Source organism: Proteus sp. G2300 (assembly GCF_009915965.1).
In the GTDB taxonomy this organism is placed as follows: domain Bacteria; phylum Pseudomonadota; class Gammaproteobacteria; order Enterobacterales; family Enterobacteriaceae; genus Proteus; species Proteus vulgaris.
In genome coordinates this window covers 1-57,671 of record NZ_JAABNK010000003.1, presented here as the reverse complement: position 1 = coordinate 57,671, position 57,671 = coordinate 1, and the positions used below count along the sequence as shown (strand labels likewise).

At 39.0% G+C, this 57,671-nt stretch carries 50 protein-coding genes, 3 tRNA genes and 1 rRNA gene; 34 read left to right on the top strand and 20 right to left on the bottom strand.

What is annotated here, in order from left to right; translation table 11 throughout:
* Positions 1–53: 53 nt before the first annotated feature.
* On the bottom strand, positions 54–1,388 hold the full coding sequence (argA, locus tag GWI97_RS00630) for an amino-acid N-acetyltransferase (RefSeq protein WP_036934080.1): 1,335 nt from the start codon (positions 1,386–1,388) through the stop codon (positions 54–56).
* Positions 1,389–1,628: 240 nt separating this feature from the next.
* Here argA and amiC point away from each other — a divergent pair, with 240 nt between their 5' ends.
* On the top strand, positions 1,629–2,891 hold the full coding sequence (gene amiC / locus GWI97_RS00625) for an N-acetylmuramoyl-L-alanine amidase AmiC (protein ID WP_087803508.1): 1,263 nt from the start codon (positions 1,629–1,631) through the stop codon (positions 2,889–2,891).
* 213 nt (positions 2,892–3,104) lie between these two features.
* Here amiC and GWI97_RS00620 read toward each other — a convergent pair.
* From GWI97_RS00620 to GWI97_RS00610, 3 genes are all read right to left on the bottom strand, one after another.
* Positions 3,105–3,181 (bottom strand) — tRNA-Met (locus GWI97_RS00620).
* Between the two features lie 22 nt (positions 3,182–3,203).
* Positions 3,204–3,280: transfer RNA gene (locus GWI97_RS00615), tRNA-Met, on the bottom strand.
* Between the two features lie 30 nt (positions 3,281–3,310).
* Positions 3,311–3,387, bottom strand: a tRNA-Met gene (locus GWI97_RS00610).
* A gap of 380 nt (positions 3,388–3,767) precedes the next feature.
* On the opposite strand from GWI97_RS00610, the gene mltA reads away from it, so the two are divergent.
* Both mltA and tcdA read left to right on the top strand, forming a co-directional pair.
* Positions 3,768–4,862: a murein transglycosylase A gene (gene mltA / locus GWI97_RS00605; RefSeq protein ID WP_036934074.1), complete on the top strand. Its 1,095-nt coding sequence runs from the start codon at positions 3,768–3,770 to the stop codon at positions 4,860–4,862.
* Positions 4,863–4,971: 109 nt separating this feature from the next.
* Positions 4,972–5,784: a tRNA cyclic N6-threonylcarbamoyladenosine(37) synthase TcdA gene (tcdA, locus tag GWI97_RS00600; protein ID WP_036938775.1), complete on the top strand. Its 813-nt coding sequence runs from the start codon at positions 4,972–4,974 to the stop codon at positions 5,782–5,784.
* A 165-nt stretch (positions 5,785–5,949) separates the two neighbouring features.
* Here the strand turns inward: tcdA and csdE are convergent, their stop codons facing one another.
* Positions 5,950–6,399, bottom strand: coding sequence for a cysteine desulfurase sulfur acceptor subunit CsdE (csdE, locus tag GWI97_RS00595; RefSeq protein WP_103005148.1), 450 nt, complete (start codon positions 6,397–6,399; stop codon positions 5,950–5,952).
* Between the two features lie 5 nt (positions 6,400–6,404).
* Positions 6,405–7,616 carry a cysteine desulfurase CsdA gene (gene csdA / locus GWI97_RS00590; protein ID WP_161751802.1) on the bottom strand — a complete coding sequence of 404 codons (1,212 nt, stop codon included), beginning with the start codon at positions 7,614–7,616 and terminating at the stop codon, positions 6,405–6,407.
* 662 nt (positions 7,617–8,278) lie between these two features.
* On the opposite strand from csdA, the gene GWI97_RS00585 reads away from it, so the two are divergent.
* Genes GWI97_RS00585 through rlmM form a run of 3 tightly spaced genes read left to right on the top strand, consistent with a single transcriptional unit; the run spans position 8,279 to position 10,730 of the window.
* The gene (locus GWI97_RS00585; RefSeq protein ID WP_036934070.1) at positions 8,279–9,199 is read left to right on the top strand and encodes a transcriptional regulator GcvA; all 921 of its coding nucleotides are present in this window, start codon (positions 8,279–8,281) and stop codon (positions 9,197–9,199) included.
* A gap of 45 nt (positions 9,200–9,244) precedes the next feature.
* Positions 9,245–9,640 carry a DUF423 domain-containing protein gene (locus tag GWI97_RS00580; protein ID WP_087803510.1) on the top strand — a complete coding sequence of 132 codons (396 nt, stop codon included), beginning with the start codon at positions 9,245–9,247 and terminating at the stop codon, positions 9,638–9,640.
* Positions 9,633–10,730: a 23S rRNA (cytidine(2498)-2'-O)-methyltransferase RlmM gene (gene rlmM / locus GWI97_RS00575; protein WP_087803512.1), complete on the top strand. Its 1,098-nt coding sequence runs from the start codon at positions 9,633–9,635 to the stop codon at positions 10,728–10,730. The genes GWI97_RS00580 and rlmM overlap by 8 nt, the downstream gene beginning before the upstream one ends.
* Positions 10,731–10,833: 103 nt before the next feature.
* Here rlmM and xni read toward each other — a convergent pair whose 3' ends face one another.
* The 3 genes from xni to queF all read right to left on the bottom strand — a co-directional run bounded on the left by xni (position 10,834) and on the right by queF (position 13,927).
* Entirely contained in the window at positions 10,834–11,616 is a 783-nt protein-coding gene (gene xni, locus GWI97_RS00570) for a flap endonuclease Xni (RefSeq protein WP_087803539.1), read from the bottom strand.
* A gap of 6 nt (positions 11,617–11,622) precedes the next feature.
* The gene (gene ppnN, locus GWI97_RS00565) at positions 11,623–12,990 is read right to left on the bottom strand and encodes a nucleotide 5'-monophosphate nucleosidase PpnN (protein ID WP_036934064.1); all 1,368 of its coding nucleotides are present in this window, start codon (positions 12,988–12,990) and stop codon (positions 11,623–11,625) included.
* 91 nt (positions 12,991–13,081) lie between these two features.
* On the bottom strand, positions 13,082–13,927 hold the full coding sequence (gene queF, locus GWI97_RS00560) for an NADPH-dependent 7-cyano-7-deazaguanine reductase QueF (RefSeq protein WP_036934062.1): 846 nt from the start codon (positions 13,925–13,927) through the stop codon (positions 13,082–13,084).
* Between the two features lie 155 nt (positions 13,928–14,082).
* Here queF and syd point away from each other — a divergent pair, with 155 nt between their 5' ends.
* The 6 genes from syd (at position 14,083) to GWI97_RS00530 (ending at position 20,140) form a co-directional block, all read left to right on the top strand.
* The gene (syd, locus tag GWI97_RS00555; protein WP_036934060.1) at positions 14,083–14,634 is read left to right on the top strand and encodes a SecY-interacting protein; all 552 of its coding nucleotides are present in this window, start codon (positions 14,083–14,085) and stop codon (positions 14,632–14,634) included.
* Positions 14,635–15,098: 464 nt separating this feature from the next.
* Positions 15,099–15,422, top strand: a complete 324-nt coding sequence (locus GWI97_RS00550) for a YqcC family protein (RefSeq protein WP_036934058.1) — start codon at positions 15,099–15,101, stop codon at positions 15,420–15,422.
* 8 nt (positions 15,423–15,430) lie between these two features.
* Positions 15,431–16,195 (top strand): tRNA pseudouridine(65) synthase TruC, encoded by a 765-nt coding sequence (gene truC, locus GWI97_RS00545; RefSeq protein ID WP_087803514.1) that lies wholly within the window; start codon positions 15,431–15,433, stop codon positions 16,193–16,195.
* A 302-nt stretch (positions 16,196–16,497) separates the two neighbouring features.
* Entirely contained in the window at positions 16,498–17,943 is a 1,446-nt protein-coding gene (ptsG, locus tag GWI97_RS00540) for a PTS glucose transporter subunit IIBC (protein WP_036934053.1), read from the top strand.
* Positions 17,944–18,072: 129 nt separating this feature from the next.
* Entirely contained in the window at positions 18,073–19,506 is a 1,434-nt protein-coding gene (locus GWI97_RS00535; protein WP_161751801.1) for a coiled-coil domain-containing protein, read from the top strand.
* 190 nt (positions 19,507–19,696) lie between these two features.
* Positions 19,697–20,140, top strand: a complete 444-nt coding sequence (locus tag GWI97_RS00530; protein WP_036934048.1) for a flavodoxin — start codon at positions 19,697–19,699, stop codon at positions 20,138–20,140.
* Positions 20,141–20,283: 143 nt separating this feature from the next.
* Here the strand turns inward: GWI97_RS00530 and GWI97_RS00525 are convergent, their stop codons facing one another.
* The 4 genes from GWI97_RS00525 to map all read right to left on the bottom strand — a co-directional run bounded on the left by GWI97_RS00525 (position 20,284) and on the right by map (position 25,197).
* The gene (locus tag GWI97_RS00525) at positions 20,284–20,670 is read right to left on the bottom strand and encodes a DUF3461 family protein (RefSeq protein ID WP_006535910.1); all 387 of its coding nucleotides are present in this window, start codon (positions 20,668–20,670) and stop codon (positions 20,284–20,286) included.
* A 70-nt stretch (positions 20,671–20,740) separates the two neighbouring features.
* The gene (gene dapD / locus GWI97_RS00520) at positions 20,741–21,565 is read right to left on the bottom strand and encodes a 2,3,4,5-tetrahydropyridine-2,6-dicarboxylate N-succinyltransferase (RefSeq protein ID WP_036934045.1); all 825 of its coding nucleotides are present in this window, start codon (positions 21,563–21,565) and stop codon (positions 20,741–20,743) included.
* A 34-nt stretch (positions 21,566–21,599) separates the two neighbouring features.
* Positions 21,600–24,245, bottom strand: coding sequence for a bifunctional uridylyltransferase/uridylyl-removing protein GlnD (glnD, locus tag GWI97_RS00515; protein ID WP_115370966.1), 2,646 nt, complete (start codon positions 24,243–24,245; stop codon positions 21,600–21,602).
* 154 nt (positions 24,246–24,399) lie between these two features.
* Positions 24,400–25,197: a type I methionyl aminopeptidase gene (gene map / locus GWI97_RS00510; protein WP_036934043.1), complete on the bottom strand. Its 798-nt coding sequence runs from the start codon at positions 25,195–25,197 to the stop codon at positions 24,400–24,402.
* Between the two features lie 597 nt (positions 25,198–25,794).
* Between map and rpsB the strand changes: the two genes are divergently transcribed.
* The 19 genes from rpsB (at position 25,795) to tilS (ending at position 47,861) form a co-directional block, all read left to right on the top strand.
* Positions 25,795–26,520 (top strand): 30S ribosomal protein S2, encoded by a 726-nt coding sequence (gene rpsB / locus GWI97_RS00505; RefSeq protein WP_036934040.1) that lies wholly within the window; start codon positions 25,795–25,797, stop codon positions 26,518–26,520.
* A gap of 135 nt (positions 26,521–26,655) precedes the next feature.
* A complete protein-coding gene (gene tsf / locus GWI97_RS00500) occupies positions 26,656–27,507 on the top strand; it encodes a translation elongation factor Ts (RefSeq protein WP_036934038.1) in 852 nt (283 codons plus the stop codon).
* 136 nt (positions 27,508–27,643) lie between these two features.
* A complete protein-coding gene (gene pyrH, locus GWI97_RS00495) occupies positions 27,644–28,372 on the top strand; it encodes a UMP kinase (protein ID WP_036934036.1) in 729 nt (242 codons plus the stop codon).
* A 112-nt stretch (positions 28,373–28,484) separates the two neighbouring features.
* Positions 28,485–29,042 (top strand): ribosome recycling factor, encoded by a 558-nt coding sequence (gene frr / locus GWI97_RS00490; RefSeq protein ID WP_036934034.1) that lies wholly within the window; start codon positions 28,485–28,487, stop codon positions 29,040–29,042.
* 192 nt (positions 29,043–29,234) lie between these two features.
* Positions 29,235–30,428, top strand: coding sequence for a 1-deoxy-D-xylulose-5-phosphate reductoisomerase (gene ispC / locus GWI97_RS00485; protein ID WP_036934032.1), 1,194 nt, complete (start codon positions 29,235–29,237; stop codon positions 30,426–30,428).
* Positions 30,429–30,709: 281 nt separating this feature from the next.
* Positions 30,710–31,411 carry a polyprenyl diphosphate synthase gene (gene uppS, locus GWI97_RS00480; protein WP_197733630.1) on the top strand — a complete coding sequence of 234 codons (702 nt, stop codon included), beginning with the start codon at positions 30,710–30,712 and terminating at the stop codon, positions 31,409–31,411.
* A gap of 1 nt (position 31,412) precedes the next feature.
* A complete protein-coding gene (gene cdsA, locus GWI97_RS00475) occupies positions 31,413–32,276 on the top strand; it encodes a phosphatidate cytidylyltransferase (RefSeq protein ID WP_036934027.1) in 864 nt (287 codons plus the stop codon).
* A 9-nt stretch (positions 32,277–32,285) separates the two neighbouring features.
* Positions 32,286–33,638, top strand: a complete 1,353-nt coding sequence (gene rseP / locus GWI97_RS00470) for a sigma E protease regulator RseP (RefSeq protein ID WP_036934025.1) — start codon at positions 32,286–32,288, stop codon at positions 33,636–33,638.
* Between the two features lie 39 nt (positions 33,639–33,677).
* Positions 33,678–36,071, top strand: coding sequence for an outer membrane protein assembly factor BamA (gene bamA / locus GWI97_RS00465; RefSeq protein ID WP_161751800.1), 2,394 nt, complete (start codon positions 33,678–33,680; stop codon positions 36,069–36,071).
* 92 nt (positions 36,072–36,163) lie between these two features.
* Positions 36,164–36,661: an OmpH family outer membrane protein gene (locus tag GWI97_RS00460; RefSeq protein WP_036934019.1), complete on the top strand. Its 498-nt coding sequence runs from the start codon at positions 36,164–36,166 to the stop codon at positions 36,659–36,661.
* A gap of 3 nt (positions 36,662–36,664) precedes the next feature.
* Positions 36,665–37,693 (top strand): UDP-3-O-(3-hydroxymyristoyl)glucosamine N-acyltransferase, encoded by a 1,029-nt coding sequence (gene lpxD, locus GWI97_RS00455; RefSeq protein ID WP_036934016.1) that lies wholly within the window; start codon positions 36,665–36,667, stop codon positions 37,691–37,693.
* A 124-nt stretch (positions 37,694–37,817) separates the two neighbouring features.
* Positions 37,818–38,270 carry a 3-hydroxyacyl-ACP dehydratase FabZ gene (fabZ, locus tag GWI97_RS00450; protein ID WP_006535887.1) on the top strand — a complete coding sequence of 151 codons (453 nt, stop codon included), beginning with the start codon at positions 37,818–37,820 and terminating at the stop codon, positions 38,268–38,270.
* Between the two features lie 3 nt (positions 38,271–38,273).
* The gene (gene lpxA, locus GWI97_RS00445; protein WP_123822374.1) at positions 38,274–39,077 is read left to right on the top strand and encodes an acyl-ACP--UDP-N-acetylglucosamine O-acyltransferase; all 804 of its coding nucleotides are present in this window, start codon (positions 38,274–38,276) and stop codon (positions 39,075–39,077) included.
* 6 nt (positions 39,078–39,083) lie between these two features.
* Complete coding sequence (gene lpxB / locus GWI97_RS00440; RefSeq protein WP_087803524.1) at positions 39,084–40,256, top strand: lipid-A-disaccharide synthase; 1,173 nt, start codon at positions 39,084–39,086, stop codon at positions 40,254–40,256.
* Positions 40,256–40,846 carry a ribonuclease HII gene (gene rnhB, locus GWI97_RS00435; RefSeq protein WP_036934008.1) on the top strand — a complete coding sequence of 197 codons (591 nt, stop codon included), beginning with the start codon at positions 40,256–40,258 and terminating at the stop codon, positions 40,844–40,846. The genes lpxB and rnhB overlap by 1 nt, the downstream gene beginning before the upstream one ends.
* Before the next feature lie 21 nt (positions 40,847–40,867).
* On the top strand, positions 40,868–44,350 hold the full coding sequence (gene dnaE, locus GWI97_RS00430) for a DNA polymerase III subunit alpha (protein ID WP_036934007.1): 3,483 nt from the start codon (positions 40,868–40,870) through the stop codon (positions 44,348–44,350).
* Between the two features lie 12 nt (positions 44,351–44,362).
* Positions 44,363–45,322 carry an acetyl-CoA carboxylase carboxyl transferase subunit alpha gene (gene accA, locus GWI97_RS00425; protein ID WP_036934005.1) on the top strand — a complete coding sequence of 320 codons (960 nt, stop codon included), beginning with the start codon at positions 44,363–44,365 and terminating at the stop codon, positions 45,320–45,322.
* 242 nt (positions 45,323–45,564) lie between these two features.
* Complete coding sequence (locus tag GWI97_RS00420) at positions 45,565–46,308, top strand: SDR family NAD(P)-dependent oxidoreductase (RefSeq protein ID WP_036934002.1); 744 nt, start codon at positions 45,565–45,567, stop codon at positions 46,306–46,308.
* Positions 46,309–46,529: 221 nt separating this feature from the next.
* Positions 46,530–47,861 carry a tRNA lysidine(34) synthetase TilS gene (tilS, locus tag GWI97_RS00415; RefSeq protein ID WP_161751799.1) on the top strand — a complete coding sequence of 444 codons (1,332 nt, stop codon included), beginning with the start codon at positions 46,530–46,532 and terminating at the stop codon, positions 47,859–47,861.
* Between the two features lie 33 nt (positions 47,862–47,894).
* Here tilS and rof read toward each other — a convergent pair whose 3' ends face one another.
* The gene (gene rof, locus GWI97_RS00410) at positions 47,895–48,155 is read right to left on the bottom strand and encodes a Rho-binding antiterminator (protein ID WP_036933998.1); all 261 of its coding nucleotides are present in this window, start codon (positions 48,153–48,155) and stop codon (positions 47,895–47,897) included.
* A gap of 262 nt (positions 48,156–48,417) precedes the next feature.
* Here rof and nlpE point away from each other — a divergent pair, with 262 nt between their 5' ends.
* Entirely contained in the window at positions 48,418–49,098 is a 681-nt protein-coding gene (gene nlpE, locus GWI97_RS00405; RefSeq protein ID WP_161749744.1) for an envelope stress response activation lipoprotein NlpE, read from the top strand.
* 92 nt (positions 49,099–49,190) lie between these two features.
* Here nlpE and proS read toward each other — a convergent pair whose 3' ends face one another.
* The 6 genes from proS to metN form a co-directional block, all read right to left on the bottom strand.
* On the bottom strand, positions 49,191–50,906 hold the full coding sequence (proS, locus tag GWI97_RS00400) for a proline--tRNA ligase (RefSeq protein WP_036933994.1): 1,716 nt from the start codon (positions 50,904–50,906) through the stop codon (positions 49,191–49,193).
* 208 nt (positions 50,907–51,114) lie between these two features.
* Entirely contained in the window at positions 51,115–51,822 is a 708-nt protein-coding gene (gene tsaA / locus GWI97_RS00395) for a tRNA (N6-threonylcarbamoyladenosine(37)-N6)-methyltransferase TrmO (protein WP_036933992.1), read from the bottom strand.
* On the bottom strand, positions 51,819–52,229 hold the full coding sequence (rcsF, locus tag GWI97_RS00390) for an Rcs stress response system protein RcsF (RefSeq protein WP_082239436.1): 411 nt from the start codon (positions 52,227–52,229) through the stop codon (positions 51,819–51,821). The genes tsaA and rcsF overlap by 4 nt, the downstream gene beginning before the upstream one ends.
* Before the next feature lie 130 nt (positions 52,230–52,359).
* Positions 52,360–53,175: a MetQ/NlpA family lipoprotein gene (locus GWI97_RS00385; RefSeq protein ID WP_036933990.1), complete on the bottom strand. Its 816-nt coding sequence runs from the start codon at positions 53,173–53,175 to the stop codon at positions 52,360–52,362.
* A 67-nt stretch (positions 53,176–53,242) separates the two neighbouring features.
* Positions 53,243–53,896, bottom strand: coding sequence for a methionine ABC transporter permease MetI (locus GWI97_RS00380; protein WP_036933988.1), 654 nt, complete (start codon positions 53,894–53,896; stop codon positions 53,243–53,245).
* Complete coding sequence (gene metN, locus GWI97_RS00375) at positions 53,889–54,920, bottom strand: methionine ABC transporter ATP-binding protein MetN (RefSeq protein ID WP_036933987.1); 1,032 nt, start codon at positions 54,918–54,920, stop codon at positions 53,889–53,891. Before metN ends, GWI97_RS00380 begins: the two co-directional genes overlap by 8 nt.
* A 194-nt stretch (positions 54,921–55,114) precedes the next feature.
* On the opposite strand from metN, the gene gmhB reads away from it, so the two are divergent.
* Positions 55,115–55,681: a D-glycero-beta-D-manno-heptose 1,7-bisphosphate 7-phosphatase gene (gmhB, locus tag GWI97_RS00370; protein ID WP_036933985.1), complete on the top strand. Its 567-nt coding sequence runs from the start codon at positions 55,115–55,117 to the stop codon at positions 55,679–55,681.
* A gap of 395 nt (positions 55,682–56,076) precedes the next feature.
* Positions 56,077–57,619: ribosomal RNA gene (locus GWI97_RS00365) — 16S ribosomal RNA — on the top strand.
* Positions 57,620–57,671: the final 52 nt, after the last annotated feature.

Sequence of the window (57,671 nt, the reverse complement as noted above, 5' to 3'; positions counted from 1 at the left end):
CAATAAAAGACAGGCATTGAGAGGGATACCTGTCTTTGGGGTTGTGTTAAATATTACTCTTTATGTAAATCTAAAATCAAGATCTTAGAGCGACGCTGATAATTGTAGAGCGCTTGTTTTTCAATGGGTAACTTATCAATTTCAGCAGGTTCAAATCCTTTCTCTTGAAACCAGTGAATACTTCTCGTTGTTAAAACAAATAGTTTCTCTAGTCCCAATTGCTTAGCATGAGTAGAAATACGTTGCAGTAATACTTCACCACGGCAAGAACTACGATAATCAGGATGTACGGCAACACAGGCCATTTCACCAATTTTTTCTGATTGATAAGGATAAAGCGCGGCACAGGCAATAGTCATATTATCGCGTTCAATAATAGTAAATTGGTCTATCTCTATTTCTAATTGTTCTCTTGAACGTCTGACTAAAATACCTTGTTGTTCTAATGGGCGAATAAGTTCGAGTATGCCACCAATATCATTGATATTGGCTCTGCGAACTTTTTCTGCGCTTTCCATCACAATTTGAGTCCCAATACCATCTCGAGAAAATAGCTCTTGAATAAGCGCACCATCAGATTGATAACTTAATAGATGACTGCGTTCTACCCCCCGACGACAGGCTTTAACAGCGCCTCGCAAGAATCTAACTGTACCTGAGTGGTAATCACCTTCTGTTTGTAGTTCTTGAATTTTGTCTTCTGCTTGATTAGGTAGTAATTCAGACACAATGTGACCATCTTCATCAACCACTCCCTGGAAAGAGCAAAAACCAATCATTTTTTGCGCTTTAAGTTTTATAGCAAGTTGTGTTGCCACTTCTTCTGATGTGAGATTAAAACTTTCACCTGTAACAGACACGGCTACAGGGCCAATTAATACAATGGCATTACTGTCTAATTGACGATGAATTGCTTCTTCATCAATACGGCGAATTTTTCCGCTGTGACAATAATCAACACCATCATCAACTCCTAAAGGTTGCGCGATGACAAAGTTGCCACTAACCACATTAATATGCGCGCCTTGTAATGGTGTATTACTTAAACTCATTGATAAACGTGCGGTAATATCGAGCTGTAATGTACCCGCAGCTTGTTTAACAATTTCTAAGGTTTTACTATCTGTAATACGGGTATATTTATGATAAATCGGAGAGACTTTTTGCACTTCAAGTGCCATATCAATTTGTGGTCTTGCGCCATAAACAACCACTAAACGGATACCTAAACTGTGTAGTAATCCAATATCGTTAATGATGGATGGGAAATTTTCATGTGCAATAGCTTCGCCACCCAACATAATGACAAATGTTTTGCCTCTATGTGCATTAATATACGGAACCGAGTGGCGGAATCCATCGACCAATTCGGTGCTACGCTCTTTCATAAAGCCCTCTCAAATGAATTTTTATTCGTATTTTATGTATTTTTATTCTTTTTGGTGAGAAATGGCAAGTAAAATCCTATCTTATTGTTTTGCATAAGGGCAGAATATTCGTGTAAAAGTGAGTAATTGTGCTGTTTTTAAGTGACAGTGAAGTGTGGATTGGGTAAAGTTTTTCGTTCTTAACTTTTTTTATCTCTTTTTAGAGTTTATTGACGTTAATCGTTTTTTTGGAATATTTTCATGAGTCATTCTGAGCACAATCAAACTCGTCGTCGTCTTATTAAAGGAATTGGCGCGTTATTATTGTTAAGTGTTAGCCCTGTTGGCTTGGCTGCGACAGCATCTATTGTGGCCGTCAGGGTCTGGCCTGCCTCGACTTATACTCGCGTGACTATAGAATCAAGTACACCACTTAAATATCGTCAGTTTGCATTATCAAACCCTGAACGTATTGTGGTGGATTTAGAAGGTATTCAACTTAATAGCGTACTAAAAGGGGTTGCTAATCAGGTGCAGACTAGCGATCCTTATTTGAAATTGATCCGTGTTGGTCAAAATACGCCCAAAACAGTGCGACTGGTATTTGAGGTAAAAACAGCAGTGCAGCCACAAATGTTTACTCTAAAGCCTGTTGCGGAATTTAAAAACCGTTTAGTGTTAGATTTCTACCCAAGTCACGGCTCAGACACTGAAGATGACCCACTCTTAGCACTGTTACGTGAATATAATGATGGCGATTTACAACAAGCGGTACCCGCACAAACAGATACACGTAAACCGGGTCGGGCGGGACGAGATAGGCCAATTATCATTATGATCGATCCTGGGCATGGCGGGGAAGATCCCGGTGCCGTTGGGAAATATAAAACGCGTGAAAAAGATGTGGTATTACAAATAGCACGTCGCTTAAGAACATTAATCGATAAAGACGCCAAAATGAAGGCGTATATGACACGTAATGAAGATGTGTTTATTCCATTAACAGTGCGTGTTGCTAAAGCACGAAAAATGCAAGCAGACCTGTTTGTCTCTATTCATGCAGATGCATTTACTAATCGTTCTGCCAGAGGCTCATCTGTTTTTGCGTTGTCAAAAACAGGTGCGACCAGTAATACGGCACGTTATCTTGCGCAAACTCAAAATGAGTCTGATTTAATTGGTGGTGTGAGCAAAAGTGGTGACCGTTATGTTGATCATGCCATGCTTGATCTTGTGCAAACAGCGACTATCAATGACAGTTTGAAATTTGGTAGTGAGGTGCTTAAATTGTTAGGAGGGATTAATAAACTGCATAAAAATAAAGTCGATCAGGCAGGATTCGCTGTATTAAAAGCGCCTGAAATCCCTTCTATTTTAGTAGAAACTGCCTTTATCAGTAATATCGAAGAAGAGAAAAAACTGAAAACGGCTAAATTCCAGCAACAAATTGCAGAATCTATTTTTAAAGGTATCAAAGCTTATTTTGCTAATGGTGGTGAGTTAACCTTAGCTGATCGTAGCTAGTGTTTTCCTCTTATCTTTTATATTCCAGTAGAAAGTAAACATTGCTTTCTATTGGGGTTTCTTATTACTTTTCAATAAAATAACCTTATTTAACATCATGACTTTATTACAAAAAAGATAACTAATAGAATAAATATATGGACAGAGTAGGGAATAAAATTGAATTAATTTAGGAAGAGGGTAAAAAATGAGAGAGATATCTTGAAAGAAAATTGGTTGCGGGAGCTGGATTTGAACCAACGACCTTCGGGTTATGAGCCCGACGAGCTACCATGCTGCTCCATCCCGCGACTGAATTGTTATTTATAGAATTGGTTGCGGGAGCTGGATTTGAACCAACGACCTTCGGGTTATGAGCCCGACGAGCTACCATGCTGCTCCATCCCGCGACTGATACTATAACTGACTACTTTGTGAATTGGTTGCGGGGGCCAGATTTGAACTGACGACCTTCGGGTTATGAGCCCGACGAGCTACCAAGCTGCTCCACCCCGCGTCTCCACAGAGGGGCACTATACTCAGGATCTGGTGAGTTGCAAGTTTTTTATGAAATTTTTATCGTTTTCTTTTAAAAACGGTCAGAAATAATACATGGAGATGCAATTTTAGGCAGTTATACTTGTCATGCTTCGAGTTATAGTACAATTCTGTGAGTTGAGTCATATATAGTTTATCTATGCACTTTACCTTTTTTCATTTGTTATCTACCTGTATCTCGAATTATTTAGAGCATATATTTAATGTTTAAAAGTCGTATTGGTTAGTTGATAATAGAAGACATTAGCAATGGGGGACATTCATATCTTTATTGATTTGGCTTTGGTATCTTTCTCATTCAAAATCAACTCTCAAATTTAATCATTAAGCGAGTAAAAAATGGTTACTTGGCGAAAATCGTTAATTTTAGGTATGTTAGCGCTTGCCTTAACAGGATGTCACCGTCCCACAGAGCAAGGTCAGCAATATAAAGATGGAAAGCTTAAACAGGACTTGATCGAAGTCAGCTCGCCAAATACACAAGGTACACCGATTAATGGCCCAGATTATCTGCAACAAATTAATCAGATAAGTCAAACATCATCTCGCTTGTATAATAGCCATCAAGAGACTTATCAAGCTGTTGAAAACTGGTTACGTTCAGGGGCAGATACTCGCCAATTACGCCAATTTAATCTTTCTGCATTTCAAATGGAAGGTGTTGATAATTACGGTAACGTTCAATTTACTGGCTATTATACGCCAGTTCTTGAAGCTCGTTTAACACGACAAGGCGAATTCCAATACCCTCTTTATAAAATGCCCGCGAATAGCCGTTCTAAGCTTCCTTCACGCGCAGCTATCTATAATGGCGCATTAAGCCAATCTTTGATTGCTGCTTACAGTAATTCCATTATGGATAACTTTATGATGGAAGTTCAAGGGAGTGGCTATGTTGATTTTGGTGATGGAAAACCGCTTACGTTCTTTGGTTATGCAGGAAAAAATGGGCATGCTTATCGAAGCATTGGTAAAGTGCTTATCGATAATGGTGAAGTAGAAAGAAAAGATATGTCGATGCTTGCTATCAGGGAATGGGCTGATAAACATAGCGATGCTGAAGTAAGAAAATTGTTAGAAGAAAATCCTTCATTTGTCTTTTTTAAACCCGAACCTTTTACACCAGTAAGAGGTGCTAGTGCTATTCCATTGGTTGCACTTGCATCTGTTGCTTCTGATAGAAGTATTATTCCAGCGGGAACTGTATTATTGGCTGAAATTCCTGTACTTGATAATACTGGTAAGTTTACCGGTGAATATCAGATGCGTTTGATGGTAGCATTAGATGTGGGCGGTGCAATCAAAGGACATCATTTCGATATTTATCATGGAATTGGCAAAGATGCAGGTCATATGGCTGGTTTTTATAATCATTATGGCCGTGTTTGGGTATTAAAAAAATCACAACTTAACTTACTAAATCCTGCGTCATAAAACGATTTACTATTCATCGAGTTATTATTAACGGTAAAATCACGTAAACGACATGGCTATTGATATTAATAGCCATGATACCTTTTGTTATTTAGGTTGTTATCGCATTATGCAAAATTCATTATCAGATTCATATTTACAACGCTTTTCTGGAATAGGACGACTTTATGGGCAAAAAGCGTTGTTTTATTTTGCTCAGGCTCATATTTGTGTCGTGGGTATAGGTGGGGTAGGCAGTTGGGCTGCAGAAGCACTAGCACGTAGTGGTATTGGTGCTATCACCTTAATTGATATGGATGATGTTTGTGTAACTAATACGAATCGGCAAATACATGCATTAAAAGAAAATGTGGGGCAGCCTAAATGCGATGTTATGAAACAGCGTATTTTGGAAATAAATCCAGAATGTAATGTCACTAGTATTGATGATTTTGTCACGGTTGATAATGTCGATGAGATGATGAATAACAATTTTGATTATGTGGTTGATGCGATTGATAGTGTTAGGCCCAAAGCGGCGTTATTAGCTTATTGTCGTCGTTATAAAATTCCTGTGATCACAACAGGAGGGGCTGGAGGCCAAACTGATCCAACCCAAATTCAGGTCGTTGATTTAGCAAAAACAATTCAAGATCCTTTAGCTGCTAAACTAAGAGAGCGCTTGAAATCTGATTTTAATGTTGTAAAAAATAGCAAAGGTAAGCTAGGAATAGATTGTGTTTTCTCAACTGAACAACTGGTTTACCCGCAGGGAGATGGGACGGTTTGTGCAGCGAAAAGCACTGCTGATGGCGTAAAACGAATGGATTGTTCCGCAGGATTTGGGGCTGTAACGATGGTAACGGCTTCTTTTGGTTTTATCGCGGTGTCTCATGCGTTGAAGAAGATGTTGGCTAAGGCACAACGAGAAGGTCGACTATAATACTCGTCATACTTCAAGTTGCAGCGTTGTTGACTATGCTCATTCGCACTAGTCACATACTGATGTATGCTCCTAGTGACTCATTCACTTATCGCCTGGCTGCACCTCGTATTATTTATAGTATATATTTGTATTATATATTGAGATTTTGAGCCTAAGTTAAGGCTAAGATTGAGAAGTGAGTGATTTTAACCGCGCGATAATTGCATTCACTCCATCAGTGCGGGATTGGCTAATTTGATTAGCCAATCCTAATTGATCAAAAATCGCTAATATATCGATATCAGCTATTTCCTGTGCCGTTTTATTTTCAACTATTGTTAAAATAATAGTAAGTAAGCCTTTTACAATCCGTCCATCACTATCACCATAAACGTGATATTTGCCCTCATTGTTTAATTCAACCCCAAGCCACACTCTATTTTCACAACCCTGGATCTCTTTTTCTGTTGTTTTTAATGTATCTGGTAATGCAGGTAGTTTTCGTGAAAGTTGAATTAATTGACGATATTTATCTTCCCATGCTTTTGATTTTTGAAAATCCTTAAGCAAGGTCTCTAAAGTAATTTCATGGCCAAAAGGGTGTTGAGTAGTGAGGTGATGTGTGTTGTTCATTATCATTATTCGTCTTTTAAGAGTGTTAGCGCAAATTTAACGGCATTAATAAAAGCATCAATATCAGAATATTGATTATAAGGCATAAAAGAAATGCGTAAACAGCCTGAAATATTTAATGAATCAATAAGAGGTTGCGCGCAGTGCTGTCCTGTACGTAATGCAATACCTTTCTCTGCGATTAATGTTGCTAAATCACTATGATGAATGCCTAAAAAATTAAAAGAGATGATGGATGAATTTGGCGCGCGATAGCTGATAAACCCATCTAACTCACTTAGACGTTTTTCAGCTTCATCAGCAAGCTCTAATGTGTATTGGTTAGCCTGATACATATCTTGTGTTTCTAACCATGTTAATGTGGCGGAGAAAGCAATAACACCTGCAACATTAGGTGTTCCAGCTTCAAAACGCTGAGGGATAGGAGCTGGGGTAAAACCATCAAATGTTGCGTTCGTTAGCATCTTTCCGCCACCATGCCAAGGTGCCATATTCTCTAAATGTTTTCGTTTGCCATAACAAATACCTAATCCATTAGGACCATAAAGTTTATGGGCAGAAAAGACATAGAAATCGATATCAAGTGCTGTGACATCTGTTGGATAATGTGCAATACCTTGTGCACCATCGACAATGAGTAAGCAATTATCATATTGATGAACGCATTGAGACACTTTGTCTAATGCGATTTGAGCACCTGTCACATTCGACATTTGGCTAATAGCGACAATTCGTGTTCGTTTGTTGATTAAAGCATTTAAGCTGTCAATTGAAGGTAAAAAATCATCTTCTATTACCCAAGGGATCACCCGTGCACCTGTTTGTTCTGCCAGTATCAACCAAGGGATAAGGTTTGCATGATGTTCTTGCTCACTAACAATAATTTCATCACCTGGTTGTAAACGAGGACGAAAATAACCTTGAGCAATAAAATTGAGTGATTCTGTTGTGCCTTTTGTCCAAATAATTGTATCTCTATCGGCACTGTTGATTAATTTAGCAATTTGTTGACGCGTCGCCTCATACTGTTGTGTGGTTTCTTTAGCATGCTGGTATTGGCTACGATGAACCGTTGCAAAATTATGGCGATAAAAGGCATCGGAGACTTCTATCATGGCGAGGGGCTTTAGTGCCGTGGCTGCGCTATCAAGATAAATCGTATCTGCTTCGAGAGCGGGAAATTGTTGTCGAAATAATTTAGGGGAAAATACGTTCATAATTATGCTGTATTAGTAGATGAATAACGTTTCGTGATTTGTAGTAAAAATAGGGCGTATGGATTATACGGTTAATTATATTTATTTATAATGAAAAACTAGGAACATCCGTTTGTAACATGATAGTGCGTCCATCATAGCACGATAAAGATGGCGAAAGTTCACTCAATAAAAAGTCACAGATAGTAGATTTAACACGTGTTTTTTTCTTTAATTTAATTATCTTAAAGAGAATATGATGTGTTTTTTAGAACAATGACAATAAATTTCTTGTAAAGAAAAGATAAAAACATCAAAAGTGGGTGTATAGCAGATGAAAAGTTAGATAAAAATAGGGAATAAAAAAAGCACCGCCTTGGCGGTGCACTATAAAATCACTATGGACAGACAGGGTAAATGTACAGGAAGTGAAAAAAAACAGTAGCATCAGCTACTAAGTCTGGAATTTCCAGACAACTTGCAAACACAACATCACAACCACAAAGCCAAAAGTCTTGCAGTATTACTACTACACAACTTTTCGTTCCGGCTTAGGAAGTGCGCTTACTATAGGTATTTACTGGCTAATCATCAAGGGACAAATTATAATGCTTCGCATAAAAAAAACTAATGATGAAAGTTAGGGTCTACTAATAGCCAAAATAGGGGTTTAAGAACCGAATATGTCTAAACGTTTACCACCATTAAATGCGCTTAGGGTTTTTGATTCAGCTGCACGTCATTTAAGTTTTACTAAAGCGGCTGAAGAATTATTTGTGACACAAGCGGCGGTGAGCCATCAAATTAAAACACTAGAAGAATTTCTTGGGCTAAAATTATTTAGAAGACGCAATCGCTCACTTTTGCTAACAGAAGAAGGACAGAGCTATTATCTTGATATAAAGGAAATTTTTTCATCAATTAACGAAGCAACTCGCAAATTATTAGCGAGAAGCGCGAAAGGTGCACTAACAGTTAGTCTTTCTCCGAGTTTTGCGATCCAATGGTTAGTGCCAAGGTTGTCTGGATTTAATCAAGCTTATCCAGGGATTGATGTACGAATTCAGGCTGTCGATAGAGAAGAAGATAAACTTGCTGATGACGTTGATGTGGCTATTTTTTATGGTCGAGGGAACTGGACTGGGTTACGCACAGACCGCCTTTATGCAGAATATTTAATTCCTGTTTGTGCGCCATCTTTACTTACAGGCGAAAAACCACTAAAAACCCCCTCCGATCTGATTTATCATACACTACTACATGATACATCTCGTCGAGATTGGCAAGCTTATGTTCGCCAATTAGAGATACAAAATCAGATCAATGTGCAGCAAGGCCCCATTTTTAGCCATAGCTCAATGGTGATCCAGGCCGCTGTACATGGGCAAGGGGTTGCATTAGTTAATAATGTTATGGCACGTAGTGAAATAGAATCTGGTCGGCTCGTGAGACCTTTTCCAGATGTCCTTGTCAGTAAAAATGCATTTTATTTAGTTTGCCAAGATAGTCAGGCTGAGTTGGGTAAAATTGCGGCTTTTCGCCAATGGATTTTATCACAAGCAGCAAACGAACAAGAAAAGCTGGGTTTACTAGCGTCATCTTAATATTATGATTGGCAAAATATCTTCTAAATTAGGAAGGAATAAATAGTGAATAGTCGTACATTGCTTATGTTTTCCGCGATTAGTGGCTTTTTTTATGTCGCTTTTGGTGCATTTGCAACGCATAAGCTAGCACCTCATTTATCGCCACAACATTGGGAATACATTCAGTTAGCGATGCGCTACCAGATTGTACATACCTTGATACTTGTCGGGATCGCGACAATATTAATGCGAAAAACCATTTTATGGTTTTATTGGGCTGGTATTTTCTTTAGTGTTGGTATTTTACTTTTCAGTGGTAGCCTTTATTGTATGGCGCTAACACAAGTTAGATTATTATCTTATTTTACGCCAATTGGTGGATTTAGTTTTCTTATTGGTTGGACTTTAATTTTTATTGGCGCTTTGCGTCTAAGGGCACCGGCGTCTCGCCATGAATAAAGTTGCATTATATTGTCGCCAAGGTTTTGAAAAAGAGTGCGCGGCTGAGATTACGGATAAAGCAGGTCAAATCGGTGTTTATGGCTTTCCTCGTGTTAAAGAGGGAAGTGGTTATGTGATTTTTGAATGCTACCAAGAAGGTGACGCAGACAAGATTGCGCGTGAAGTTAATTTCCGTGAATTAATTTTTGCTCGTCAGATGTTTGTGACAGGTGAGTTACTTAAAGATTTACCTCCAGAAGATAGAATTACACCTATTGTTGGAATGCTAAAAGGTGTTGTTGAAAAAGCGGGTGAACTTCGAGTTGAAGTTGCAGATACGAATGAAAGCAAGGAATTATTAAAATTCTGCCGTAAATTTACGGTACCATTACGTAATCATTTACGTAATGAAAAAATTTTACTGAAAGTGGAGAATTATAGCCGTCCTATTATTCATGTATTTTTCATTGCACCAGGGTGTTGTTATGTTGGCTATTCTTATAGCTTCAATAATTCTGCATTCTATATGGGTATTCCTCGATTAAAATTTCCATCCGATGCACCAAGTCGCTCTACGTTGAAACTTGAAGAAGCGTTTCATATTTTCATTCCGTACGAAGAATGGGAAGAGCGCTTAGCCAGTGGAATGAAAGCGGTTGATTTAGGTGCTTGCCCTGGTGGTTGGACTTATCAATTAGTGAAACGTAGCATGATGGTACATGCGGTCGATAATGGCCCAATGGCACAATCTTTAATGGATACAGGGCAAGTTCGTCATCACCAAGTTGATGGGTTTAAATTCGAGCCAACCTCTAAAAATATCACATGGCTTGTTTGTGATATGGTTGAAAAACCAGCAAAAGTTGCAGCTTTAATGACAACATGGGTTGCTAATGAGTGGTGTCGTGAAGCGATTTTTAACCTGAAATTACCAATGAAAAAGCGTTATGAAGAAGTTTCTCATATTCTTGAAAAAATAAAGACAGAGTTAGCCGAAAAAGGCATTAATGCTAAAATCCAAGCAAAACATCTTTATCATGATAGAGAAGAAATAACGGTTCATATCCAAAATATTTGGGCTGCGTATCGCCCAGATCGCGAATTCTAAGAAGTATGGTAAACACTCATCAATGCATTATTGATGACAATAAAAAGGCTAAGCTTCTATTTATAGGCTTAGCTTTTTTACTTTATATAATGATACTAAATTATCAGCAGGTTGGAGCTGAATTATTTAGATTATAGTTGTTTAAACGTAATTGTTGTAAATTACCGTTTAATTGGATATCAGTGCGTAATGTTGTGATTTTCCGACTAATAAATGCAGACTCTTTGTGAGTAATCAGCTTGTTTCGCCATTTTGTAGGGACGTTATCAATGTGCTGATACAGTGATTCTAAATCAGGATAAATTTGTAAGAGTTCTGCAGCGCTTTTAGGGCCAATACCTGGAACACCTGTAATTTTACTGCTACTTACACCTGTTAATCCCCAATAATCAGTAAGTTGAGATGGTTCGACACCAAACTCGGCCCTAATAAATTCTAAATCTAACCAACGTCGTTGAAAATAATCTCGAATACGAATAGAGGGAGAAAGTAACTGACAGTATCCTTTATCAGTTGAAATAATAGTGACACGAAAACCTGCATTTGCTACTTTTGTGGCTAATGTTGCGGCAACGTCATCTGCTTCATCTCCACCAGAATGCCAGCTTTGTATTCCTAAATTGAGTAACATTGCTTTAATTACTGGCAATTGTTGTCGCAATTCATCAGGCATTGGTGTGCGACCTGCTTTATAATCAGGAAGGAGTTGGTGTCGCCAACTCCCTTCTCGGTCATCTTCATCAAAGACAGCAACAGCATGAGTAGGGTGTGTATGTCCGAGTAGCTGATTGACACTTTGTTCACACACCGTCGGGCAGGAAGAACCTGATGCCGCATGAATGCGACGGATCAGGTTTAAAGCATCAATAATCAGCAAATGTATCATCATAAATTAACTGATTATTTCGTAACATGGTTGGTAAGCAGTACCACCAGGAAGTTTCATACGATGTTGCTCAACAAAGCCGGCTAATAAAATATCCATACGACGCATAATCTCGCTGTCGCCATGAATTTTATAAGGGCCATGAGCTTCAATCGCTTTCATTCCCACTTCTTTTACGTTACCCGCAACAATACCTGAAAATGCACGACGTAAGTCTGCTGCTAATTTTTCAGGAGACTGATTGGTGCTTAGGTTAAGGGATGCCATATTTTCATGGGTAGGTTCAAAAGGATGCTGTAAGTCAGCATTGATTTTCATTGACCAGTTAAAGCTATAGGCATCACCTGTGCTACGACGATTATCTTTCACCAATGGCATATATTTTTTCATAATACGAGCCACTTCTGGCGCATCATCAATAATGATTTGGTAATGGCGTCGTGCTTCGTCACCCAATGTATTTGCAATAAAATCGTCTAGTACATTGAAGTAATCAGCACTCTCTTTCGGACCAGTTAAAATCAGTGGTAATACTTGATCTTGGTTTTCTGGCGACATAAGAATACCAAGTAGGTACAGCAATTCTTCTGCTGTTCCCACACCTCCCGGAAAAATAATAATACCGTGTCCAATACGAACGAAAGATTCTAGACGTTTTTCAATGTCTGGCATGATAATGAGTTCGTTAACTAATGGATTGGGTGGCTCTGCCGCAATGATAGATGGTTCTGTCATGCCAATAAAACGGCTATTTTTATAACGTTGTTGAGCATGACCAACCGCGGCACCTTTCATTGGCGCTTCCATCGCACCCGGGCCACAACCTGTACAAATATTAAGTTCTCGTAGCCCTAATTCGTTACCCACTTTTCGGCCATAAAGATACTCAGTTTCATTGATAGAGTGGCCTCCCCAGCACACAATCATATTAGGATCTTCATCAATATGAAGGGCTCTTGCATTACGTAAAATGGAGAATATGGTGTTAGTGATGTGAGAGCTATTTTCTAAATTAAGGTGGAGGTCACGTTTGGCTGTAGTGATCTGTCCATGAACAAACAAAATGTCACGAAGTACAGCGAATAAGTTAGCTTGTAGTGAACGAATAATTTTTCCGTCAACAAAGGCGTCTTCAGGAGGATTGACTAACTCTAATTTCACGCCACGTTCACGGCGCAGTACGTTAATATCAAAATCTTGGTATTTAGATAACAGTTCTTTACTACTATCAGTAAGGCTACCAGAGTTGAGGACAGCAAGAGAACAATTGCGAAACAGCTGGTAAAGATCACTGCTTGCGGTTCTTTTAAGCATATCAACTTCTAGCTGTGAAAGCAGATCCATGGAACCTAATGGGCTGACATGAGTTATCACGTAGGACTCCTTTTTCTCCTGAAATAACAAACTGAAGTGCAATTGATCTTGGTATAACACAGATCATATTAACATACAGGCATTATTCCTATTATTGTCTGGCTAATCGACTGATTTTTGGAACAAACTCACAATTACTACGCCAAGGATTGATATCTAATCCCCCCCTTCGTGTATATCTTGCGTAAACAGTTAATGTTTCTGGCGTACAAAATTGCATGATATCGTGGAAAATTCGCTCAACACATTGTTCATGAAATTCATTATGTTGCCTAAATGAGACTAAATAACGTAGCAATTTTTCACGATCAATTTTTTTACCTTTATATTGGATAGCGACAGATCCCCAATCGGGTTGATGGGTAATAAGGCAGTTTGATTTTAACAGATGACTGACCAGCGTTTCTTCAACCCGTGTATCGGTTGTCGATCCGTTTAACCATTGTGCATCAAACTGATAATTATCAATTTCAATATCTTGTTCATCAATACACTCTCCAGCAAAATCAACAATAGGCTGTGATGTAAAATGCGAAAGTGGATAGATAGTTAGATTCACTTTACCTTTAGCACAAGAGGTTAAATCTTTAAGTAAGGTTTTTTCAACGATATCCCAGTTTTCAAAGCGAGTTTGATTAAAGCTGTTGAGGTACAGTTTAAAGCTTTTAGATTCAATGAGATTTTCAGTGGTTGCATCTAATTCAACATGGCCAATCGCGACTTGCGGTAGTCCTTTGCTATTAAGCCATGAGAGCTCATACATAGTCCAAATGTCGCCACCATGAAAAGGTAAATTTTCAGCAGTTAAAGAGAGTGAATCTCGATTTAGGCTACGTGGTACACCCTGCAATAATTTAGCATCATATTGCGTATGATATTGAGTCTCTTTGCCTAAAGATAATGTTTCAAGAGATTTATCACCTTGATATAAAGACATAACTTACATCCTAACTTTAACTGAGAATAAAAGAAGGCTAATTATACTATTGAAACATCAATAGTATACGAATGCTTTATTTTTGATACTCTGAATTAGTAACATAATCAGGTAACATAAGGGCTAATTTTTATTTAATAATAAAGTTAATAACCATGATTGAAAACATCTCCTCTGAATTAAAAGCTTTCACGCAAAAATATGTTGACTTGTGGCAAGAAAAATCAGGTTTACCTCCTGCGAGTGAAGAGCTCTATGGTGTTCCTTCAGTTTGCATATCAAGAACGGGTGATGAAGTCGTTTATTGGTTACCTCAACCTTTTGTAGGAACGGACAAACTGGAAAAAGTTGAAAAAGCGATGGGGATTATCATTCGCCCTGAATTGCATAATTACTTTACTACTCAGTATGCGGGGGATATGCAAGTTCGCTTTAGAAATACTCATCTAAGTTTGATCCAAGTCTGGAGTGAAGAAGATTTTATTCGCCTACAAGAAAATATTATTGGGCATTTAGTGACGCAAAAGAGACTGAAATTAACGCCAACTTTATTTATTGGCACAACGGATTCAGAAAATGAGATCATTTCTGTCTGTAATGTTTCTGGTGAAGTTATTCTTGAAACGTTTGGCCAAAAGAAAAGAGAAGTTCTAGCTGAAAACTTATCTGTTTTTTTATCAGAATTAGCCGTGGTGTATAGTGACTGATGTAGTCTTTAAACTATTTTCTGTGTGAGATATATCTTACAAAAAAGAGTCTGTTTTTTTAGTAAATAGGCTCTTGTATAAGAGTAAATTTAATTTATTTAAGTAGAGCAATAACTTATTAACCTATTGTTTTTGCTTATGGTTATATCTATTTAATTACATTTATTTTGTGGGTTGTTTAACTAATCAATTATTGGCATTCTACGTCCACCAACGAAGGGACTGTTTGGTGACCGATATAATGTAAAGTAATCAAGGGCACAGGAAATAGGATATTTCCATTAATGTGGATACAGACTTAATCACAGGGATAGATAAAACGGTCTTGCTTGGATGCATGTGTTGTACAGACAGTTATTTTTCTTGTCTAAAAGGAGTTTCGGCTCCTTTTATTTTTTTATTTGTTTTCTGCTATTCCATCCCAATGTTATCCTTATTCGTAGGTTTTATATAAGGAATATATGATGACACCAGAACAACGCATTTTAGCGAAATTACTCTTAATCGAAGAAGAGATGAAGAACATTGAGCTATGGCAATTAGGGTCACCAACTGAACAGGCATTTGAAAGCATTGAACCTTTTTGTATTGACACAATGAGTGCACACGAATGGTTACAGTGGGTATTAATTCCACGATTGTCATCAATGATTGAAAACAATATGCCATTACCTCATGCATTCTCAATCGCTCCTTATTACGAAGAAGCATTTAAAGATGATGAAAGTCGCGACTTTACTGATTTACTCAACCATTTGCGTGAACTTGACGCAATGTTTAAATCATAAGGCCGATCATGCTAGATATTATTTATCAAGATGAATATCTTGTTGCGGTGAATAAACCGGCAGGTTGGCTTGTTCACCGTAGTTGGCTTGATAGGCATGAAACTGTGTTTGTTATGCAAACACTAAGAGACCAAATAGGGCAACATGTTTTTCCTGTACACCGCTTAGATAGACCTACATCAGGGGTTTTATTAATGGCGCTCTCCTCTGATGTTGCAAGAGCCCTTTCCCAATCTTTTGAACAACATAAAACAGAAAAAATTTACCATGCTGTAGTAAGAGGGTATGTTGAAGAAGCATTAGTAATTGATAGCCCTTTAGTGGAAGAGTTAGATAAAATTGCTGATAAATTTGCAACTCAGCCACCACAAATTCAAGCGTGTGTAACACATTGTCAGCCATTAGCAACCGTTGAAAAAGAGGTTGCTATTGGGCGTTATCCTACATCTCGATTTAGCTTATTAGAATTGCGTCCTGAAACAGGTCGTAAACACCAATTACGCCGCCATATGTCTCATATTCGTCATCCTATTATTGGTGATACTGCTCATGGTGATTTACGTCAAAATCGCGGTGTGGTAAATCATTTTCAATCTCATCGCTTGATGTTACATGCAAGCCATCTAAACTTAATTCATCCAATAACATTACAACCGCTTAGTTTAACGGCTAAGTGGGATCTACCTTGGCAACACCTTATTAATCAGTTTGATTGGCGTGGATTAAGACCTGAATTAGAGCAGTATGGTGACGATTTAGCTCATCATTTTTAATTCCTTTCTTATTTGAATATTGCTTTCAATATGTGACTATCAAGGCTTTTTTACTTAAGTCTTGATGGTTTGCGCAAATTCATAGTTTCTATTAACTATTTGTAAAATATATAATTCTACAAATTGATCTGATCACATGTATTGAAACGTGACAGCTATCATGTATTCATTTGGCGATTTATTTTATGATGTAAAATAAATAAGGCTTATCATTAGATAAGTTTATGAAATAAAAAACCACATAACTTTAAACAAATAAAAAACCTACAACATATAAAACCCACATTCCGGGAGTCTGCTTGATGTTTAAAAACCTATTTGTTGTTTTACAAAAAATCGGAAAGTCCTTGATGTTACCGGTATCTGTACTACCTATTGCCGGTATTTTATTAGGGGTTGGTTCCGCTGATCTTTCATGGATCCCTTCTTCTGTTTCTCAAGTAATGGCAGAAGCGGGGGGTTCAGTTTTCTCTAATATGCCACTTATTTTTGCTATTGGTGTTGCGTTAGGCTTTACCAATAATGATGGGGTATCTGCGCTGGCCTCTGTAGTCGCTTACGGTATCATGTCTAAAACCATGATAGTGGTTGCTCCTTGGGTTTTAGGACTCTCGACTGCGGAAATTGAGGCTCAACACCTTACTGATACTGGTGTGCTAGGAGGAATTATTGCAGGTATTATTGCAGCCTCTATGTTTAACCGTTTTTATCGTATTAAATTACCTGAGTATTTAGGATTCTTTGCGGGTAAGCGTTTTGTTCCTATCATTTCAGGCTTAATTGCTATTTTTGTTGGGATTATCTTATCTTTTATTTGGCCTCCTATCGGTACGGCTATCCAACGTTTTTCTGAATGGGCGGCCTATCAAAACCCTGCTGTTGCTTTTGGTATTTACGGTGTTGTAGAGCGTGCATTAGTACCATTTGGTTTGCACCATATCTGGAATGTACCGTTCCAAATGCAAGTGGGTGAATATGTCAATAGTGCTGGGCAAGTATTCCACGGTGATATTCCTCGCTATATGGCAGGTGATCCAACTGCGGGTATGTTATCGGGTGGTTTTCTATTTAAGATGTTTGGTTTGCCTGCTGCTGCAATTGCAATTTGGCATTCAGCACGCCCTGAGAATCGTGTAAAAGTGGGTGGTATCATGATTTCTGCGGCATTAACAGCCTTCTTAACAGGGATCACTGAACCTATTGAATTCTCATTTATGTTCGTCGCACCAATCCTTTATGTCATTCACGCTATTTTGGCAGGCTTAGCATTTGTCATTTGTATTTTGTTAGGAATGCGTGATGGTACAAGTTTCTCTCATGGTTTGATCGACTTTATCGTATTAAGTGGTAATAGTAGCAAGCTGTATCTGTTCCCAATTATTGGCTTACTGTATGCGATAACATATTACTCTATTTTCCGTTTCTTAATCGTGAAACTAAACCTGAAAACTCCAGGCCGCGAAGTGGAAGATAAAAACGCGAAACAAGCTGATAAAAGTGCCATGGGACAATCTTTAGTCGCTGCGTTTGGTGGTAAAGACAATATCAGTAGTTTAGATGCCTGTATCACACGTTTACGTATTGGTGTAAAAGAGATTGATAAAGTTGATCGTGATGAATTGAAAAGATTGGGCGCTGCTGGTGTAGTCGTTGTCGGCTCGGGTATCCAAGCGATTTTTGGTCCTAAGTCAGATAATCTAAAAACTGAAATGGATGAATATATTCGGTCTTTGGATAGTGCTGAATAAATAACTTATTGATTGTAATATCAAATCATAAAGCACTCCCATATAAAAATAGGGAGTGCTTTTTTATTGCAATAATATTGATACTGGGTATGGCATTCTGTTAAGTATTAAACAGAATGGAGAGATATCATGCCAACCTTCATAGATAGTCATAGAAGTTTTTTATTATCCATAACAGATATAAATGATAAAACAGATAGAAAGAGTATTAAGTTTGATAAAAATAGTATTTCACTTTTTTTAAAAAAAGGAAATGATGATGTTTTTATTGCCAATAAAGATAAAAAGTTCTTATTAAGCAATATAAAAAAAGAATTAGACAATTCAATTGATAAATATACTAATCACGGTGAAAATAAAAATCGTATAGAAAAACTAAAAAAAAGGATTAACTTAGGAGGTGTTAAGTTTTTTTTTGATAATAAAGATAAAATAATTAGTGTGAAAAACATTAATGATATTGGTGATGTTAGAAAAATATTTGATGGATTACTTTCTTATAAAAAAGAGGAAAGTGTTTGTACTAAAGTGAGAAAGAGTATTTATAATACGAACTCTTTTGAGGGTGTGGTCTTCAATGATAAAAATCCAATTATAAATAGTTTCATAAATCATAAGGGTAAGTTTTACAAATTAGATGATATTAATGAGAATTTAGATAATAAGAGTAATAAAGGGAATAAGTTTTTTAATTTATCTTCATCTAAAAATAATAATGTTGGTTTTTATGGATGTAATATGTCTATTATGAAAATGGAAGAGGAAATTAAAGAAATTCAAGATGAAATTAAAGAAATTCAAGATGAAATTAAAGAAATTCAAGATGAAATTAAATTACTTGAAAATGAATTATCTTCTAAAATAAGAATTAATAATAAAAAAATAATTGATACAACCTTAGCAATAAATAAACTTGTTGATCTTTTAGAATATAATGATTTATCTAAAATAAATGTTGATATATTAATTGCAAAGGAAGAGGAATTTAATAATGAGGTGATTATTGTTAGTAGATTAAATTTAATGGAGAAAATAGATGGGGTTGATAAATTAAAGGAATTAAAATCTAGCTTGGAAAAAATAAAATGTATAAAAAATAAATATTTTATTTTTGTTGAATCGGTTAATGGTAGACAAATTTCACTATTAAGAAGTTTAGATAATAAATTGAAAAAATACACTGCTGGGATTAATAGTAAAATACCAAAAGAAAATATTTTATTGGATATTAATAAAATTGCTTCAGTACTTTTTATTAATAATAATGATCGAGAGAATTATAATGGTTTTTTTTCTAAAATATATAAGATTCTTTTTCCTAAATCATATCAAAAACGACTAGATATCAATAATAAAGCGCATGGTAATATAATGCTAATGCACGAGAATTTAAATGTCATATTGAATAGCGATAATTTTAAAGATGGAAAACTACCTGAGTGGGCTAATAAACTAATAACAAAAACTTTAAAAGAATCAAAACCTAAAAATGATATTCTTTGGCTTTTTTCAAAAGAAAGAAAAGAATGGAATAAAATTTTCAACATGCTTATTGTTAAATAAAGGCATAAAGGAGTTATTGATAACTAAGATGTTGTTAATGAAAATATAATAAGTATTTTATTTATTCTAATGAGTTTAAGGATGAGATTAAGTAATTAAAGACACTGAAGCTTGAGATAAAGATTAAATTTCTATATGTTAGGCAAACTAAGTTTATTGAATTTTAAACCGCATAAAGTAGGTAATCATTATGGCTAAAATTGGTATTTTTGTAGGTACAGTTTACGGAAATGCATTAGCGGTTGCTGAAGAGGCTCAACGTATTTTACTTGAGCATAAACACCAAGCTAATGTTTATGAAGAAGGAACTCTTGTGGATTGGAAAAAATATTCGACCGTATTAGTGATAACGTCGAGTACAGGGCAAGGGGATTTACCTGATACTATCGCATCTTTATTTCATGAATTACGTGATAATGTGGGATATCAGCCAAACCTAAGTTACGGTCTAATTGCGTTAGGTGACAGTAGCTATGACTACTTTTGTGGTGCGGGGATGAAGTTTGATGAGTTGTTACAGGAGCACCAAGCAAAACGTATCGGTGAAATATTGAAAATAGACGGAATGGATGTCGCAGAGCCAGAAGTATTTGCAATAGATTGGCTTGAAAACTGGGTCAATCTATTAGATTAAATAAAAAATAACCCAATAATTAGTTGGTTAACAAAATAATGAATAATATTTTTGATTTTAAAACACCGCTTGTTTCTGCTTTATACAGTAAGTAAGCGGTGTTTTTTATAAATCTAACCTATATTGGCTAAAATTGCCTGTTATTAACGGCGAGTCAGCTTTTCTAAATCAGCTTCAATTTCAGCAATTTTATTTGCTACAACATGTTCAAGGTGGCGCAAGTCATCTAGGATTTTATGTTTTAAATCGACTTCTACTTGGTCTTGTTGGCAAATTTGATCTAATTCTTCAATTACATAACGTAAGTTAGTATTGATTTCATTTACTTCTTTAAAACCTTGTCCTGATTGACCATCAGAAATTGTTTTACGTTGGCGTGGATATTTAAATTTTACGCTTTTTGCAAAGAATTCACCTTTGTCTTTGCGGAAATAGATTTTTAAAATATCGTTGTTAGCTTCTTGGCGTAGGGTATAGCGGTCAATATCTTCAGGATGCGGGATCCCTAAATTTTTTAAATTATCGTACATATATTGGCACCTGATAGAAAGATGAATGAAAGAATAGCGAACAGAATTAATTCTATCCGCTGTTCTTATATTAGTCGATAGTTCTTAACAATTCATTAATACCAACTTTTCCACGTGTTTTAGCATCAACTTTTTTCACGATCACGGCACAGTAAAGACTGTAGCGTCCATCTTTCGACGGTAAATTACCAGATACAACAACAGAACCTGCGGGAACTCGACCATAATGCACTTCGCCTGTTTCTCTGTCATAAATCTTGGTACTTTGACCAATATAAACGCCCATTGAAATAACTGCGCCTTCTTCAACAATAACACCTTCAACAATTTCAGAACGAGCACCAATAAAACAGTTATCTTCAATAATCGTAGGGTTTGCTTGTAGTGGTTCTAAGACACCGCCAATTCCTACACCGCCAGAGAGGTGAACATTTTTGCCTATTTGGGCACATGAGCCTACCGTTGCCCATGTATCAACCATGCTACCTTCATCAACGTAAGCACCGATATTAACGTAAGAAGGCATTAAAACAGTATTACGAGCGATATAAGCACCTTGTCTAACGGCTGCAGGTGGGACAACACGAAAGCCTTCTTTTTCAAAACGTGCTTGATCATAATCAGCAAATTTCATAGGTACTTTATCAAAATAGCGACTTTCACCGCCGTCCATCACTTGATTGTGATTAATACGAAAAGAGAGTAGAACCGCTTTTTTTAACCATTGATGGGTCACCCACTGACCGTCAATTTTTTCTGCCACCCGCAATTTTCCGCTGTCTAGCTGTTCAATAACGTTATTAATCGCATCACGGATATGAGGCTCAACGTTGTTTGGGGTGATATCTGCACGATGTTCAAAGGCGTTATCAATAATAGATTGTAATGCTTGCATCAATAGTATTTCCTATATGTATTGTCGTGGGTTCCTATATTTTATCCTTTGAAACTAGGGCTTTTGTCAACCTTTCTACGACTTCATCCTTCATTTTTTGGTTTAACGCCTTATTTTCGCTATCGGTTAATACGAAAAAGTCTTCAACACGCTCACCTATTGTGGTTATTCTTGCACCATGTAATGACAATGAAAGATCAGCAAAAACTTTACCAATAATCGCTAGTAATCCTGGGCGGTCACGCGCAAATAATTCCATATAAGTACGTTTATTATGATTAGAAGCGACAAAATTAATTTTTGTCGGAACGTCAAAATGGCGTAATTTTGCAGGTAATAAACGTGTTTTTGCATTGGCGTTATAAGGTGCTGATACAACTTGAATGAGTGCTTTGCGGATAGCATTATACCTATCAAGAGCAAGGGGCTTGCCATTAGGCTCAAGTACAATAAAGGTATCCATAGCCATATTATCGCGATTGGTAAATATCTGTGCGTTATGAATATTTAAATTACGTCTATCAAGTTCACCTGCCACGGAAGCAAAAAGAGAGGGCCTATCTGCGCACCAAATAAATATTTCCGTGCCACCATGTTCTGTTTGTTGGCTGATTAATACCATGGGATCAGCACTATTATGTTCAATTAAAGCAAGGGCATGCCATGCAATTTGTTCTGGTGTGTGCCGTAAAAAGTAATCGGCGTGACAACGCCCCCAAATTGCTTGTAATTTTTCTTCATCAACATGCTCTGTACGTAAAATAGTTAGTGCTTGCAAACGATGATGACGGATGCGTTCACGTAAATCAGGAATAGAATGCATACCTTGGCGTAATTGAGTTTCTGTCGACAGAAAAAGCTCACGTAATAAGCTCTGTTTCCAACTATTCCATAGACTACTGTTGGTCGCGCAGATATCAGCAACAGTTAAACATAAAAGGTAGCGTAATCGGCTTTCATTTTTGACTTCTGATGCAAACTGAAAAATGATGTCGGGATCTTGAATATCTCGTCGTTGTGCTGTGACAGACATAAGTAAGTGATGACTAACCAGCCATTCAACTAAAGCAGATTCTCTCTGATTTAAACCATGTTGTTGAGCAAAGAGAACAACATCTTGTGCTCCTAGCTCTGAGTGATCACCATGGCGACCTTTAGCAATGTCATGAAAAAGTGCAGCTAAACGAAGTAATTCAAGTTGTGGAAGTGTTGGGTAAATTTCAACACAAAGTGGGTGTTTTTCATGATTCTCAGAGAAACCAAAGCTTTCCAGCTTTTGCAAAACACGAATAGTGTGTTCATCAACGGTATAGGCATGGAATAAATCAAACTGCATTTGACCGACAATATTGTTCCATTGCGGGAAATAAGCTGCTAAGACACTGTGTTTGTGCATAGGAACGAACGCACCGGAAACGGCGTGAGGATGACGCAAGATCTGCATAAAAATTTTGCGTGCTAGTGGGTACTCACATAAAGGTTGGACTAAATGACGACGTGCATAACGTAAATGACGTAGTGTTGTAGAATAAATTCCCGTGATCTCTTTATGTTCTGCCATACGTAAAAATAGACGCATAATAGCGATAGGATCATCAAGAAAGCAGCTATCGTCGACAACATCAATTAGCGAGCCTCTTAGCTGAAATTCATTGTCTAATGGTCGAGGTTTTACATTAGGTTGTAAAGCAAGAATAGCTTCATCAAATAATTGAAGTAGCATATCGTTTAACTCACTGACACGGCGAGTGACCCGATAATAATCCTTCATCATTTTTTCAACTGGCTGATTAGCTTCTCCTTGATAATTTAAGCATTGAGCAACGTTAAGTTGTCTATCAAACAGTAGGCGATTATCGTAGCGAGAAAGTACGAGGTGTAATGCAAAGCGAATTTTCCATAGTGTGTATTGGCATTCCAGTAGTTCTTGCCCTTCTGCAGGAGTTAAAAAGCCAAAATTTACCATCTCAGAGACAGAAGCTGCACCAAAATGACGATGAGCAACCCAAATTAAAGTGTGAATATCGCGAAGGCCGCCAGGGCTATTTTTAATATCAGGTTCAAGATTATAACTGGTGCTATGAAATCGTTGATGTCTCTGTTTTTGTTCTTCGATTTTGGCAGCAAAAAAATCAGGTGATGGCCAAAATCCTTGGCTGAAAATATGATTGATTAATTGTTGATAAAGTGACTGATTACCGCAAACAAGACGAGCTTCTAGTAAATTTGTCGCTACTGTTAAATCAGAGAGACCTTCTAAAAGGCACTCTTCCATTGTTCTAACGCTGGCACCGATTTCAAGGCGTACATCCCAAAGTAAGGTAATTAATTTACTCACTTTATCAGAGACTTCTGGTGATAAAGGCGAATCACTTAAAAAAAGAAGATCAATATCAGAAAGGGGATGTAATTCTTGTCTACCATAGCCCCCCACAGCAATAATACTAAGATCAGGATAATCAGATAATTGAGTGTAACGCCATAATTGAGTTAAGAGTTGGTCGATAAAATGACTACGCGCTTGAAGTAATAAAGTTACATCAACATCGTGGTAAAAAGCATCCGCTAACCAAGACTGAAATTGTTCGATAGATTGTTTTAATTCAGTGTGATTTTGTGTGTTTTTCGTCAGCAAAAAAGGGGAAGGGGGCTGTGTTTGAAATGCGTTTTTAGTAGTCATCATTCATCTTCTTACTCAATGTTTGCCTATGATAGTAAGACTAATGTTAAAACGATAACCTGACTAGCAATTCTGTTATTTCATTGCAAATAAAATAAAAAAAGCGACATATCTCGAAAAAATATGTCGCTTTTACATTGTAAATTGAAGTGCGTTATTCGTTAATTAATACCGCCGAAATAAACGGCTCTTCTTCTTTACGTAACGTCATGATTTCACAGCCGTTATCAGTAACCACCAAGGTGTGTTCATATTGCGCAGACCAGCCTCTGTCTTTGGTTTTAACAGTCCAGCCATCTTTCATTGTGCGAATACGGTAATCGCCTGTGTTGACCATAGGTTCAATAGTGAATGCCATGCCTTTTTGTAACACAACACCGCTATCATCTGCATCGTAGTGCAGAACTTGTGGCTCTTCATGGAATCCTTCGCCGATACCATGGCCACAGTATTCACGAACAACAGAGAAATCATGGCCTTCAACAAATTTTTGAATCGCTTTACCTAATTCACGTAAACGGATGCCTGGTTTAACCATTTTAATTGCTAAATATAGGCTTTCTTGGGTGATACGACACAAACGCTCACCTTGAATGGTTGGTTTCCCTACGATAAACATTTTTGAGGTATCACCATGAAAACCTTCTTTAATGACAGTGACATCAATATTAACAATATCGCCATCTTTAAGGATTTTTTCTTCGCTAGGAATACCGTGGCAAATAACATCGTTAACAGAAATACAGACTGATTTAGGGAAACCGTGATAGTTTAGACAAGCAGGGATTGCCTGTTGTACATTAACAATATGTTCATGACAAATACGGTCTAATTCAGCGGTATTTACGCCAGGTTTTACGAAAGGTGCGATAATTTCAAGAACTTCTGCCGCAAGACGACCCGCGACGCGCATTTTTTGAATATCTTCTTCTGTCTTGATTACAATAGCCATTTGAGTTCTTCGTCTAGATTAAAAACCACAATACGTATGAGATAACACAATTGGGTTGCTTCATATTTTGTATTGCAGGTTAAATGAATGATGATGAGAAATAATTCTGATTACTATTTATGATATCAGTAGAAAGTAGGCATGCCAATAAAGAGGGTGCTTGCAATCTGTCTGATATCGAGAATAATCACGCACATTACGCCTTCTTTATCTTGTTGTCTTTCCTTATTGCGCTTTTCTCTCTGGTGTTTCTTAGCGATTTGATAGTAGAACAAGATCCACCGTAATTGTTTTAATAATCTCTTTTTTCTTTGGTTAATATCCCTAACTTTATCTCAAATAAGCCGTTATCAAACACAAGTAATAGTGGTTTCTTAAGGTTATTTATGGTATAAAGCGCGCCGGAGTTCTGTTATTGCATCACATCCAGAGTAGTAACAGTAAATCTGAATATTCAATTGTGTTAATTACACACACAAATCGACACATAACGCCGGGGTGCTCTTATGTAAAGGTTTAAACCTTTACAGCTGATGAGTCGGTCGTATGGGATTTGTGGACGAAATAACCCCAAATTTAAATTTATAGAGGTCTAAAATGGCAACTGTTTCAATGCGCGATATGCTGCAAGCCGGTGTTCACTTCGGTCACCAAACTCGTTACTGGAATCCAAAAATGAAACCTTTCATCTTTGGTGCGCGTAACAAAGTTCATATCATTAACTTGGAAAAAACGGTTCCAATGTTCAATGAAGCTCTGGTTGAACTGAACAAAATTGCTTCTCGTAAAGGCAAAATCCTGTTTGTTGGTACTAAGCGCTCTGCCGTTGAAGCTGTTAAAGAAGCAGCTGAAAGCTGTGACCAGTTTTTTGTAAACCACCGCTGGTTAGGCGGTATGCTGACTAACTGGAAAACAGTTCGTCAGTCAATCAAACGCCTGAAAGATTTAGAATCTCAGTCTCAGGACGGTACTTTTGACAAACTGACCAAGAAAGAAGCGTTAATGCGTTCTCGTGAACTTGGTAAGTTAGAAAACAGCCTGGGTGGTATCAAAGACATGGGCGGTTTACCTGACGCTCTGTTTGTTATCGATGCTGAACACGAACACATTGCTATCAAAGAAGCAAACAACCTGGGTATCCCAGTATTTGCTATCGTAGATACTAACTCTGATCCAGATGGTATCGACTTCATTATCCCTGGTAATGACGATGCAATCCGTGCGGTTAAATTATATCTGACCGCTGCAGCTACAGCTGTTCGTGAAGGTCGTTCTCAAGATCTGGCTGTTCAGGCTGAAGAAGGCTTAGTCGAAGCTGAATAATAAGGCATGCTCGTAAGAGCCCTTATTTAACCAGGTATTGCTATATATTGGTTAGGGGGCCTCAATAGGCCCCCTTTACACATCTGCTATGAGAACATCTATGGCGAGTCCATAGAAAAGTCGAGGAAGAAACAAATGTCTGGAATTACCGCTGCATTGGTAAAAGAACTGCGTGAACGTACTGGCGCAGGCATGATGGAATGTAAAAAAGCGCTAGTTGAAGCTAATGGTGATATCGAATTAGCAATTGACAACATGCGTAAATCAGGTCAAGCAAAAGCGGCTAAAAAAGCAGGCCGTGTTGCAGCTGAAGGTATCATCCTTGCAGAAGTTGCTACTGATGGTAAATTCGGTGCGCTGGTTGAATTGAACTGTGAAACAGACTTCGTTGCTAAAGATGCTGGTTTCATCGCTTTCGGTAAAGAAGTTATGGCTACTGTATTAGCAGACAAAACTGATGATATCGAAGCTCTGAAAGCTAAATTCGAAGAAGCACGTACTGCATTAGTTGCTAAAATCGGTGAAAACATCAACATTCGTCGTGTTGCTGTATTAGAAGCTGAAGAATTAGGTACTTATCTGCACGGTGCTCGTATCGGTGTTTTAGTTTCAGCTAAAGGCGCTAACGAAGAACTGATCAAACACATTGCTATGCACGTTGCTGCAAGCAAACCAGAATATGTTCGTCCTGAAGATGTTCCTGCTGACGTTGTTGAGCATGAACACCAAATTCAGATGGATATCGCAATGCAATCAGGTAAACCACGCGAAATCGCAGAAAAAATGGTTATTGGTCGCATGAACAAATTCACCGGTGAGATTTCTCTGACTGGCCAGCATTTCGTAATGGATCCAAGCAAAACTGTTGGTGAACTGCTGAAAGAAAACAATGCTGATGTTATCAACTTCGTTCGTTTCGAAGTGGGTGAAGGTATTGAGAAAGTTGAAGCTGATTTCGCAGCTGAAGTTGCTGCAATGAGCAAATAATAACGCTATGCGTTAACAGAGCCGCCTTATGGCGGTTCTGTTTTGTTACAATCTCCACTGACCGTTTGCTTTTTTTTGTTAAAAAGAGAAGCTATCTAAAACCTCCAATTGACTAATCTGCTTAGGACAGAACACCATGGCAACCAATGCAAAACCCGTATACCAGCGAATTTTATTAAAGCTGAGTGGCGAAGCTCTACAAGGCGCAGAAGGTTTCGGTATCGATGCGAGCGTACTTGATCGCATGGCTCAAGAAATCAAAGAACTCGTTGAATTGGGTATACAAGTCGGTGTCGTAATTGGCGGTGGTAACTTGTTCCGTGGCGCAGGTCTTGCGGCGGCAGGTATGAACCGTGTTGTGGGTGACCACATGGGAATGCTCGCAACAGTAATGAATGGTTTAGCAATGCGTGATGCACTGCATCGTGCTTATGTTAATGCTCGCCTTATGTCAGCCTTTCCACTAAATGGTGTCTGTGATAACTACAGTTGGGCGGAAGCAATTAGCTTATTACGCCATGGCCGTGTGGTTATTTTCTCGGCGGGTACAGGCAATCCATTCTTTACTACCGATTCAGCTGCGTGTTTACGCGGTATTGAAATTGAAGCTGACGTTGTATTAAAAGCAACGAAAGTGGATGGCGTTTATTCAGCCGATCCAACCAAAGATCCTGATGCAGTACTTTATGAGAAACTGACTTATCAGGATGTATTAGAACGTGAATTGAAAGTCATGGATCTTGCTGCATTCACATTAGCCCGAGATCATAATTTACCTATCCGCGTATTCAATATGAATAAACCGGGTGCATTACGTCGGGTTGTAATGGGTGAAAGTGAAGGAACTTTGATTTCTCACGCTTAATACACAGAGACAACGGTATAATTTGGCGTTAACATCTAGAGTACGTCAATTCATTTATGTCGATATCATTTTATATCGACTGGAAGATAACCAGTTCCCAAGGGTTTATAACGTGATTAATGAAATCAAAAAAGATGCTCAAGAACGCATGGATAAAAGCGTTGAAGCACTAAAAAGCCAGATTAACAAAGTTCGTACTGGTCGTGCGTCTCCAAGCCTTTTAGATGGTATTGTAGTGGAATACTACGGAGCGCCAACACCATTAAATCAAGTTGCTAACGTTGTTGCAGAAGATGGTCGTACACTGGCAATCACTGTATTTGACCGTACTTTAGCACCAGCTGTTGAAAAAGCGATTATGGCATCAGATTTAGGTTTAAATCCTTCATCTGCTGGGGCAATTATTCGTGTTCCGCTACCTCCATTGACTGAAGAACGTCGTAAAGACTTAATCAAAGTTGTTCGTGGTGATGCAGAGCAAGGTCGCGTTTCTGTTCGTAATATCCGTCGTGATGCTAACGATAAAATAAAAGCCTTACTGAAAGATAAAGAAATCAGCGAAGATGATGAACGCCGTTCACAAGATGACATTCAGAAATTAACTGATATGTTCATTAAAAAAATTGATGATGCATTAGCGCTGAAAGAAGCAGAGTTAATGGAATTCTAATTTTTATATCTTTTTTTGATAATGCCGCTTTTAGCGGCATTATTTTTGGTTATTTATTTGAAAATTCGTGCTTAATACCTTCTTTTAGTCACATTATTTATTAAAGTTTTCATCTTTCTCCCTCATTTATCTTGTCATACTGATATAATTCTCTTTAATTAAAACGTTGTAGACATACTGATTGATTAATAAATGAAACAAATAACTATATTAGGCTCAACAGGGTCTATCGGAACAAGCACACTTTCCGTTATTGAAAATAACCCTGATAAGTATCAGGTTCTTGCTTTAGTTGCAGGAAAAAATACAAATAAAATGGCGCAACAATGTGTCACCTTCCAACCTAAATATGCTGTGATGTCTGATGAACAAAGCGCAAATCAGCTTAAACAGTTACTCGCAAATACATCTTGTAAAACAGAAGTCTTATCAGGCTCCCATGCAATTAATGAAATAGCAGCGCTTGACGAAGCTGATCAAGTTATGTCTGCGATAACCGGTGTTGCTGGACTCAAACCAACACTTGCAGCCATAGAAAAGGGTAAAAGAATTTTATTAGCCAATAAAGAATCACTGATAACCAGTGGGCGTCTTTTTTTTGATGCGGTGGCTAAGTATGGCGCAACTGTATTGCCGATTGATAGTGAACATAACGCGATTTATCAAAGTTTACCTAAAACTATCCAAGAAAATTTAGGCCATGCATCTTTAGCTGATGAAGGCGTGACCAGTATTTTACTAACGGGATCTGGTGGACCTTTTCGCTATACCCCGTTAGATGAACTTGAGGCAATGACGCCAGACCAAGCTTGTGCACATCCAAATTGGTCAATGGGACGTAAAATATCGGTTGATTCTGCAACAATGATGAATAAAGGGCTAGAATATATTGAAGCTCGCTATTTCTTTAATGCATCAGAAGAAGAAATGGAAGTAATTATTCATCCTCAATCTGTTATTCATTCAATGGTTCGCTACCGTGATGGCAGTATTATTGCTCAAATTGGCGAGCCAGATATGAGAACACCTATTGCGTACTCAATGGCTTATCCTCATCGCACTCAGTCAGGTGCAAAAGCATTAGATTTTTTTGAGATTCAATCGCTAGAATTTATTCGTCCTGATTACCAACGTTACCCTTGTTTAGCACTTGCCATTGAGGCTTCTAAACGTGGTCAAGCGGCAACAACCGTGTTAAATGCCGCTAACGAAGTGGTTGTTGATGCTTTTTTACACGAAAAAGTGAAGTTTACTGATATTGCTAAAATTAATCGCAAAGTCGTTGAACATTTTGACCTATCAGAGCCTCAAAGTATTAATGATGTTCTAGAAATTGATAAATTAGCCAGATTAGAAACTCATCAGATAATCACCCAATTTGTATAATGGTGATTATATTTAATATAGGGTGTTTGTTCGTCTTTCTGGCTAATGGTATAGTTGCCGAATCACTAAAGACAATAATGAAAATTAACAGTTCATTACTAAAGCTGTTGCTTTAGCAACTTTGAGGCTTTGCCAAAGGCCGTGGGTGACACGGTTTTTTTGTGCATGGGGTATCCGAAGAGGACTGTCTGTATCAGTATCAGATTAGCAAAGGGTTAAATTGAGTGAACTTATCCAGTGACGATTCATCCGCATCAAAACCAAAGCATGTTGCTATCATCATGGATGGCAATGGACGCTGGGCTAAAAAGCAAGGGAAACTCCGAGTAACGGGGCATCGCGCGGGAATTAAAGCAGTGCGGGATGCGGTTAGCTTTTCCGTAAAACACAAAATTGAATCACTAACGTTATACGCATTTAGTAGCGAAAACTGGAATAGGCCTGAGCAAGAAGTCAGTTCTCTCATGGAATTATTTGTCTTCGCCTTAGACAATGAAGTGAAAAACTTACATAAACATAATGTTAAACTTACGGTGATTGGCGATATCAGTCGCTTTAGCCGTCGCCTACAAGACAGAATAAAAAATTCTGTCGCACTTACTGCGAATAATACAGGACTTAATTTAAATATTGCAGCTAATTACGGCGGACGATGGGATATTACTCAAAGCGTAAGACAATTAGCGACATCCCTCTCAAAAGGAGAAATTAATCTCGAAGATATTAATGAAAATGCCATATCTTCACATCTTTGCTTGCATAATCAGCCTGGTGTTGATCTAGTGATCCGGACTGGTGGTGAACACCGCATAAGTAATTTTCTTATTTGGCAAATAGCTTATGCTGAGCTTTATTTTACACAGGTTTTATGGCCTGATTTTGATGAACAAGTTTTTCAGAATGCACTTGATGCTTTTGCTAAACGGGAAAGACGTTTCGGTGGTACTACATCAGAAACAGACACTATAAATCTGGGAGGATAATTTGCTTAAGTATCGTGTCATCACCGCATTAATTTTAATCCCTATTGTTATTGCCGCTCTATTTCTACTGCCTCCGGTGAGTTTTGGGTTAGTGATTATTGCTATATCAGGCTTAGCGGGTTGGGAATGGGCTCAATTTATTGGTTGGCATTCTCAAGGTAAACGTATTGCAACAGGGGTGGGTTTTGCTGCATTGTTGCTCGTTATGCAGTTTTCTTTACCCAATTTTGACCACCTACTCGACACTCCAATGATAAAAAATGGTTTGTGGGCTGGTTTAATTTGGTGGGTAGCCGCAATTTTATTAGTTGTAAGTTATCCTAATTCAGCCAATATGTGGAAAAATTCAGTTTTTATTAAGCTATTGTTCGGTATATTGACGATTGTTCCTTTTTATTGTGGCATGATGGCATTGCGTATGTTGGGGTATAGCACTGACACTTACACCGGCGCATGGTGGTTACTGTATGTCATGATATTAGTTTGGGCTGCTGATTCTGGTGCTTATGCGTTTGGACGCTTGATGGGGAAACATAAAATGGCTCCTAAAGTGTCTCCGGGTAAAACTCTTGAAGGGTTAGTTGGCGGATTGATTACCGCTGGCGTGGCCTCATGGTTATTTACCTATTTCGCACCAGTCATCGAAGTTCCTAATAATTTATTATTAATATCAGGTGTTGTTGTCATAGTATCTGTATTTGGTGATTTGGCTGAAAGTATGTTTAAACGGGTTTCAGGCATTAAAGACAGTAGTCAATTAATACCAGGGCATGGTGGTGTGCTTGATAGAATTGATAGTTTAACTGCGGCTATTCCAGTTTTTGCAGGATTGGTCTTTCTGATTTCTTCTGGCTTTAAACTATAAAGGTAAGCAATGGGTATCCTGTGGAATCTTGCCGCATTTATTATCGTTTTAGGTATTCTGATTACGGTACATGAGTTTGGGCATTTTTGGGTAGCTAGGCGCTGTGGGATCTACGTTGAGCGTTTTTCTATAGGTTTTGGAAAAGCTATTTGGCGCAAAATAGATAAACATGGTACTGAATTTGTTATCGCATGGATACCTTTGGGTGGCTATGTAAAAATGTTAGATGAGCGCGTTGGTGAGGTTTCACCTGAACGTCGTCATCTGGCATTTAATAATAAAACAGTTGGACAACGAGCCGCCGTTGTTGCTGCCGGACCAATTGCCAACTTTTTGTTAGCAATCGTCGCCTATTGGATTGTTTTTATGATAGGTGTTCCTGCATTAAAACCAATAATTGCAGATATTCGTCCGAATTCTATTGCAGAACAAGCAAAATTAACGCCTGGAATGGAACTAAAATCTATTGCAGGTATCGAAACGCCTGATCAGAATTCAGTTCGTTTAGCATTAGTCAGTAAAATTGGTGCCAAAGAGGTTTCATTTGTTGTGTCAGACCCAAATTCACTCTCTGAGAGTGAGAATATACTGAATTTACAACATTGGAATTTTGATCCTGAAAAACAAGATCCCATCTTATCTTTAGGGATTATGCCTGTTGGCGCGAGATTGGACTCAAAAATTGTTGAAGTAACGGTAGGCTCTGTTGCCGAAAAAGCAGGTTTACAGGCAGGGGATCGTATCGTTACAGTTGATGGACAGCCAATTGATACATGGCATCCATTTACTTATTTTGTTCGACAAAGCCCAAATAAACCATTGGCACTTCTTGTTGAACGCAATGGCTCTTCGTTGGAATTAACGATTACACCGACAGCTATTGCACTGAAAGATGGCACTGAAGTAGGGCAAGTTGGTGCGCAATTACAAGTATTACCTCCTGATGAGCAATACTTGATAATGCAACAATACAATCCATTTTCAGCACTATATGAAGCTACTGATAAAACATGGCAGTTGATGGGTTTAACTGTCAAAATGATTGGCAAGTTAGTGGTGGGTGACGTCAAATTGACTAACCTTAGTGGACCCGTTTCTATCGCGAAAGGCGCAGGAATGTCTGCTGATTCTGGGTTTATTTATTATTTGATGTTTATGGCGCTTATTAGTGTCAATCTGGGGATCATTAACTTGTTTCCCCTGCCTGTCTTAGATGGCGGGCACCTGCTTTTCCTGGTTATCGAAAAGATAAAGGGAGGGCCGGTATCTGAGCGTGTACAAGATTTCTGTTATCGCATTGGTATTATGGCACTGATGCTTTTAATGGGGCTTGCACTTTTCAATGATTTCTCTCGCTTATAATTGGTAAGCAGGGACCGGTTAGGAAAACACAAAACAACGATGGCGATGAAAAAGTTGCTTATAGCGTCGCTGCTGCTGGGCAGCGCCACTGCATACGGTTCAGACGGATTCGTAGTTCAGGACATTCAATTCGAAGGTCTTCAACGCGTCGCCGTTGGTGCAGCATTACTGAACATGCCAGTCCGGGTTGGAGACTCGGTTAGCAATGATGATATCAGTCGAACTATCCGTTCGTTATTTGCGACAGGAAACTTTGATGATGTTCGTGTTCTGCGTGATGGAAGTACACTGATTGTTCAAGTAAAAGAGCGTCCAACTATTGCCAGCATTACTTTCTCTGGTAACAAAGCAATCAAAGAAGATATGCTAAAGCAGAATCTTGAGGCTTCTAATATTCGTATTGGCGAGACGCTCGACCGTACAATGCTAGCGAATATCGAGAAAGGGCTTGAAGATTTCTACTATAGTGTTGGTAAATATAATGCAACTGTAAAAGTGGTTGTTACGCCTCTTCCCCGCAACCGTGTTGACTTAAAACTTGTGTTTGCAGAAGGTGTATCAGCAACAATTCAGCAAATCAACATTGTTGGTAATAAAGCGTTTTCTACTGCTGAGCTCGTTAACCGCTTCCAATTACGTGATGATGTGCCTTGGTGGAACTTAGCCGCTGATGAGAAATATCAAAAACAAAAATTGGCAGGTGACCTAGAAACATTAAGAAGTTTCTATCTCGATCGTGGTTATGCCCGTTTTGATATTGAATCAACGAATGTCAGCTTAACGCCAGACAAAAAAGGGATTTACATTACCATTAACCTGAAAGAAGGTGATAAATACACGGTAGAAAATACCGAGATCAATGGTAATACGGCTGGCTATACCAAAGAGATTGAAGATCTTATCCAAATTGCACCAGGCTCTCTTTATAATGGCGCGCAAGTCACCAAAACAGAAAATGATATTAAAAATCTGTTAGGTCGTTATGGATATGCTTATCCTCGCGTAATGACAAACCCTGAAATTAATGATGAAAATAAAACTGTTAAACTGCATGTAAATGTCGATGCAGGAAACCGTTTCTATGTTCGCCAAGTACGATTTGCAGGTAATGATATCACTAAAGACTCTGTTTTACGTCGTGAAATGCGTCAAATGGAAGGTGCGTGGTTAGGTAGCGATTTAGTTGAACAAGGTAAAGAGCGTTTAAATCGTTTAGGTTATTTCGAAACAGTTGAAACTGAAACGCAACGTATTCCGGGGTCGCCTGATCAGGTAGATATTGTTTATCGCGTAAAAGAGCGTAACACAGGTTCTCTTAACTTTGGTGTCGGTTTCGGTACTGAAAGTGGCGTGAGCTTCCAAGTGGGTGTTACTCAAGATAACTGGTTAGGTACAGGTAACGCAGTTGCGATTAATGCGAGTAAAAATGACTACTCAACTTATGCAGAATTATCTGTTACTGATCCATACTTTACTGTTAATGGTGTAAGCTTAGGTGGTCGTATTTTCTATAACGACTTCCGTGCAAATGACGCTGATTTATCAGGTTATACCAATAAATCATATGGTGTAGATGGTACATTAGGTTTCCCAATTAATGAATATAACTCAGCCCGCCTTGGCTTAGGCTATACTCATAATGGTTTGTCACGTATGGAACCTCAGGTTGCTATGTGGCGTTATCTTGAAAGTATGGGTGAACATCCTAATTTTAAAGATCGCGAATCTTTTAGTGCCGATGACTATACGGTTAGTCTGGGGTGGACTTTTAATAATTTAAACAAAGGCTTCTTCCCAACATCAGGTGTGAGAAGTAACTTAAGTGGGCGTGTGACTGTACCTGGCTCTGATAACAAGTACTACAAAGTAACTTGGGACGGTATGGCGTACTACCCAATTGATGAAAAAGAGTCTTGGGTAACCCTGTTTAAAGGTCGTTTAGGCTATGGGGATGGTTTAGGTGGTAAAGAATTACCATTCTATGAAAACTTCTATGCGGGGGGGGCTGGCACCGTTCGTGGTTTCCGTTCAAATAATATCGGGCCTAAAGCCATTTATCTTGGTGAAAATGGTAAGCCAAAACCAGGTGAACCATCGAGTGACGCAATTGGTGGTAATGCTATGGCTGTGGCAAGTTTCGAGCTGATTACACCAACGCCATTTGTAGATGATAAATATTCATCATCAGTTAGAACATCTCTGTTTGTTGATGCAGGTACAGTATGGGATACCAACTGGAGTAGCACTAACTCTGCTTGGACAGCAGGTATGCCAGATTATAGTCGTGCAAGTGATATACGTGTTTCGACCGGTGTTGCGTTACAATGGTTATCCCCTTTAGGCCCGTTAGTATTCTCTTATGCTAAGCCAATAAAAGATTACGAAGGGGATAAATCAGAGCAATTCCAGTTTAATATTGGTAGAACGTGGTAGCGATGTAAGTAAGGTTGATGCCTGATTCACTATGCTGAAAAAGGCATCCGATTTCTGACAAAAAATTATTTTTGGTTTTAAGGAGTTTAATCGTGAAAAAATTGTTATGTGCCGCTGCCCTAGGAATGGCATTGACCATGTCAGCAGGTGTTCAAGCCGCAGATAAAGTGGGTGTTGTGAACATCGGTCAAGTTCTCCAACAAATTCCTAACCGCGATGCGGTAGAGAAACAATTGGAAAATGAATTCAAATCACGTGATACTGAATTGCAAAACTTGGGTAAAGCATTACAGACTGCTGTTGAAAAATATCAAAAAGATGCACCAACCATGAATGCAACACAACGTGCAAATACAGAGAAAGATCTGGTTGCTAAACGTGAAGCATATGCACAAAAAGCACAAGCTTTTGAGCAAGACTTTAGTCGTCGTCAAGCTGAAGAACGTAATAAAATCATGAAACGTGTATTAGATGCCGTTGACGCAGTAGCGAAGAAAGAAGGTTATGATGTGATTTTAGATGCTAACACCGTACCTTATTTCGCAGACGGTAAAGATATTACTGCTCAGGTTCAAAAACAGGTTAAATAATAGATGTTTTCAATTCGATTAGCTGATCTTGCTCAGCAATTGAATGCACAGTTACACGGCGATGGTGATATCACTATCGCCGGTCTTGCTTCAATGAGCCTAGCAAATAGCGAACAAATTACATTTCTTTCTGATAGTCGTTATCGTGAGAAATTAACTGAATGCCAAGCAGCTGCCGTTGTATTAACAGAAGCTGATCTTCCGTTTTGTCCCGTTGCTGCCCTTGTGGTAAAAAATCCGTATCTTGCCTATGCTCAAATGGCGCAGATTATGGATACAACCCCACAACCCGCACAAGATATTCATCCAAGCGCTGTGATTTCTCCTGATGCTAAATTAGGAAAAAATGTGTCAGTGGGGGCAAATGCCGTTATCGAATCCGATGTTGTCCTTGGTGACAATGTTGTGATCGGTGCAGGATGTTTTGTTGGTAAAAAAGCACACATCGGTGATAATAGCCGTTTATGGGCAAATGTATCGATATATCATGAAGTTATTATTGGTAAAGATTGCTTAATTCAATCAGGAACAGTGATTGGCTCTGATGGTTTTGGGTATGCTAATGAACGTGGTAATTGGATCAAAATTCCACAATTAGGTTCTGTCGTCATTGGTGATCGTGTGGAAATTGGTGCATGTACGACGATTGACCGAGGCGCATTAGATAACACAGTTATCGGTAATGGTGTTATCATTGATAACCAGTGTCAAATCGCACATAACGTCATTATTGGTGACAACACCGCTGTTGCGGGGGGCGTCATCATGGCGGGTAGCCTGAAAATAGGGCGCTATTGTATGATTGGTGGAGCAAGTGTTATCAATGGTCACATGGAAATCTGTGATAAAGTCACGGTAACAGGAATGGGGATGGTAATGCGTCCTATTACTGAACCAGGGGTTTATTCTTCAGGTATCCCGCTACAACCGAATAAAGCATGGCGTAAAACCGCAGCACTAGTGTTGCGAATTGATGAAATGCAAAAAAGACTTAAGTCGCTTGAACGTCAAGTAGAAAGTAGCGACAAGTAACAAAATACGTCATTGACGGTTGTTACCTATTTTGCGACCTGCGGGTTAACTCACTTTTTTGAGTCACAGCAGGTCGTGTCATTATTAATTAGACGCAGTTTTATTAGACAGGAAGAGTATTGCAATGAGTGAGAATCATACTCTGCAAATCGAAGAAATTTTAGATTTACTTCCACACCGTTACCCATTCTTATTGGTTGATCGTGTCCTTGATTTTGAAGAAAAGAAATTTCTAAGAGCAGTAAAAAATGTATCTTTTAATGAGCCTTTCTTTCAAGGTCACTTCCCAGGAAAACCTATTTTCCCAGGCGTATTGATCCTAGAAGCCATGGCACAAGCAACGGGTATTTTAGCGTTCAAAAGTGTAGGAAAGCTGGAACCTGGTGAGCTTTACTATTTTGCTGCTATTGATGGTGCTCGCTTTAAACGTCCTGTCTTACCTGGGGATCAAATGATCCTAGAGGTAGAATTCATTAAAGAACGCCGCGGTGTTGCTCGCTTTAAAGGTGTCGCTAAAGTTGATGGGGAAATTGCCTGCGAAGCTGAAATGATGTGTGCTCGCCGCCGTGAGGTCTAGCCTATGATAGATAAATCCGCAGTCATTCACCCTTCCTCAATTATTGAAGAGGGTGCGGTAATTGGAGCTAATGTTCGCATTGGCCCTTTTTGCGTTATTGGTGCAAACGTGGAAATCGGTGAAGGTACTGATATCAAATCTCACGTTGTTATCAATGGACATACGCGTATTGGTCGAGAAAATCAGATTTACCAATTTGCTTCTATTGGTGAAGTTAATCAAGATCTGAAATATCGTGGTGAACCCACACAAGTCATTATTGGTGATCGCAACCTTATTCGTGAAAGTGTGACTATCCATCGTGGAACAACTCAGGGTGGTAATATCACAAAAATTGGTAATGACAACTTACTGATGATTAATACACATGTTGCGCATGATTGTATTATTGGTGATCGTTGCATTATTGCCAATAATGGAACACTTGGTGGTCATGTCACTTTAGGTGATTTTGTGATTATCGGTGGTATGAGTGCGGTTCATCAGTTTTGTCAAATTGGCTCTCACGTTATGGTGGGCGGATGTTCAGGTGTGGCACAAGATGTACCTCCTTTTGTTATCGCACAAGGAAACCACGCAACCCCTTATGGGCTGAATATTGAAGGATTAAAACGCCGAGGTTTTGCTAAAGAAGATCTTCATGCTATTCGTAATGCTTATAAAGTCCTTTATCGTAATGGTAAAACACTGGAAGAAGCACGCGAAGAAATTGGACAATTGGTTGCAGATAATAATAATCCGCATGTTAAATTGTTCAGTGATTTTCTGGAAAACTCAGCAAAATCTAACCGTGGCATCATTCGCTAATAGGATATGACCTTGTCAGGCCAATTATCTACTGTTCAGCGTCCGTTAGTCATCGGCTTAGTCGCTGGTGAAACGTCCGGTGATATCTTGGGCGCGGGATTAATCCGCGCTCTAAAACAAATGCATCCCAATGTCCGTTTTGTCGGTGTTGCTGGCCCTCTTATGCAAGCTGAAGGTTGTGATGCTTGGTATGAGATGGAAGAGCTTGCCGTTATGGGGATCGTTGAAGTTCTTGAACGTTTACCTAGATTATTAAAGATCAGAAAAGATCTCACTCAACGATTTTCAGCATTAAAGCCGGATGTTTTTGTGGGAATTGATGCGCCTGATTTTAATATCACCCTTGAAGGCCGTTTAAAGCAAAAAGGGATCAAAACGATTCACTATGTCAGTCCATCGGTATGGGCTTGGCGTCAAAAACGGGTTTTCAAAATTGGCAAAGCGACGGATTTAGTTTTAGCATTCCTGCCTTTTGAAAAAGCGTTTTACGATAAATATCAGGTTCCTTGCCGTTTTATTGGACATACAATGGCAGATGCAATCGCCTTAAATCCAGATAAAAAAGCTGCTCGTAAACATTTAGGAATACCTGAAGATGTCTCTTGTTTAGCCCTCCTTCCTGGTAGTCGTCATGCAGAAGTTGAAATGTTGAGTGCAGATTTTATAAAAACAGCACAGTTACTAAAACAACAAATACCAATGCTTCATATTGTTGTGCCGTTGGTAAATGCTAAACGACGTATTCAATTTGAGCAGATCCATCAAGATATTGCACCTGAACTCGACATTCAGTTGCTTGATGGACAAGCTCGAGAAGCGATGACAGCAAGTGATGCAACCTTATTAGCATCAGGTACAGCAGCACTAGAATGTATGCTGACGAAGTGCCCTATGGTTGTTGGATATCGTATGAAACCCTTTACTTTTTGGTTAGCAAAAAGGTTAGTGAAAACACCTTATGTTTCGTTACCTAATTTATTAGCAGGTCGAGAAATAATCAAAGAGCTATTACAAGAAGAGTGTACGCCAAGGGCATTGTCGGAACAGCTTTTACCTCTTTTAACGGATGAAGAAAAAGTACATCAACTAAAAGAGATATTTTTACAACTTCATAGTGCTATTCGTTGTCATGCGGATGAGCAAGCAGCAAATGCAGTATTAGAATTGGCAGAGAAATAATGGAATTTGTATATCCAAAAGCAAATCTTATTGCTGGAGTTGATGAAGTCGGTCGTGGACCTCTGGTTGGTGCTGTAGTAACGGCCGCTGTTATTCTTGATCCGGCAAACCCGATTAAAGGATTAACAGACTCTAAAAAATTAACAGAAAAAAAACGTAATGCACTGTATGACGAAATACAAGAAAAAGCATTATGCTGGGCTATCGGTCGTGCGGAGCCTGAAGAAATTGATGAGTTAAATATTCTTTGGGCAACGATGAAAGCAATGGAACGCGCTGTTGCTGGATTATCTATTACGCCTGATATGGTTTTGATTGACGGCAACCGCTGTCCTAAATTGCCAATGGCTTCTCAAGCAGTCATAAAAGGGGATAGTTTAGTTCAAGAAATTAGCGCAGCGTCTATTCTTGCTAAAGTCACTCGTGATAGAGAAATGGAAGAGTTAGATAAGCTCTACCCTGATTATGGTTTTGCTAAACATAAAGGGTATCCAACGGTTTTCCATATGGAAAAACTGGCCTTATTAGGGGCAACACCCTATCATCGAAAAAGTTTTGCGCCTGTAAAACGAGCATTAAATTTAAAGTAATCCACAGAGTAATTAAATATTATGGCAGATCCTCGTTTTATCCATCTTAGGGTACACAGCGATTATTCAATGATCGATGGATTGGCAAAAACAGGGCCTCTTGTGAAGAAAGTGGCTTCCCTGGGAATGCCTGCTTTTGCGATTACTGATTTCACTAACTTATGCGGGTTAGTGAAGTTTTATGGAGCCGCACACAGTGCTGGCATTAAACCGATCATTGGTGCTGATGTTTATCTCGAAACAGAATTATTAGGTGATGAATATGCTCACCTTACTATTCTTGCCCGCAATAATGTGGGTTATCAAAATCTTACTTTACTCATTTCTGAAGCATACAAGCACGGTTATGGTGCAGCTGGGCCGATTATTAAACAAGAGTGGCTAACAACCTATAAAGAAGGACTCTTGTTGCTTTCGGGTGGAAGAATGGGCGATGTAGGTAAGTTCTTGCTTCGTGAAAATCGCACTTTAGTTGATCAATGTCTTGAGTATTACCAAACTCACTTTCCTGATAGTTATTATTTAGAACTTATTCGAACAGGTCGCCCTGATGAAGAGAGTTATTTGCATAAAGCTGTTACTCTCGCTTCTGAAAAGGGTTTACCTGTTGTTGCAACAAATGACGTCTGTTTTCTTGATAGTGATGACTTTGATGCACATGAAATTCGTGTTGCAATTCATGATGGATTTACGCTCTCCGATCCCAAACGACCTAAAAATTATAGTCCGCAGCAATATATGCGCACAGAAGAAGAAATGTGTGAATTATTTGCTGATATACCAGAGGCATTGGAAAACAGCGTTGAAATAGCCAAACGTTGTAATGTTACAATCCGTTTAGGGGAATACTTTCTTCCACAATTCCCGACAGGGGATATGAGTACTGAAGATTTCCTCGTTAAAAAATCTCGAGAAGGCTTAGAAGAACGTTTAGCTTTTCTGTTTCCAGATCCCGAAGAACGGCAAAAAAGACGCCCTGAATACGACGAACGTCTGGATATCGAGCTAAAAGTGATCAACCAGATGGGATTTCCTGGCTACTTCCTTATCGTGATGGAGTTTATTCAGTGGTCTAAAGATAACGGTGTTCCTGTGGGGCCTGGGCGAGGCTCTGGTGCGGGTTCTTTGGTTGCTTATTCACTCAAAATTACTGACCTTGACCCTCTTGAATTTGACTTACTTTTCGAACGTTTTCTTAACCCAGAACGTGTTTCAATGCCTGACTTTGATGTCGATTTCTGCATGGAAAAACGCGATAGAGTAATTGATCACGTTGCTGATATGTATGGTCGTGATGCAGTATCTCAGATCATTACATTTGGTACGATGGCTGCAAAAGCGGTTATTCGAGATGTTGGGCGCGTTTTAGGACATCCTTACGGTTTTGTTGATAGAATTTCGAAACTTGTCCCCCCTGATCCTGGGATGACGCTAGAAAAAGCATTTGCCGCAGAACCTCAGTTACCTGAAATTTATGAAGCCGATGAAGAGGTTAAATCTCTTATTGATATGGCTCGTAAATTAGAAGGGGTGACACGTAATGCAGGTAAGCATGCGGGTGGTGTTGTTATTTCGCCAACAAAAATCACTGATTTTGCTCCACTTTACTGTGATGCAGAGGGAAATAACCCAGTTACACAATTTGATAAAAATGACGTTGAATATGCCGGTCTTGTTAAATTTGACTTTTTGGGGCTAAGAACACTCACTATCATTAACTGGGCATTAGAAATGATTAATGCTCGGCGCGCAAAAAAATCACTTGAACCTGTTGATATCTCTGCGATCCCATTAACGGATCAGCGTAGTTTTGATATGTTGCAACGTTCTGAAACTACTGCGGTATTCCAGCTGGAATCTCGTGGTATGAAAGATCTTATCAAACGTCTACGTCCTGACTGCTTTGAAGATATGATTGCATTAGTGGCCTTATTTCGCCCGGGCCCATTGCAATCAGGTATGGTGGATAACTTCATTGATCGTAAACATGGCGTTGAAGAGATCTCTTACCCCGATGTTAAATGGCAACACGAGAGCTTACAACCTGTTCTAGAGCCTACCTATGGCGTTATCTTATATCAAGAACAGGTTATGCAAATTGCACAGGTTCTTGCTGGATATACGTTAGGTGGCGCGGATATGTTACGACGCGCAATGGGTAAGAAAAAGCCTGAAGAGATGGCAAAACAGCGTTCTGTGTTTGAAGAAGGAGCTATCAAAAACGGGATTGATGGTGAGCTTGCAATGAAGATCTTTGACTTGGTAGAGAAATTTGCCGGTTATGGATTTAATAAATCGCACTCAGCAGCTTATGCCTTAGTTTCCTATCAGACATTATGGCTAAAAGCCCACTATCCTGCTGAATTTATGGCTGCTGTAATGACAGCAGATATGGATAACACAGAAAAAGTGGTGGGATTGGTTGATGAATGTTGGAGAATGGGATTAAAAGTTCTTCCTCCTGATATTAATAGTGGTTTATATCATTTCCACGTCAATGATGAAGGTGAAATCGTTTACGGTATTGGTGCAATTAAAGGGGTAGGTGAAGGCCCGATTGAAGCAATTGTAGAAGCTCGTCAGCAAGGCGGTCACTTTAAAGATATTTTTGATCTCTGTGCTAGAACAGAAACGAAAAAATTGAATCGCCGAGTGATGGAAAAACTGATAATGTCAGGCGCATTCGATAAGTTAGGGCCTCATCGTGCTGCTTTGATGTCTTCATTAGAAGATGCATTAAAAGCCGCAGACCAACATGCCAAAGCTGAAGCTATAGGGCAATCAGACATGTTTGGCGTGTTAGCTGAAGCGCCGGAACAAGTTGAGCGTTCTTATGCCAATATACCTAAATGGCCAGAACAAGTCGTTTTAGAAGGTGAGCGGGAGACATTAGGTTTATATCTAACAGGTCATCCGATTACACGTTATTTAAAAGAAATTGAACGATATGCTGCGGGAACGCGTCTAAAAGATTTAGTACCGACACCACGTGGTCAAATGGTGAAAGTTGCGGGCTTAGTGCTTGCTTCTAAAGTATTTACGACGAAACGAGGAAATCGAATTGGTGTTTGTACTTTAGATGATCGTTCAGGTCGCTTAGAAATTATGTTATTTTCTGATGCATTGGATAAATACCAACATTTATTAGAACAAGACAAGATTTTAATTGCTACCGGGCAGGTCAGCTTTGATGATTTCAATGGTGGGCTTAAAATGACTGTCCGCGAACTTATGGATATCAATGAAGCCCGTGAAAAATATGCACGAGGACTTGCTATCTCGCTATCCGACAGGCAAATTAATGAGCAATTATTAAATCGTCTTCGCGGCGTTTTAGAACCTCATCGTTCAGGCACGATACCGGTTCATCTTTATTTTGAAAAGCATGATGCCTGTGCACGTTTACGATTTGGTGCGACTTGGCGAGTAACGCCAACAGATATGCTTTTAACGGATCTGCGAACTCTGCTGGGTAATGAGCAGGTAGAATTAGAATTTGACTAAAATAGGAATGTTATGAGTCTTAATTTTCTGGATTTTGAACAGCCGATTGCCGAGTTAGAAGCGAAAATTGATTCGCTAACCGCAGTTAGCCAACATGATGAAAAAATTGATATTAATATCGATGAAGAAGTTTCACGCTTAAGAGAAAAAAGCCTAGAGTTAACGCGTAAGATTTTTTCTGATCTTGGTGCATGGCAAGTTGCACAACTTGCACGTCATCCATTAAGACCTTACACGCTAGATTATATTCATCGTATCTTTACTGATTTCCAAGAATTAGCAGGCGATCGCGCTTATGCTGATGATAAAGCGATTGTGGGTGGTATTGCGCGTTTAGATGGCCGTCCTGTTATGGTTATTGGTCACCAAAAAGGGCGTGAAACGAAAGAAAAGATCCGCCGTAACTTTGGCATGCCTGCACCAGAAGGTTATCGCAAAGCACTGCGTTTAATGGAAATGGCACAACGTTTTAATCTTCCTATTATCACCTTTATTGATACTCCGGGAGCTTATCCGGGGGTTGGTGCTGAAGAGCGAGGTCAATCAGAAGCAATTGCACGTAACTTACGTGAAATGTCACGTTTTAGCGTACCAATTATTTGTACTGTTATTGGCGAAGGTGGTTCTGGTGGTGCGTTAGCGATTGGTGTTGGCGATAAAGTGAATATGTTGCAATACAGCACCTATTCCGTTATTTCACCAGAAGGCTGTGCTTCTATTCTTTGGAAAAGCGCAGATAAAGCACCATTAGCGGCTGAAGCAATGGGGATCACGGCAAACCGTTTAAAAGAGCTTAAGCTAATTGATACGGTTATTCCTGAGCCTTTAGGTGGTGCACATCGTCACTATGATGAAATTGCCACCTCATTAAAAGCACAAATTCAATCTGATTTAGAAGAATTAGATGCATTTGATTCAGAAGAGCTGACCAATCGTCGTTATCAACGTTTAATGGAATACGGCTACTGCTGATCTCTTAATATTTGAATGAATTCTGACAAGCCTCATGTTGATGACATGGGGCTTTTTTATTTTTCTTCTCAAAACTGTTTTTACCGAAATAATTAGAATCTGTGATATTAACAATAATGTATTATATATCAATGTGTTAACTTGGTCTCAAAACTAATATTAATTCACTTTTTCACTAAAAGAATAATAAGTCATATCTATTATTTTATGAGGACATTTAATTCATTAATGAGGATAAGCTAATGATATCGTTTAGTGGCAAAGTTGGAATTATTACTGGTGGCAATAGTGGCATTGGTTTAGCTTCTGCAGAAAAATTTTTATCCTTAGGTGCATCGGTGGTTATTACAGGTAGTAATTTAGCGCGAGGACAAAATGCAGAGAAATACCTAAAAGAGAAAGGATTTTCCGGTGAATTCGTTCAAATGGATGTGACGAATGAAAAAGAAAATGAACAACTTATTGATTATGTTGTAAATAAATATGGACGAATAGATTTTGTTTTTGCTAATGCGGGGGTTTTAACGGATAACCTTGCTGATAAATTAGAGTATGAAAAATGGAAAGATGTTTTGGATGTTAATCTAAATGGACTCTTTTTGATTAATAGAGCAATAATTCAATATTGGCTAAAAAATCACCTTTCAGGTGCGATTGTTAATTGCAGTTCAATTTGTTCTTTTGTTGGACAACATGAATTTCCTGCCTATTGTGCATCAAAAGGTGGAGTCAAGTTACTGACACAAACACTTGCCATTGATTATGCAAATAAAGGTATTCGTGTTAATGCGGTTTGCCCCGGTTATATTGATACACCTTTGCTGGATGGCCGTGAATTAGATAAGCAAAAGTTAGCGGCATTACATCCTATTGGGCGTCTCGGCACGCCAGAAGAAGTGGCCAGCGTTGTTGCGTTTTTAGCTAGCGACGCGGCTTCGTTTGTCACTGGAGCCTCTTATTTGGTTGATGGCGGTTTTACCGCTTAATCCTGTTTTCAATAGGAAGCAGGATAATCGCTATTCTGCTTTTTTAGTTTTTTTAACTTCTCTAAAACCTCGGATTTACTTCTATTTCTCACTGATTTTCTAGTGTTGCCTATGCAATAGAGTTACATTTGGTCTTATGTATAGGAATGCTTTGTATTCGTGCAAAATCAGCTCGAAAAGCTTAACATAATCAGTTGGATTCACTGATAAATGATAAAGCGATGAAACAGGATTACGGTTCACTTCTAAAAGAGATCAAACAGCATATTACTCCCCACACCAAAATTTTGGTGGGCTTTAGTGGTGGAGTGGATTCCACCGTTTTATTACAAGGACTTGTTCGTTTACGTGATGAATTCCAATTACCTTTAGAATTAACGGCTCTCTATATTCATCATGGATTAAATATCAAAGCAGATGATTGGCTTGAGCATTGTGCACAATGCTGTCAGCAATGGCAGGTAAATTTTATCAGTGAAAAAGTGAATGTAGATCCTAAAGACGGGGGGCTTGAAAATAGTGCTAGAGAAGCGCGTTATCAAGCTTTTCGCCGTAATTTACAACCACAGCAAGTGTTAGTGACAGCTCAGCATCAAGATGATCAAGCCGAAACTTTTTTACTGGCATTAAAACGAGGCAGTGGTCCTGCAGGGCTTTCGTCAATGCCAGCTAAAATGCTATTTGAGCATAGCTATTTGCTTCGCCCATTACTTAATATTACACGTGAACAAATTGAGTATTATGCGATTGAACAAGGGCTAACTTGGATAGAAGACGATAGTAATCAAGACGATCGTTATGATCGCAATTTTTTACGTTTACGTGTTATGCCATTATTAACGCAACGCTGGCCTCATTTTTCACAAGCAGTGACTCGCAGTGCAGCACTGTGTGGTGAACAAGAAGCTTTATTAGATGAGCTGTTAGATTCTGAACTTAATGCTTTAATGGACAGTGAGCGAAGTTTAGACATCAACCAACTTGCTTATTGTAGTATGATAAAACGCAATGCGTTATTGAGACGTTGGTTTGCTCAACATGATAAAATGATGCCATCTAGAGAACAAATTTTACGATTGTGGCAAGAAGTCGCTTTAGCTAAAGCCGATGCTGAGCCTAAATTGCAATTTTATCAAGATGAAGTTAGACGTTATAAACAACGACTTTACCTTGTGCCAATAATTGATGAGCCAGTTAATAAAATAATTGAATGGTCGCTTACTCAATCACTGTATTTACCCAGTGGGTTAGGGGTTTTATCACTCACAACAGAAAGAGGAAAAAATACGGTTAGAGCGCCTTCAAATGATGAAAAAGTCACCGTTCGTTTTGGTTTAACACAAGCATCTTTACGTATTGTGGGGCGAGAGCATGCTCGACATAGCAAAAAGATTTGGCAAGAACTTGAAGTTGCACCTTGGCGTAGAACACGAATTCCTTTGATTTATTATAATGATACGTTAATTGCTGCTATTAATACATTTGTGACTTTTGAGGGAAAAGCAACATCAGAACATGTGATTAATATTGAGTGGCAAGAGGCTCATGAATGAACAACCGCCAGCTGGCGGTTGTTCCTTATTCGGTTATTCCGATTTTATAACAATAGTCCCAAGTTCGGGATTAGAAAAACTGGCAATGATATCCAGTCGTAAATCTTTTGAGCCTTCAGACGTTTTGATTTTTAGGTATTCAACCTTTTTGCTTAAGAAAAGGTCATCAGCAACGCCTTCAATAAGCTCACCATCATGCAATTCAATATGGAGCGCTAAACCACGTTGGCATGCTAGCTCCAGATACTCGTAATCATCACAGTTAATTGGTTGATATTCTGTATTTGTTGACATATTCCCTCACCACTCTTTCGTGGCGGTATAGCCGCCAGTGAATAATTCAGAATAAAATCATTATGCTGTTATTCGATGTGAGCACAATAGTTATTATAATAATTTTCTGAAATAGTGCTTTATTCGAAGTGATTTGAGAAATAACTGGCAATTATAGGTGCATTTATCTTAAAGCGCGTTTTATTACCCCCTTTTATTTTAAAAAATGTTAGAATCATATTGAGAATGATTTATTAAAAAGTACCCAGAATGTAGGGAGTCGATGATGGGGAAAAAACTTTTATTTGCAGCCGTTGCTGCCGGGTTGTTTGTGCTATCAGGTTGCCAAAATAATATTGGCTTATCGCTTGATGGAAAAATTGTAGACCAAACTTATAACAGTATTCTGCCGTGTGCCGATTGTTCTGGTATCGACACCACAATTCTTGTTAATCAAGATGGCTCTTATGTTATGGAGCAAAGCTATCAAGGTTCAGCGGATGATAAACGCAGTTTTTTTGAATCAGGAACTTGGGTATTAGGTAAAGATAAGCTGACGCTGACTAATAGTTATGGCGAGAAAAGCTATTATTTACCTCGTGAAGATAAATTAGTCATGCTTGATATTGATGGTAATGTCATTAATTCGGAGCTAAATTATACATTAGCTAAAGTTCAGCCTAAACAGCTTGTTGGCGAGTTTACCTATTTTGCTGATGCTGGAACCTTTAAAGATTGCCAATCAGGGCGTGTTTATGCAGCAAATGGTATTGAATTAGAAAAAGGTTATTTCTCAACAGGGGTTGAGGGGGGAACACCCGTTTACCTTGAAGTGAAGGGTTATTACAGTATTCGCCCTTCCATGGAAGAGGGTAAATATGACAGAGCGTTAGTTGTTACTGATGAAAAACCCCGTTTTAATCGTCATGGCTCCTGTGAAAACCATCGTGATGGCAGAAGCTAAGTTTTAGTCTATTTCTCAATAAAAAACCGCTGAATTTGAAGCGGTTTTTTATTTATCGAAATGAAGCCTCTTGAAGATAAGAGGCTTGATAATTAAGCGAGTTGCTCTTTAATAAAGGCAACAACATCGTCAACATTGACCAGTGATTTATCATCACTACGGCGTGCTTTATATTCGATTTGATTGTTGTCTAAGTTACGATCACCAATTACGATAGTGTGTGGAATGCCAATCAGTTCCATATCAGCAAACATCACTCCTGGACGCTCTTTACGATCATCGAAAAGAACATCGATGCCTTGAGCGCGTAATTCGTTATAAAGTCTGTCGGCAACTTCTTTCACACGATAAGAACGGTGCATGTTCATTGGTAAAATAGCGACTTGGAATGGGGCAATTGCATCTGGCCAAATAATACCGCGAGCATCATGATTTTGTTCAATAGCAGCCGCAACAATACGAGTAATCCCAATACCGTAGCAACCCATAGTCACGATTTGGTTATGACCTTCTTCGTTTTGTACCGTTGCTTTTAATGCTTCAGAGTATTTTGTACCGAGTTGGAAAATATGACCCACTTCAATACCACGCTTAATTAGCAACGTTCCTTTACCGTCAGGACTTGGGTCACCTTCAACAACATTACGGATATCTGCAATCTCAGCAACAGGTAAATCACGCTCCCAGTTGATGCCAAAGTAGTGTTTACCATCAACGTTTGCACCAGCGCCGAAATCACTCATTACAGAGACTGAACGATCCATAATTACTGGTAGTGGTAGATTAACTGGACCTAATGAACCTGGGCCTGCATTTACCGCTTGGCGAATTTCAGCTTCTGTAGCAAAAGTTAAAGGTGCGGCAACAATAGCGCATTTTTCTGCTTTTACTTCGTTGAGTTCGTGATCACCACGGACTAATAGCGCAACTAATTGATGGCCACTTTCTTTCGTGCCATGAACAATCAGTGTCTTAACTGTTTTTTCAATAGGTAGATTGAACTGTTCAACTAATTCAGCAATCGTTTTAGCATTTGGTGTATCGACTAAACGTAATTCTTCTGTTGCTGCTGCGCGTGGAGTAGTAGGCATTACAGCCTCTGCTAATTCGATATTCGCTGCATAGTCAGAACCTGTAGAGAAAACAATATCGTCTTCACCGCTGTCGGCTAATACTTGGAATTCGTGAGATGCATTACCACCAATAGAACCCGTATCTGCAAGTACTGGACGGAAATCTAGACCAATACGTGAGAAGATTTTGCTATAAGCTTCATACATTCTGTCGTAAGTCTCTTGTAAAGACTCTTGAGAGATATGGAAAGAGTAAGCATCTTTCATAATAAACTCACGAGAACGCATAACGCCGAAACGAGGGCGTACTTCATCGCGGAATTTAGTTTGAATTTGATATAGGTTTAGTGGAAGTTGTTTGTAAGAAGTAATTTCATTACGAACAATATCAGTGACAACTTCTTCATGAGTTGGGCCTAAAACAAATGGACGCTCGCCTCTGTCTGCAAAACGCAGTAATTCAGGACCATATTGTTCCCAACGACCACTTTCTAGCCATAAATCAGCGGGTTGAACAACGGGCATTGAAATTTCAAGTGATCCTGCGTTGTCCATCTCTTCACGAACAATTTTTTCAATTTTTCTCAGAACACGAACCCCTGTCGGCATCCAATCATAAAGACCAGAAGCGAGCTTACGGATCATGCCCGCGCGAAGCATAAGTTGATGGCTGACAATTTCTGCATCAGCAGGTGTCTCTTTTAAAGTAGAGAGCAAATAGTGGCTAGTACGCATTATTAGGTTCCATTAGAACAAAAATACTTAGGCTGACTGTCACGCCAGTCTATATCAATATAATTAGAGAAAGACTTTAGTCTACCAGTGACTTAGGTCTGCCAAAAGGGGCAACGCATTTTTTTCAATCTGATTTGTTTAAAGACAACGAGAATGACGCTCAGATTGGATAATTCATGATAGCAATATCAATGAAGATAGTAGCAAGTTACCGCGGTTCTATACCAAGAACAAGTGTCTGTTGCCCATTCACTTGCCAGCGAACATTAAATTCAAGTAAATGCACTGCATAGATCCTATCACTTTGCGCCTTTTTTTTATAAGCAGGGCGAGGATCTTGTTGTAATACTTGAGTAATAAAACGCGAAAGATGAGGGTATTCGTTTGCATAATGTTGTAACTGTTCTAAAGCGCGTTGTGAAAAAAAAACAGGCATCTCATTATCTGGTGCTTCTTGTGCAAACCCAGCCATCGCATTTGGGCGAGACTCTGCAAACGGTAAGTAAGGTTTGATATCAAGAATAGGTGTGCCATCAATTAAATCAAGGCTACCTAATTCTAAAGTAACAGATTGATTTTCTATATTTACTTTTTTTAATTCAACCAAAGACATACCAATTGGATTGGGACGAAAGGTTGAGCGAGTTGCAAATACTCCTATTTTAGTGTTTCCGCCCAATCTTGGGGGACGAACAAGAGGATGCCAGCTTTGTTTTGCTGTTTGATGAAAAATAAAAATTAACCAAAGGTGACTAAATTGCTCTAAGCCTCGAACTGCATCAGGATGATTATAGGGGGAGTGTAAAATAAGTTGGCCACCGCCATCCTGGATTAATCCAGGTTGGCGTGGAACGGCAAATTTTTCTTTATAAGGACTCGATATATATCCTATAGGATTCATTTGGTAGGTGTTCATTTTGTAATGAGTAGTGCTGTGCCTTCACAAATGGCAGATTGGTAGCAACCTAAACCAGTGACAATTTGGCATTCATGTAATAGAACAGCATTGGCATTTTTGTAAGCTGCTTTTGTTGCCATTCTTTTTTTTGCAATAGGCAAACTTGCTGGCGGATCTTGTAATGTTTGGCGGCAAGATTCACCCGCAACAACGCCGAGATCTTTAAACGGAGCACCCAGAAGGTCTTCTGTTTTTTCAACGATACGCACTGAAGGTAAAGTTTGTGATCTTGGTTTTTGTGGTTGCCCTGGTTTATTTAAACGCATATCCGTAAATTTAGACTGATCAACATCAGATGAATTTTGCATTGAACAGCCTGTCATAAACAGCGCCATGATGCCAAGAAGTAGCAAGCGCATGTGCATGGGTCATATCCTCTTTATTATTGTCTATACAAAAATTAAACGGCTCTAATTTAATGCAAATTAGCCAAGTAAAAAAGAGAAAGGCGAACAAATGTCCGCCTTTTTTATAATTAAGTTAAATATTAACGTATTACCAGCCTTTTACCGCACCACCGTTAAAAATTTTATTGGCAGCACTATCCACTTCATCAGTTTGATAGGCTTGAATAAATTTCTTCACATTCTCACTATCTTTATTATCTTCACGAGCAACAATGATATTTACGTATGGTGAGTCTTTATCTTCAACAAAAATACCGTCTTTTGCTGGTGTTAAATTAACTTGGCTTGCATAAGTAGTGTTAATTACCGCTAAGTAGATTTTTTGATCATCTAATGAGCGAGGTAATTGTGGTGCTTCTAATTCAACTAATTGTAATTTTTTAGGGTTTTCAATAATATCAAGCTTGGTAGGTAACAGACCTACGCCATCTTTTAATTTAATTAGCCCAACTTTTTCTAATAAGAGCAGTGAGCGACCTAAGTTTGTTGGATCATTAGGAATAGCCACTTGTGCTTCATCAGGTAAATCGGCTAAATCTGTAATTTTTTTAGAATAACCCGCGATAGGATAAATAAAAGTATTTCCTACAGCTGTTATTTTGTAATTGCGATCTTTAATTTGTTGGTCTAAATAAGGTTTATGTTGGAATGCATTAATGTCGATATCACCACGACTTAATGATTCATTAGGCATGACAAAGTCATTGAAAGTGACGAGTTCTACGTCAAGACCATATTTATCTTTAGCGACTTGTTTTGCTACTTCTGCGACTTGTTGTTCAGAGCCTGAAATAACACCGACACGGATATGGTTTGGATCTTTTTCTTTTTCACCACAACCAGCTAACGCTAATGCACCAACTAAAGCACTTACAACTGCGAGTGATTTAAATTTCAACGACATACATTTACCCTTATTTGATCTGTTAATTAAAAGGCTTCGTTATTAATAATAGAAACCTTCAATCTATTTATTTATGTGTTGTCAGCTTTACTAAGCGATCGCCGAAAAACTGAATGATAAAAACAAGAATAACGAGTAGAACAATGACTGTATTCATAACTGTTGCATTATAGCCAACGTAACCATATTGGTAGCCAATTTGACCTAAACCACCGGCACCAACAGCACCTCCCATTGCGGAGTAACCCACTAATGTAATTAAAGTAATGGTTGCCGCATTAATCAAGCCAGGTAAAGATTCGGGTAATAAAATCTTTTTAATAATTTGCATTGGTGTTGCCCCCATAGAGCGGGAGGCTTCAATTAATCCCTGAGGGATTTCTAACAGCGTATTTTCGACCATACGTGCAATAAATGGCGCTGCTCCAACGGTTAATGGCACAATGGCTGCTTGCAAGCCAATTGAAGTCCCGACAACCATACGTGTAAAAGGGATCATCCATACTAATAAGATAATAAAAGGGATTGCCCTAAAAATATTGACGAGTGCTGAAATAATACGGTAGGCAGGTGGATTTGCCATAATTTGTTCAGGACGCGTGACATAAAGTAAAACACCCAATGGTAAGCCGATAACAAAACCAAAGAAGCCTGAAACAAAGGTCATGACTAAGGTTTCCCAGATCCCACTAATTAATAAATAAATCATTCCTTCAGACATAACCGAGAACCTCTACTTTCACATGATGCTCTTCTAAAAACGCAATCGATTTTTCAGTGTTACCATTCTTACCGTGTAGTTCAGCTAACATCACGCCAAATTTCACGCCACCGGCATAGTCCATTTGAGAACTTAAAATATTAATATCAGCGTCAAAACGACGTGCAACAATAGACATTAATGGAGCATCGACAGATTGGCCGTTAAATTCAAGTTTTAATAATGGGAATAAACCTTCTTCCCACTCTGGTTTCATGCGCTCTTTATAGTCTTCAGGAATATCTAATTGTAATGTCGATTGAATAAAAGCTTGAGAAACAGGCGTTTTAGGGTGAGAGAAAACCGCACTAACAGCATCACTTTCAACTAATTCACCACCACTAATAACGGCAACTTGGTCACAAATACGTTTTACAACATCCATTTCATGAGTGATTAATAAAATGGTGAGGCCTAAACGACGGTTAATGTCTTTCAGTAACTCTAAAATAGAACGTGTTGTTGCTGGATCTAGTGCGCTGGTAGCTTCATCACATAATAAAACGTTTGGTGAGTTTGCTAATGCTCGTGCAATTGCAACACGTTGTTTTTGCCCACCAGATAAGTTAGCGGGGTAATACTCTTTCTTATCAGACAGACCTACTAATTCCAGTAATTCATTAACACGCTTATTGATCTCAGCACGAGGCGTATTATCAAGCTCTAATGGTAATGCGACATTATCAAATACGGTACGTGAGGACAGTAAATTGAAATGCTGGAAAATCATGCCAATACCACGGCGTGCTTTCGTTAATTCTTTATCTGATAACTTTGTGAGATCTCGTCCATCGACCAATACTTCACCTGAAGTTGGTTTCTCTAACATATTTACGCAACGTATAAGTGTACTTTTACCCGCTCCTGACGATCCGATAACACCAAAAATCTGCCCTTGTGGCACGTGCAGGTTTATATTTGATAGCGCGTGTATAGAACGCTCTCCCTGCTTAAATACTTTGTTTATATTCGTCAGTTTAATCATGTTTTTCTTTATATAAGTAGATATGGGACATAAAGACTATTCTGCCCGAGTTAAAATAGATGTTAAGGCGTCTAGACGGCTAAGTCAATAAAAAAGAGTAGAAGGCTAATAAAGAAAGAAAGCCGTGGATATCATTCTCTATATAAGAAAAAACATGCGATACTAATAAAAATATCTAAATGGAGTAATGTGCTGTGAGTAAGGGGATTTCTGCGATTTTCTTAGATCGCGATGGAACTATTAATATAGACCATGGTTATGTATCTGAAATTGATAACTTTGAATTTATTGATGGCGTTATTGAGGCAATGGCTGAATTAAAAGCTATGGGCTATGCCTTAGTATTAGTAACCAATCAATCAGGTATTGGCCGAGGCTATTATAGTGAAGATCAATTTTTACACTTAACAGAATGGATGGATTGGTCTTTAGCTGATAGAGGCGTTGATTTAGATGGTATCTATTATTGCCCTCATCATCCTGATGCAACTGTAAAAGAATTTAAGAAAGCTTGTGATTGTCGTAAACCTGCCTCTGGTATGTTTATGGATGCTAAAGCACAATTGAATATCGATATGGCTTCTTCTTATATGGTTGGTGATAAAAAAGAAGATATGTTGGCAGCAAAAAATGCAGGTGTAGGTCATAAAATTCTAGTTCGTACAGGAAAAGAGATAACAAAAGAGGCACAAGAGTGTGCAGATTTTGTTCTTGATAGCCTTACAGACTTGCCAAAATGGTTAAAAAGCCACAAAAAATAAGCACTTCGTTTAATTTACCAACAAACGATCATTTTTTTTTAAAAAACTATTGCCAGCCTCAGAAAACTCCCTATAATGCGTCCTCGTTGTCACGGAACAGGGCGCTAAGCGAACTGACTGAGAGAACAAAGAAAAAAGTGTGAAGCCTTGAAAATAAACGCTTGACACGAAATGAGGAAGATGTAGAATGCACCTCCTCGCAACAACGCAGAAGACCGGAAACGGCAGCGAATGTTGCACTGCTCTTTAACAAATTATCAGACAATCTGTGTGGGCACTCGCAGAGACGATATCTTCTAAAATATTAGATGTATCAAGTCTTGAAGAGTGAACAACAAAAGTAAATTCATTTATGAATAGCTAAGTTTTCGATTTCTTTGAGCATCAAACACTTTTAATTGAAGAGTTTGATCATGGCTCAGATTGAACGCTGGCGGCAGGCCTAACACATGCAAGTCGAGCGGTAACAGGAGAAAGCTTGCTTTCTTGCTGACGAGCGGCGGACGGGTGAGTAATGTATGGGGATCTGCCCGATAGAGGGGGATAACTACTGGAAACGGTGGCTAATACCGCATGACGTCTACGGACCAAAGCAGGGGCTCTTCGGACCTTGCGCTATCGGATGAACCCATATGGGATTAGCTAGTAGGTGAGGTAATGGCTCACCTAGGCGACGATCTCTAGCTGGTCTGAGAGGATGATCAGCCACACTGGGACTGAGACACGGCCCAGACTCCTACGGGAGGCAGCAGTGGGGAATATTGCACAATGGGCGCAAGCCTGATGCAGCCATGCCGCGTGTATGAAGAAGGCCTTAGGGTTGTAAAGTACTTTCAGCGGGGAGGAAGGTGATAAAGTTAATACCTTTATCAATTGACGTTACCCGCAGAAGAAGCACCGGCTAACTCCGTGCCAGCAGCCGCGGTAATACGGAGGGTGCAAGCGTTAATCGGAATTACTGGGCGTAAAGCGCACGCAGGCGGTCAATTAAGTCAGATGTGAAAGCCCCGAGCTTAACTTGGGAATTGCATCTGAAACTGGTTGGCTAGAGTCTTGTAGAGGGGGGTAGAATTCCACGTGTAGCGGTGAAATGCGTAGAGATGTGGAGGAATACCGGTGGCGAAGGCGGCCCCCTGGACAAAGACTGACGCTCAGGTGCGAAAGCGTGGGGAGCAAACAGGATTAGATACCCTGGTAGTCCACGCTGTAAACGATGTCGATTTAGAGGTTGTGGTCTTGAACCGTGGCTTCTGGAGCTAACGCGTTAAATCGACCGCCTGGGGAGTACGGCCGCAAGGTTAAAACTCAAATGAATTGACGGGGGCCCGCACAAGCGGTGGAGCATGTGGTTTAATTCGATGCAACGCGAAGAACCTTACCTACTCTTGACATCCAGCGAATCCTTTAGAGATAGAGGAGTGCCTTCGGGAACGCTGAGACAGGTGCTGCATGGCTGTCGTCAGCTCGTGTTGTGAAATGTTGGGTTAAGTCCCGCAACGAGCGCAACCCTTATCCTTTGTTGCCAGCGCGTAATGGCGGGAACTCAAAGGAGACTGCCGGTGATAAACCGGAGGAAGGTGGGGATGACGTCAAGTCATCATGGCCCTTACGAGTAGGGCTACACACGTGCTACAATGGCAGATACAAAGAGAAGCGACCTCGCGAGAGCAAGCGGAACTCATAAAGTCTGTCGTAGTCCGGATTGGAGTCTGCAACTCGACTCCATGAAGTCGGAATCGCTAGTAATCGTAGATCAGAATGCTACGGTGAATACGTTCCCGGGCCTTGTACACACCGCCCGTCACACCATGGGAGTGGGTTGCAAAAGAAGTAGGTAGCTTAACCTTCGGGAGGGCGCTTACCACTTTGTGATTCATGACTGGGGTGAAGTCGTAACAAGGTAACCGTAGGGGAACCTGCGGTTGGATCACCTCCTTACCTAAGAGATACGTGTTATGTGCAGTGCTCACACAGATTGTCTGATGAAGAA

Coding starts and splice junctions, on each gene's coding strand:
- dapD (WP_036934045.1), bottom strand. CDS start 21,565: ATGCAAGCATTACAATCTATTATTGATAACGCCTTTGAACATCGTGCA.
- rcsF (WP_082239436.1), bottom strand. CDS start 52,229: ATGCACATGCGCTTGCTACTTCTTGGCATCATGGCGCTGTTTATGACA.
- dnaE (WP_036934007.1), top strand. CDS start 40,868: ATGGCAGATCCTCGTTTTATCCATCTTAGGGTACACAGCGATTATTCA.
- GWI97_RS00530 (WP_036934048.1), top strand. CDS start 19,697: ATGGCTAAAATTGGTATTTTTGTAGGTACAGTTTACGGAAATGCATTA.
- metN (WP_036933987.1), bottom strand. CDS start 54,920: ATGATTAAACTGACGAATATAAACAAAGTATTTAAGCAGGGAGAGCGT.
- nlpE (WP_161749744.1), top strand. CDS start 48,418: ATGATGGGGAAAAAACTTTTATTTGCAGCCGTTGCTGCCGGGTTGTTT.
- bamA (WP_161751800.1), top strand. CDS start 33,678: ATGGCGATGAAAAAGTTGCTTATAGCGTCGCTGCTGCTGGGCAGCGCC.
- accA (WP_036934005.1), top strand. CDS start 44,363: ATGAGTCTTAATTTTCTGGATTTTGAACAGCCGATTGCCGAGTTAGAA.
- csdE (WP_103005148.1), bottom strand. CDS start 6,399: ATGAACAACACACATCACCTCACTACTCAACACCCTTTTGGCCATGAA.
- rpsB (WP_036934040.1), top strand. CDS start 25,795: ATGGCAACTGTTTCAATGCGCGATATGCTGCAAGCCGGTGTTCACTTC.
- tsf (WP_036934038.1), top strand. CDS start 26,656: ATGTCTGGAATTACCGCTGCATTGGTAAAAGAACTGCGTGAACGTACT.
- queF (WP_036934062.1), bottom strand. CDS start 13,927: ATGTCTTTATATCAAGGTGATAAATCTCTTGAAACATTATCTTTAGGC.
- lpxA (WP_123822374.1), top strand. CDS start 38,274: ATGATAGATAAATCCGCAGTCATTCACCCTTCCTCAATTATTGAAGAG.
- GWI97_RS00385 (WP_036933990.1), bottom strand. CDS start 53,175: ATGTCGTTGAAATTTAAATCACTCGCAGTTGTAAGTGCTTTAGTTGGT.
- map (WP_036934043.1), bottom strand. CDS start 25,197: ATGGCTATTGTAATCAAGACAGAAGAAGATATTCAAAAAATGCGCGTC.
- ptsG (WP_036934053.1), top strand. CDS start 16,498: ATGTTTAAAAACCTATTTGTTGTTTTACAAAAAATCGGAAAGTCCTTG.
- GWI97_RS00535 (WP_161751801.1), top strand. CDS start 18,073: ATGCCAACCTTCATAGATAGTCATAGAAGTTTTTTATTATCCATAACA.
- rof (WP_036933998.1), bottom strand. CDS start 48,155: ATGTCAACAAATACAGAATATCAACCAATTAACTGTGATGATTACGAG.
- ispC (WP_036934032.1), top strand. CDS start 29,235: ATGAAACAAATAACTATATTAGGCTCAACAGGGTCTATCGGAACAAGC.
- truC (WP_087803514.1), top strand. CDS start 15,431: ATGCTAGATATTATTTATCAAGATGAATATCTTGTTGCGGTGAATAAA.
- glnD (WP_115370966.1), bottom strand. CDS start 24,245: ATGACTACTAAAAACGCATTTCAAACACAGCCCCCTTCCCCTTTTTTG.
- GWI97_RS00585 (WP_036934070.1), top strand. CDS start 8,279: ATGTCTAAACGTTTACCACCATTAAATGCGCTTAGGGTTTTTGATTCA.
- amiC (WP_087803508.1), top strand. CDS start 1,629: ATGAGTCATTCTGAGCACAATCAAACTCGTCGTCGTCTTATTAAAGGA.
- proS (WP_036933994.1), bottom strand. CDS start 50,906: ATGCGTACTAGCCACTATTTGCTCTCTACTTTAAAAGAGACACCTGCT.
- GWI97_RS00550 (WP_036934058.1), top strand. CDS start 15,099: ATGACACCAGAACAACGCATTTTAGCGAAATTACTCTTAATCGAAGAA.
- tilS (WP_161751799.1), top strand. CDS start 46,530: ATGAAACAGGATTACGGTTCACTTCTAAAAGAGATCAAACAGCATATT.
- GWI97_RS00380 (WP_036933988.1), bottom strand. CDS start 53,896: ATGTCTGAAGGAATGATTTATTTATTAATTAGTGGGATCTGGGAAACC.
- GWI97_RS00420 (WP_036934002.1), top strand. CDS start 45,565: ATGATATCGTTTAGTGGCAAAGTTGGAATTATTACTGGTGGCAATAGT.
- tsaA (WP_036933992.1), bottom strand. CDS start 51,822: ATGAACACCTACCAAATGAATCCTATAGGATATATATCGAGTCCTTAT.
- tcdA (WP_036938775.1), top strand. CDS start 4,972: ATGCAAAATTCATTATCAGATTCATATTTACAACGCTTTTCTGGAATA.
- lpxD (WP_036934016.1), top strand. CDS start 36,665: ATGTTTTCAATTCGATTAGCTGATCTTGCTCAGCAATTGAATGCACAG.
- syd (WP_036934060.1), top strand. CDS start 14,083: ATGATTGAAAACATCTCCTCTGAATTAAAAGCTTTCACGCAAAAATAT.
- mltA (WP_036934074.1), top strand. CDS start 3,768: ATGGTTACTTGGCGAAAATCGTTAATTTTAGGTATGTTAGCGCTTGCC.
- xni (WP_087803539.1), bottom strand. CDS start 11,616: ATGATACATTTGCTGATTATTGATGCTTTAAACCTGATCCGTCGCATT.
- csdA (WP_161751802.1), bottom strand. CDS start 7,616: ATGAACGTATTTTCCCCTAAATTATTTCGACAACAATTTCCCGCTCTC.
- rseP (WP_036934025.1), top strand. CDS start 32,286: ATGGGTATCCTGTGGAATCTTGCCGCATTTATTATCGTTTTAGGTATT.
- pyrH (WP_036934036.1), top strand. CDS start 27,644: ATGGCAACCAATGCAAAACCCGTATACCAGCGAATTTTATTAAAGCTG.
- lpxB (WP_087803524.1), top strand. CDS start 39,084: ATGACCTTGTCAGGCCAATTATCTACTGTTCAGCGTCCGTTAGTCATC.
- rnhB (WP_036934008.1), top strand. CDS start 40,256: ATGGAATTTGTATATCCAAAAGCAAATCTTATTGCTGGAGTTGATGAA.
- GWI97_RS00525 (WP_006535910.1), bottom strand. CDS start 20,670: ATGTACGATAATTTAAAAAATTTAGGGATCCCGCATCCTGAAGATATT.
- uppS (WP_197733630.1), top strand. CDS start 30,710: ATGGATGGCAATGGACGCTGGGCTAAAAAGCAAGGGAAACTCCGAGTA.
- argA (WP_036934080.1), bottom strand. CDS start 1,388: ATGAAAGAGCGTAGCACCGAATTGGTCGATGGATTCCGCCACTCGGTT.
- fabZ (WP_006535887.1), top strand. CDS start 37,818: ATGAGTGAGAATCATACTCTGCAAATCGAAGAAATTTTAGATTTACTT.
- rlmM (WP_087803512.1), top strand. CDS start 9,633: ATGAATAAAGTTGCATTATATTGTCGCCAAGGTTTTGAAAAAGAGTGC.